The sequence below is a fragment of the Streptomyces sp. NPDC101132 genome, assembly GCF_044759225.1.
Lineage (GTDB): Bacteria > Actinomycetota > Actinomycetes > Streptomycetales > Streptomycetaceae > Streptomyces.
This window is the reverse complement of the sequence record NZ_JBIVYX010000003.1, coordinates 136,948-194,380: the sequence shown is the minus strand read 5'-3', so window position 1 is coordinate 194,380 and position 57,433 is coordinate 136,948. Positions and strand designations below refer to the sequence as shown.

The following is a 57,433-nucleotide window of genomic DNA, read 5'->3' as shown; positions in this document are numbered from 1 at the left end:
CAGCTCGGAGACCGAGCGGAGCGCCGCGATGTCGCCGCCGGTCACCCGCTGTCCCGGGCCCCGGTCGATCTGGCGCTGCCGCGGCACCGTGGTCCGCCCCTGCCCCGGCACCCGGGGGCCGGCCGCGAGCTCCCCGCGGCCCACCCGCTCGTCGGGCCGGCCGATCAGCCAGTCCCGGCTGGGCACCACCAGGCCCGCCGGCGTGAAGGCGATCTTGCGGAGTTCGGCGTGGCTGCCGGAGTCCTTGCGCCACAGGCCGCTGGCGATGTCGACCGCCTCTTCGGGCGTGGCGGCGAATTCCAGCCCCGCGTAGACCGGGGCGCACGCGTCCAGGCCGAGGTCCTGCGCGGAGAGGCGCCGGCCGAGGCGGCGCGTGAAGACCTCGGCGATCAGTGCGGGGGTGGTGCCGCGCGGCTGCTGACCGCGCAGCCACCGGGTCACGGACGTCTTGTCGTACCGCAGGTCCAGACCGTGCTCCAGGCCGAGCTGGTCGACCCGGCGGGCCAGTCCGGCGTTGGAGAAGCCCGCCTCGGCGATCAGTGCCGCGAGCTGCCGGTTGGGGACGCGCTGCGGGGGTCGTTCCGTCATCGGCTCCACGGTCTCCTGACTTCCGGACCGTCGACCCGGCCCTGTGAACGGCGTGAATGTAGCGGCCAACTCCGGCCTCGCCGCCTGCTCTGCCCCACATTCATCCGATCGTGCGAAGAACCGGGGTGCCCCTTTACGGATCACCCCCTGACCCCCACGTACGCTGCCCGGCATGAACCCGCACGTCCCGGCAGAGCCTCCGCACGACTCCGCACCGGAGCACCTCCGGGCCCCGGAGATCACCGAGGCGGAGTGCCGCCGGTGCGGGACGCTGATCGCGGGACTCGACGGGCGGTACGCGTGCGGGGTCTGCGGCTGGGTGAACGACCACTCCGAGGGACACCGCAGGCTGCCCCGCGCCGAGGAGGACCCGGACTTCCCGCGCGGCCGGCGCCGCAGGCCGCTGCCGCCCAGTCCGTACGCCCCTCCCGGACCGGCCGGGACGGCGGCTGCGTACCCTGGCTGAGTGCGATACGTGCACACAGCAGTTTCAACGAGGAGGCGCTGCGGTGGCTGAGCTGCGGTTTGTCCGTCTGGGCTTCGGGCCGGATTCCGTCGAGTACACCGAGGCGTGGGACGAGCAGCGCCGCGTCCACGCCGCCCGCTTCGCGGACGAGATCGACGACACCTGCCTGCTGCTGGAGCACCCCCCGGTCTACACCGCCGGCCGCCGCACCGCCGACAACGAGCGCCCGCTCGACGGCACCCCCGTCATCGACGTGGACCGCGGCGGCAAGATCACCTGGCACGGTCCGGGTCAGCTGGTCGGCTACCCGATCATGAAGCTGCCCCGCCCGGTGGACGTGGTCGCCCACGTGCGCCGGCTGGAGGACGCCCTGATCCGCACGGCCGCCGAGTTCGGCCTGGAGACCACCCGCGTCGAGGGCCGCTCGGGCGTCTGGGTGCTGGGCGACCCGGTCGAGCAGCGCCCCGCGGTCGGCGGGCTGACGCTGGAGTTCGACCCGCGCCTGACGGACGAGGAGTTCGACCCGCGGCTGAACGGCCCCGAGTACGCGCCCTCGAACGCCGGCCAGCGCCGCGAGGACCGCAAGCTCGCCGCCATCGGCATCCGCGTCGCCAAGGGCGTCACGATGCACGGCTTCTCGTTCAACGTGAACCCGGACAGCACCTGGTTCGACCGGATCATCCCCTGCGGCATCCGCGACGCGGGTGTGACCTCACTCTCGGAGGAACTGGGCCGGGAGGTCACCATCGCCGAGGTGCTGCCCGTCGTGGAGCGGCACCTGGCCGAGGTGATGGCCGACGCCACCCTGCTGCCCCGCGAGGTGGAGCGGGAAGCCGCCGCCCCGGCGGCCTCCTGACGGGTCCGGGCGGGGCCCGCGAAGGGCCCGCGACCTGACACCCTCCGGCACCGCGGGAATGCCTCCGGGCACTCTCAGGTTGGCCGGACGTAAGAGCGTACGAATAACGGGCGTACCCTGGTGGGCGCCGAGGAATCAAAAGTCACAGGGAGCCGGTCGTGTCCGCAGTCGCACCCGACGGACGCAAGATGCTGCGCCTCGAGGTCCGTAACGCCCAGACCCCCATCGAGCGCAAGCCCGAGTGGATCAAGACCCGGGCGAAGATGGGTCCCGAGTACAAGGCGATGCAGAGCCTCGTGAAGAGCGAGGGCCTGCACACCGTGTGCCAGGAGGCCGGTTGTCCGAACATCTACGAGTGCTGGGAGGACCGCGAGGCCACCTTCCTCATCGGCGGCGACCAGTGCACCCGGCGCTGTGACTTCTGCCAGATCGACACCGGCAAGCCGCAGGCCCTGGACCGCGACGAGCCCCGCCGCGTGGGCGAGTCCGTCGTCACGATGGACCTGAACTACGCCACCATCACCGGCGTCGCCCGCGACGACCTGGCGGACGGCGGCGCCTGGCTGTACGCCGAGACCGTGCGCCAGATCCACCAGCAGACCGCCGGCCGTGAGGGCGGGCACACCAAGGTCGAGCTGCTGGCCCCCGACTTCAACGCGGTGCCGGAGCTGCTGGAGGAGGTCTTCGCCTCCCGCCCCGAGGTCTTCGCGCACAACATCGAGACCGTGCCGCGGATCTTCAAGCGGATCCGCCCCGGCTTCCGCTACGAGCGCTCGCTCGACGTGATCACCCAGGCCCGCGCGTACGGCCTGGTGACCAAGTCGAACCTGATCCTCGGCATGGGCGAGGAGCGCGAGGAGATCAGCCAGGCGCTGCGCGACCTGCACGAAGCGGGTTGCGAACTCATCACGATCACCCAGTACCTGCGGCCCTCGCCGCGGCACCACCCCGTGGAGCGCTGGGTGAAGCCGGACGAGTTCGTGGAGCTCGCCAAGGAGGCCGAGGAGATCGGCTTCTCGGGCGTGATGTCCGGCCCGCTGGTCAGGTCCTCGTACCGCGCCGGCCGCCTCTACCAGCAGGCGATGGACAAGCGCGCGACGGTGTGACGGACGGAGCGGCCCGTGGGAACACGGGCCGCTCCGCTGTTCCGGTGTCACTCCGGCCCCACGCGCCCCCATCAAGGTTTCATCACTGTTTGACCGACCGGTCACGCACTGGTAACACCAGTCAGTGACGATTGCCGCACGCACCGCACACGGCAGCACGCCGTCCCCCGGCCGAGCGCACCACGAAGGGATCGACACCATGCAGGCCGCGCCCCTACGCGCCACCGCCATCCCGACCGTCACCGACGCGCTCCGCGCCGTCGAATCCCTGCTCATGCGCACCGCGCGCCGCAACGCCTGGACGGCTGTACTGGAGGACCGCCGCCGCGCCAGCGACCGGGTCGAAACCGAGCACGCGCTCGAGGCCGTGGCTACCCGTCTGCCGTAAGACACGTAAACTTCGGTACATGGCGAGGAAGGCAAACGCAGCCGCTGCTGCGACACCCGGGCGATTCAAGCAGATCGCAATGACGTACAAGATGACCCGCAAGGCGGACCCGAAGGTCGGTCTGATCGTGGCGGGCGTGGGAATCGTCACTTTCGGCGTCTTCCTTGCGATCGGCTTCCTGATCGACCACCCGGTCTACCTCGGGATCCTGGGCTTCATCGTGGCCTTCCTGGCGATGGCGATCGTCTTCGGCCGCCGGGCCGAGCGCGCCGCCTTCGGGCAGATGGAGGGCCAGCCGGGCGCGGCCGCCGCGGTGCTGGAGAACGTGGGCCGCGGCTGGACGACCACCCCGGCCGTGGCGATGAACCGCCAGCAGGACATCGTCCACCGCGCCGTCGGCAAGGCCGGCATCGTGCTGGTGGCCGAGGGCAACCCGAACCGCGTGAAGTCGCTGCTCGCGGCCGAGAAGAAGAAGATGTCGCGCGTCATGCCGGACGTCCCGGTGCACGACATCATCGTCGGCACGGGCGAGGGCGAGGTGCCCCTCAAGAAGGTCCGCACGACGCTGCTGAAGCTGCCGCGCGTCCTGGCCGGCCCCCAGGTCACCACGGTCAACGACCGGCTGCGGGCGATGGGCGACCTGATGAGCAACATGCCGCTGCCGAAGGGCCCGGTCCCCGGCCGCGGCGGCGCGCGGATGCCGCGCGGCAACAAGATGCGCTGACCCGCCACTCCCACGCGTACGGGGAAGGGCCCCGGGAACCTGGTTCCCGGGGCCCTTCCCCGTACGCGGTCCGCCCGCTCCGGTCGCGCGGCGTTTCCCGGTCGCGCGGCGTTTCCCGGGTGCGCGCCGTTCCCGGATGCGCACCCGGAGGCGGCGTTCCCGGATGCGCAGTTCTCAGATGCGCACCTGGACGGCGCGCGAGAGGCGGTCGTGCAGGCCGCGGCCGTCGCGGTCCCAGACCAGCGCCGGGATGACGAGCACGAGCAGGACGCTGCGCAGCGCCACCCGGCCGATGCCCAGCCGGCCGCCGTTCTCGGCCACCACGCGGAGGCCGACCAGCCGCTTGCCGGGGGTGAAGCCCACGGTGCCGACGGTGAGCACGCTCAGCACGAGCAGGACGAGCACGGGCCAGTTGCCCATCGCCTGCCAGTCACGGCCGGCGAGCAGCCCGTATGCGATCAGCAGGCACAGGGCCCAGTCGATGGACAGGGCGGCGAACCGCCGTCCCATCCGCGCCACCGAGCCGGGCCCCTCCTGCGGGAGGCCCAGGCGCTCGCCGCGGTACCCGAAGTCGACGCCCATGTCCTCGGCCGCCGCGCGGGGTCCCGAGAGCCACGATCCGATTGCTTGCCTGTTGTCCACCCCACCACGGTACCCGGCCCCGGACACACGCCCGGGGCGGCCTCCGGGAGGGTGCCCCGGGAGGATGCGGGGGATGCCGGGGGGATGCCGCGGGCGTTGCGTCGGGCCCGACGGCCGTGACCCCGGTTAACTTGTGCGAAACAAATGGGTCATGCTTGAGAAATCCCGTCTGCTTATGGTCGGGTCAGCGTGCGCCACCGCACTGACGCACCACGAGCTATGCGACCCGCCCCTCCCCCGGGGTCGGGGGTAGGAGGAGTTGGATGTTCCAGAACGCCGACGACGCGAAGAAGTACATCGCGGACAACGACATCAAGTTCGTTGATGTCCGGTTCTGCGACCTGCCCGGTGTGATGCAGCACTTCAGCATCCCGGCGGCGGCGTTCGACCCGAACGAGGAGCTCGCCTTCGACGGCTCCTCGATCCGCGGCTTCCAGGCGATCCACGAGTCGGACATGGCGCTCCGCGCCGACCTGTCGACCGCGCGTCTGGACCCGTTCCGCAAGGACAAGACGCTCAACATCAACTTCTTCATCCACGACCCGATCACGGGCGAGGCCTACAGCCGCGACCCGCGCAACATCGCGAAGAAGGCCGAGGCGTACCTCGCCTCCACCGGCATCGCCGACACCGCGTACTTCGGCCCCGAGGCCGAGTTCTACGTGTTCGACTCGGTGCGCTTCGCCACCTCCGCGAACGAGGGCTTCTACCACATCGACTCCGAGGCCGGCGCCTGGAACACCGGTGCCGAGGAGAACAACCGCGGCTACAAGGTCCGCTACAAGGGCGGTTACTTCCCGGTCGCCCCGGTCGACCACTTCGCCGACCTGCGCGCCGAGATCTCCCTGGAGCTCGACGCCCAGGGCCTCCAGGTCGAGCGCCAGCACCACGAGGTGGGCACCGCCGGCCAGGCCGAGATCAACTACAAGTTCAACACGCTGCTGGCCGCGGCCGACGACCTGATGCTCTTCAAGTACATCGTGAAGAACGTCGCCTGGCGCAACGGCAAGACCGCGACCTTCATGCCGAAGCCGATCTTCGGTGACAACGGCTCGGGCATGCACGTCCACCAGTCGCTGTGGCAGGGCGGCGAGCCGCTCTTCTACGACGAGACGGGCTACGCGGGTCTCTCGGACACCGCCCGCTACTACATCGGCGGCATCCTGAAGCACGCCCCGTCGCTGCTGGCGTTCACCAACCCGACGGTGAACTCCTACCACCGCCTGGTGCCCGGCTTCGAGGCCCCGGTGAACATGGTGTACTCGCAGCGCAACCGCTCCGCCGCCATGCGCATCCCGATCACGGGCTCGAACCCGAAGGCCAAGCGCGTCGAGTTCCGCGCGCCGGACCCGTCGTCGAACCCGTACCTCGCCTTCTCGGCGCTGCTCCTCGCGGGCCTCGACGGTGTGAAGAACAAGATCGAGCCGATGGAGCCGATCGACAAGGACCTCTACGAGCTGGCCCCCGAGGAGCACGCGGCGGTGCCGCAGGTCCCGACCAGCCTGGAGGCCGTGCTGAAGGCCCTGGAGGAGGACCACGAGTACCTCCTGGCCGGTGGCGTCTTCACCCCCGACCTGATCGAGACCTGGATCGACTACAAGCGCACCAACGAGATCGCGCCGATCCAGCTGCGCCCGCACCCGCACGAGTTCGAGCTCTACTTCGACCTGTAAGAACTCGCCGGTACACCCGGTCTGAGCTCGGTGAACGGCCCCCGGCCCCGCTCTTCGGAGCGCGGCCGGGGGCCGTCGCGCTTTGACAGGCCCCCGGCGGCGGGGTGACGGTGGAGGAGGGCCCCGAAACCGAATACCCGATCGATGTGCGGAGGTGCATGAAGATGCGCCGCAGGATCGTCACAGCAGTCGTCACCGGTGCCGCAGGCCTGACCCTTGGTCTGATGCCGATGGCCGGCGCGTCGGCCACGGGCGGCGGGACGTGGCGGTGCGACGACCGTCCCCTGACCGAGCGCCAGTGGCAGGAGTGCTGCAAGAGGGTCTGGAACAACACGGACGACTGGTGGTGGCAGCAGTGCTGCAACCGTGACTGGGACCACCGGCCCAGCTGGTGCTGGGACGACGTGGACGCGGTCCGCCACGACCACCGCTGGAACGACGACCACCGGAACGACGTCAACGACCACCGCGACCACCGCAACGACAACGGCAACTGGAACGACCACCGCAACGGCAACGACGGCCGCCACGACGACCGCAACCGTCCCGGCGACGACGACGGCCGGGGGGACCAGGACAGCCTGGTGCCCGGCACCACGGACACCGTCCCCGCCGACCAGTGACCACCGGTGACACCGGTACCGGCTCCGTCCCCCTCGCCCGAGCGCACACCTCCGCGCCCGGGCGAGGGGATGCCGGTCAGCCGGTGAGGCCGGAGCCGAAGTAGGCACCGCCGGCCGGACCGCCGAGGTCCGCGAGGCCGAACGAGGTCGCCCCCGCGCCCGTGACACCCGACGCGGTGCCGGGGAGCTTCCAGACCCGGCCCTTGAACGAGTCCTCGCCGTCGCCGCCGACGTACACCTCGCCGTAGCCGTCCTTGTTGCCGTCGGTCACGCTCACGGCGGTGCCGAAGTGGTCCAGCCGCTCGTTGCTGCTGGGGACGCCCGCGGTGTACTGGGTGATGGTCCTGGCGCCGGTGCCGGTCAGGCCGTTGGCGCTGCCGCGGAGCACGGTGACGGAGCCGGGACGCAGGATCTCCTTGCCCGCGGCGTCGGTGGCGTCCTTCCACGGGGCGCCGACCACCAGGTCGGCGTACCCGTCCTTGTCGATGTCTCCGGCCGCCAGCGCCTCGCCCCACCGGTCCACGTGGTCCCGGGAGCCGGGAACGCCGGGAGTGTCCTCGTGGATGACGCGGGGCTTCAGCGTGGTGCTCAGGCCCGCGGGGCCGCCGTACGCGATGTAGACCTGGCCGTACGGGTTCGTGTACGACCAGGTGGGAGCGCCCGCGACGTCCTCGTACCCGTCGCCGTTGAAGTCTCCGGCCGCGGTGGGGACCACGAACCCCGGCTTGGAGGGCAGCTCTTGCGCGCCCGGGGTGAGGGCGAAGCCGGTGCGGGTGTTCCGGTACACGCGGAAGGCGCTCTTCCCCGTGGGCAGGTGGCCGACGGTCAGGATGTCCGGAAGGCCGTCGCCGGTCATGTCCGCCACCGCGTTGAGGTTGGCCAGCCCTTCCGTGACCGAGGTCTCGCGGTACCGGACCCCGGCGGGCCTGCCGTCCCGGGTGAAGGGCCCCCTGAGCGTTCCGAAGCCCCACGTCCGCTTGGCGGGGTCGAGGCCGCGGTAGGCGCTGCCGAGGATGTCGTCCCTGCCGTCGCCGTCGACGTCGGCGATGCGGATGCTGCGGAGCACGGGGACGGTGTCCGAGGGCGTGCCGAGGTCCAGCACCGTGCCGCCGGCCAGGCCGGTGGCGGCACCCCAGAGGACGACGGCCCGGTCGGAGTTCGCAAGGCTCTGTGACCTGATGACCAGGTCGTCGTACCCGTCGTGGTCGAGGTCGCCGTGGGCCTGGATCTGCCCCCACTTGTCGTTGGCGACCGGGTCGCCCGGGACGCCCTCGCTCGCGGCCGAGACGACCGACGCCTTCTCCTTGCCGATGCCGGCCGCGGACCCGTAGGTCACGGCGACCGCGCCGGCGCGGGCGACGCCGCCCGCGGTGGCGGTGTACGCGGCGACGGCGAGGTCGGTGTAGCCGTCGCCGTCGAAGTCCGGTCCCTTCGGCGCGCCGGCCGCCGCCGTGGCCGCGGGAGCCGTCGCGGGCGTGGCGCTCGCCGGGACCATGCCGACGGCGGCGAGGACGGTGGCCGTGCAGAGGGCTGTCGCACTGACGGTGCGAAGGCGCATGTGGAATCCCCCAGGGTTCACGTACAGGTGTGCGTTGCGCCGGGTCAGACTCCTCGGACGGGCAAAGGGATGCCCCCGGGGAAGAAGTTCTCTCCCGGGGGCGGTGGCGCACGTGCGGTCAGGAGTGCTGCGGCGGCAGCAGGGAGCGGACCAGGCGGCAGGTGGTGTTGGAGGGGCGGTGGATGCCCGTGCGCGCGGCCATGGTGCGGATCTTGCGGTTGGTGGCGCGCTTGGCGTCGTACGTGCCTGAGTCGAGCAGGGATATGGCCAGCCGCATGGCCTTCAGGCGGCGGTTGTGGTTCTCGTACCACTCACGCGGCAGACCCGCGGGCAGGGGCTTCTTCTTGACGGGAACGAATGTGGTGGTCGCCATCGGCATCCTCCCCCAGGACGGGTGTCGGACCATCTCTTTCTGCTTCGATTTTACTGCGGGGCACTGACAATCGGCCCTGGTCGGGGGCCACTTCAGCGCCTGCGGGGGTACCGTTTCCGGCATGGAGATCTGGATCAACCCGGCCTGTTCCAAGTGCCGCAGCGCCCTCACCCGGCTGGACGCCGAGGGCGCCGAGTACACCGTGCGCCGCTACCTGGAGGACGTGCCGACGGAGGACGAGATCCGGGCCGTGCTGGACCGGCTCGGGCTGGAGCCGTGGGACATCACGCGCACCGGCGAGGCCGTCGCGAAGGAGCTGGGCCTGAAGGACTGGGCCCGCGACGGGGCCGGCCGCGCACGGTGGATCGCCGCGCTCGCCGCCCACCCGAAGCTGATCCAGCGTCCGATCATCACCGCCGACGACGGTACGGCGCTGGTCGCGCGCACCCCCGAGGCGGTGGACGAGGCGCTGGCCCGGCGCGTGTCTTGACGCCGGCCTCATCCCGGTTTGCGTACGTTTGCCGCGGTCGGGGGGTGGCAGCGGAAGGAACGACGTGGACGAGTACCAGACCCCCGACGGCGGCCCCCACGGTCACCGCGGCGACGGGGGCCACGCAGGCCACGGGGGCCACGGCAGTCACCGCGGCACCGCCTGGGCCTTCGGGGGCGTGTACGGGACGATCCTGGCCAGTGCCCTGCTGGCGGCGCTCCAGAACGAGTCCGCGGGCGCCCCGTACACCCCCTTCTACGACGCGGCCTGGGTGCTGGTGACCGTGGCCGCGGCCGGCCTGGTGCACGGGTACGCCCACCACATGTCCTCGCACGCGGCCGAGCACCCGGGAGCGCCCGGCGGCCGCCGCTGGCGGCAGCTCGGCCAGGCCCTGCTCGACGAGTGGCCGATGGTCGTGGCCGCGCTGCCGACCGTGCTGCTGCTCTGCCTGGCCGGGTTCTTCGACTGGGACCCCGCGCCCACCACCGCGACCGGGCTCGGACTGAACACCGGGCTGCTGTTCGCCTGGGGCGCCCTCGCCGCGCTGCGCACCGGCTACCGGCTGGCGTCCGCACTGGTCATCGGGGTCGCGGACGCCGCGATCGGGCTGGCCATCGTGGTGGCCAACGCCCTCATCAAGTAGCCGCCAGCCGGCCCTCCGCCTCCGCCAGCAGTTCCGTCAGCCGCAGCCCGAAGCCGGTGTCGCACGGGTGGGGCACGCCGGTGCGGGCGGATTCCAGGAGGGCGTCGAGGGCCCGCCCGTACGCGCCGGGTACGTCGTTCCAGTCCGGCAGCGTGGCGATGCCCCGGGTGCCGCGCAGCTCGACGCCCACGCCGGACGCCTCCCTGGGGGCGCTGAGGGTGAGCGCGGCGGTGCTGGAGGCGCCCGAGGCGTGCCGGAGCGCCAGGTGCACCAGGTCGGCGGGGCCCCGGGTGGCGGACAGGGAGGTGACGTCGCCGAGCACCGGGATGAGGACCGAGAGGGCGTGCGGGCCGACGTCCCAAAGGCCGCCCTTCTCCTGGCGCCAGGGCGAGGCGGCGTACGGGCTCCGGGTGCCGTCGGGCGGGAACACGGCGCCGAACCAGTGGGCGCGGGCGGTGAACCAGCCGTCGAGCGCGGCCTGCTCGGCCACCCAGCCCGCGGTGGGCTCGGCGAACCGCAGGGTCAGGAAGACGACGCCGGCGACGCCGTGGCGGACGGTGGCCTCGTGGAGTTCGCGGGCGGCGGCGACGCCGGTGGCGACGGGCTTGTCGAGGAGCAGGTGGCAGCCCGCGGCGGCGGCCCGGACGGCCAGCGGGGCCTGCACGTCCGGCGGCAGCGCGAAGGCGACGGCGTCACAATCCGCGAACAGCGCGTCCGGCGAGTCGTACACCTTCACGTCGTGGGTACGGGCCAGCTCGGCCGCGGCTTCGGGGCGCCGGCCCCACACGCCCGCGAACTCGGATCCGGGGTGCGCGGCGAGGGCGGGGGCGTGGGTACGGGCCGCCCAGGGGCCCGTACCCAGCAGTCCGACGCGGGGCGGTCTGCCGCCCGAGTTCAAATCGTACGAAATGGTCACGCGCACAGTCTGCCGCAAACCTGGCGGGACGCCGCCCCGCGGCCTGAAACCCCGGTAACACGGGGTTCACACATGGGCAACGGCCGGGAAATCGCGTCTTGGCACGCTGCGGTCATCACCGCAGCGTGCGCAGCGCCGCGCAGCGCGAACCGCAGCACCGCCAGCCGAAGGATGAGGGCCCGTGACGTACAAGGCCGAGTACATCTGGATCGACGGCACCGAGCCGACGGCCAAGCTCCGCTCCAAGACGAAGATCCTCCCCGGCGAGCCCGGCGCCGAGCTGCCGATCTGGGGCTTCGACGGCTCCAGCACCAACCAGGCGGAGGGCCACGCGTCCGACCGCGTGCTCCAGCCGGTGTTCACCTGCCCGGACCCGATCCGCGGCGGCAACAACGTGCTGGTGCTCTGTGAGGTCCTGAACATCGACATGACCCCGCACGAGTCCAACACGCGTGCGCTGCTGCGTCCGGTCGCGGAGAAGTTCGCCGCGCAGGAGTCGGTCTTCGGCATCGAGCAGGAGTACACCTTCTTCGACGGCCACCGTCCGCTCGGCTTCCCGGTCGGCGGCTTCCCGGCCGCGCAGGGCGGCTACTACTGCGGCGTCGGCTCGGACGAGATCTTCGGCCGCGAGATCGTCGAGAAGCACCTGGACCACTGCCTCACGGCGGGGCTGGCCATCTCCGGCATCAACGCCGAGGTCATGCCCGGCCAGTGGGAGTTCCAGGTCGGCCCGGTCGGTCCGCTGGAGGTCTCCGACCAGCTGTGGGTGGCGCGCTGGCTGCTGTACCGCACGGCCGAGGAGTTCAACGTCTCCGCGACGCTGAACCCGAAGCCGGTGAAGGGCGACTGGAACGGCGCGGGCGCGCACACCAACTTCTCCACGAAGGCGATGCGCGAGGACTACCGGGCGATCATCGCGGCGTGCGAGGCGCTGGGCGAGGGCTCGAAGCCGCTCGACCACGTCAAGAACTACGGCGCGGGCATCGACGAGCGCCTGACCGGTCTGCACGAGACCGCCCCGTGGAACGAGTTCAGCTACGGCGTCTCCGACCGCGGTGCCTCGGTCCGCATCCCGTGGCAGGTCGAGAAGGACGGCAAGGGCTACATCGAGGACCGCCGTCCGAACGCGAACGTGGACCCGTACGTGGTGACCCGGCTGATCGTGGACACCTGCTGCTCGGGCCTGGAGAAGGCGGGCCTGGTCTGAGACAGCCGTCCCAGCAGGGCCTGAAGTGACGATGAGGAGCGCCCGCCGCGCCGACGGCGGGCGCTCCTCCGTGCGTTCCGGAGACCCGCGCGAGGCGGAATTTGAACTTCCGCATCTACCTGGTGAGACGGGACTACGACGGGAGCGTTGCATCTGCTTCAATGAGCCCATGGCCAGCAATTCGCACACCTCGACCGGTCGCAGCGACCTCGAGCCGTTCTGGCCCTCCCGTCAGCATCACGACTTCGACCGGGTGTGTTGCCGCGCGACGAACGCGCCGGCCCTCTAAAGCCTTCTCCAACAGGCCTTCGGTCTGCGCGGTATGACGCACGTCTCCTGCCGACGACTCTCCGCGTGAAAGAGCTGACCACTCATGACCAGCACCCGTTCCTTCCCGTCCGCTGCCACCTCCGCTGCGACCGCCACCGCCACCCTTCCCTTCCCTCCCAGCCGGCACCGGCTGCGCGCCGTCGACCGTGACGAGGTGGCGCGCGTGGTCGACCTGCTGCCGCCGGGAGCCACCTGGCTGCCCGCGCCGCAGCACACCGTGCCGGCGCTGCCGGGCCAGCCGCCGATGGTCGGCTACCTGGTCCTCGTACCCGCGGACCAGCAGCAGCCGGTCCCGTTCGGCGCCCAGCCGGTGTCCCCGCAGGCGCTCCACCCGTCCGCCGTCCACCCGTCGGGCCACCCGTCCGCCGTCCACCCCTCCGCCGCCCGCCTGGCGTCCGCCCACCAGCCGGCCTTCGCCGCCGTCCCGGCGCCGGCCGCGCCGGCCGCGCCCGCCGCCGCCCAGTCCACCGTCACCGGGGACGACCTGGTGCGGATCGACACGGCCCAGCGCACGGCCGAGGTCGACGGCGAGGAGCTCGACCTGACGTACCTGGAGTTCGAGCTGCTGGCCCACCTGGTCGCCAACCCGCACCGGGTGCACAGCCGCGACCAGCTGGTCACCACCGTGTGGGGCTACGGCCACGTCGGTGACGGCCGCACGGTCGACGTCCACATCGCCCGCCTCCGCCGCAAGCTGGGCACCGCGCACCGCGGGGCGATCCAGACGGTCCGGCGGGTGGGGTACAAGTACGCGCCGTGACAGGCGGAAGGGGCCCGCACTCCGAGGAGGGAGTGCGGGCCCCTTCGCATGCGGCCCCGTCCTACGGGACCCTTCGCCTGTCCGTGGTCACGCGCCGGCCCGCGCCGCCGCGACCCGGCCCAGCACCACGTCGAGCACCAGGAAGGCCACCAGGCTGATCCCGAGCAGCGGCACGAACCAGCCCACCACGGCGGTGACGGCCACGAGCGGCAGCAGCACCGGCAGCGGCACCTTGCGCCAGGTCCCGCGCGCGACCGGGCGGCCGAAGCCCAGCGCCCGGTCCTGCGTCGGGCGGCGCAGCCACCACATCCGGTAGCCCCAGAAGACCAGGAACATCAGGGAGACGCCGAGGGCGGCCAGCGCGAGCTGGTTGGCCAGGCCGAAGAGCATGCCCATGTGGACGTCGATGCCCCACCGGGTGAGCTTGGCCAGCAGGGGGTGGTCCGCGAACCGCAGCGTGTCCATGACCCGGCCGTCGGCCGGGTCGACGGCCACCGAGTCGAGGTGGGTCGGGAACTGCTTGTCGCGCTCCTTGACCACGTAGCCGTTGCCCTCGGCGGGCAGGGTGATCTGGAGGGTGCTGTCCACGCCCTGGGCGCGGGCCGCCTCGACCACCTTGTCGATGCCGACGTCAGGACCGCCGGGCTTCGGCGCGGTGCCGCCCATGTGGTGGCCGGCGTGCTCGCCGCCGGCCGCCGCACCGCCGTCGAGGGTGGCGCTCACGCTGGGCGTGGAGCCGCCGAGCTTCGTCTGCAGCTCGTCGATGTTGGCTCCCGCGTACGTCGACCAGGTCAGGCCGGTCGCCGAGAGGACCACCAGACCGGTGACGGCCCACAGGCCGACCGAGCCGTGCCAGGAGAGCGTGCGGCGGCGGCCGGTGGCCTTGCGGTTGGGCCGGGTCAGCGGCAGGGCCTTGCGCGCGGCGCGGCGGCGGCCGACCCAGAGCGCGAGGCCGCCGAGCGCGACGACCCACATCCAGGACGCGGCCAGCTCGCTGTAGATCCTGCCGGTCTCGCCGAGCTGGAGGTTCGCGTGGAAGGAGGAGAGCCAGGCGCGCAGCGGGAGCGCGTCGCCCGACGTCTCCAGCGCGCCGCGGACCTGCGCGGTGTACGGGTCGACGAAGACGGTGAGGGTGCGGTCCTCGGCGACTTCGGGGCTGTCCATCAGGACGCGGGTGGTCGCGTCGTCCTCGGGGGCGGGCCAGACGGCGGTCACCTCGCCGTCGGGGTGCGCAGCCTGGGCGGCGGCGACCTGCCGGCTCAGCGGCTGGGCCGTGTCACCGGCGGGGACGGTGAGCTCGTGGGAGTACATGAGCTTCTCGGCCGGGTACGAGAGGGCGTACAGCGTGCCGGTGAGCGCGGCGAGGAAGAGCACGGGCGCGATGAGCACGCCCGCGTAGAAGTGCACGCGGCGGACGAGGGGGCGCAGGGCGCGCCAGGTGGTGGGGTTCTCCCCGTCGTCCGGGGCGTCCGGGGCGTCGGGCGCGTCGGCGCGGGGCTGCACGGGATCGTCAATGGCCATGATGGTCCTAGGTGTTGGCGAAGACATGGGGAACCGGCCCCAGGTCACGCCATCACGCCGGGTACGCCGTCTTCGTCAGGCGCAGGCAGGACGGCCGGGGGCCGTGGTGCTCGGTGCTCGGAAGACGGGCGGCCCGCGCCGGACCAGGGCGTGGGCGTGCACCGCGCCGCGCAGCCGGCGCGGGCGGTGGGGGTGCGGGCGGGGGCGGTGCGCGGGCGGCTCGGGCGCGTGGGCGCGGACGAGGGCCAGGGCGCGCCGGACCGGGGCGGCGGCCAGCAGGGCCACGACCCGGAGGAGGCGGTACAGCGCGGCCTCGCCGCGGGCCAGCCACACGGCACAGAGCAGCCCGGCGAGCGCGTGCGCGGCGACCATGCCGATGCCGCTGTGCGCACCCATGCCGGCCATGGCGGCCCCGCCGGCGCCCATGTCCGTCGCCGCGCCCATGTCCATCCCCATGTCCATGTCCATGTGGTGGTGCAGATGGGCGGCGGGATGGGGGCGCTCGGTACGGACGAAGAGCAGGTGCAGGGCGCCCTGGACGGCCAGCAGCGAGGCACCGATCGCGAACCCGCCGCGTCGCCGCCGGGCACCGGCCCAGGCGAGCCCCGCGACACCCGCGGAAGCCCCCAGAAGCACCCCGAACGGGATCTCCCCGTCAGACATGGACGAATGCCCCACAGCAGCCAATGCCACGCACACCGCCGCGAACACCGCGGCCCGTACGGCGCGAACCGGCGAGGGCAACTTCGTCATGTCCGGGCCATGCTCGCACCCGTCCCGCACTCCGGACAGACCGGGTACCGGATGTCCGCTACAGGAACCCATGAAGGATCATGACCGGATGACTCCCTTACTCCTGGCCCCCGTGTACACCGGGGTCGTGCAGGCCGGGGCCCTCGTGCTCGCGCGGGTGGACGGCGGGGTGCGGCGGCGGGTGCTGCTGGGCTGTTCCACCAACGTCGACAACCTCGCCGCCGGGCGCTGGGACACCCTGGTCAGCAGTGCGTTCGTGGTCGAGGAGCCGATGCCCCTCCCCTACGCGCTGCTGCTGCTCGCCGTCCTGGGGTACGCCGAGTACGCGTACGGGGCCTGGTGGGCCGCCGGGGTGTTCGCGCTGGGGCACGCGGGTGCCACCGCGCTCGTGTACGGGGCGCTGCGCGCGCGGCGGGCCGGGCCCGAGGTGCGGGGTGCGGTCGACGTGGGGACGAGCTACGGGTTCTACGCGGTGCTGGGCGCGCTGACCTCCGTACTGCCGCGGGGTCCCGTACGGACCGGTGCGCGGGCCGGGCTGCTGGCCCTGGGGGTGCGGCCGCTGCTGCGGCGCGAGCGGACCTTCACGGACGCCGGGCACCTGGTGGCGCTGGCCCTGGGGCTCGGACTGGCGGTCGCCGGAGACCGCCGACCTCCCGTACGTTCATTGATGAAAGCCCGCATAACGGGATGAAAGCCTCGCCGTCCGTGGCGTGCGCCGTGCCCTACGAGTGACCTGGAGCCCCTCCGATGACCGCCATACCGTCCACCACCGTCGCCAACGTCCGCGACCTCGGCGGCACGCCGCTGCCCGGCGGGCGCAGCGTGCGCCCGGGCCTCGTCCTGCGTTCGGGGCAGCTCGACCGGCTGGACCCGGCGGCCGACGCGGCGTTCGCCGGTCTGGGCGTGCGCACGGTGCTGGACTTCCGTACGGCCGCCGAGCGCGCCGACCACCCCGACCGGGTGCCGGAGGGCGTCCGGCTGCTCGTGGGCGACGTGCTGGCCGACAAGGTGACCTCCGGCGAGATGCCGGCCGCGGCGCAGCTCAAGCACCTGTTGGCGGACCCGGCCGTGGCGGAGCGGGAGCTGGGCGGCGGGCGCGCGGAGCGGCTGTTCGAGCAGACGTACCGTTCCTTCGTCAGCTCCGGCTCGGGCCAGGCCGCGTACCGCACGCTGCTGACCGAGCTGGCGGACCCGGAGGCCGGCCCGCTGCTCTTCCACTGCACGGCGGGCAAGGACCGTACGGGCTGGGCGGCGACCGTCGTCCTGGCGCTGCTCGGCGCGGACGACGAGACCCTGATGGCCGAATACCTCTCCGTGAACCCGGCGGTGCGGCAGGCGTTCGCCCCGATGATCGAGGGCTTCACCGCGTCCGGCGGCAACCCCGAGATCGCGCTGGCCCTGATCGGCGTGGTGCCGTCGTACCTGGGGGCGGCGCTGGACGAGGTCGCGACGCGGTACGGGTCCATGGAGAAGTACGTACGGGAGGGCCTGGGCGTCTCCGACGAGGCGGTGGAGGCCATCCGGGCGCGGCTGATCGGCTGAGGCCCAGACCGTCCGGGCAGGCGGGGCAGGCCCGTGCCGGGGCGGTGACCATCCGACGATTCGCTCGTTCTGCTGAACGTGCCCACTCCGGATACCGCCACCCGCCCCGCGTCCCCCGCAGCCGCCGTCGAGGTCGACCTCGACCGGGCCGAGGCCGCCATCGTCGAGCACTACCCGCGGCTGGTGCGCATCGCCTACCTGGTGCTGCCGCCGGGCCTCGGCCGCAGCCGCCGGGTGCTCACGGCGCACGCCCTCGCGCAGCGGGCCCTGCCCCGGTCCCGTACCGGGGCGCTGCCCGCGCAGCGCAGGGGCGCGGCCGGCGGGGACCCGGGGTACGCGTACGTCCGGCTGCGGGTGCTGCGGGCCGCGCTGGAGGCCGGGCTGCCGCTGCGCCGGCGGGCCTGGCCCAAGCGGGCGCAGCTGCCGCCGGCCCTGCCCCAGGTGTGGGGGCTGCGGCTGTTCCCGCGGGCCGGGGGCGCGGAGGAGCTGGCGCTGGACCAGTGGCTGGGCACGCTGACCGGTGCCGGGCGCGCGGCCTACGTGCTGCGGGCCATGGAGGGCCTGCCGGAGGCCGAGGTGACCCGGGTGCTGGCCGCGGCCGGGGTGGCCGATCCGGCGGAGGCCCTCGCGCAGGCCGGTGACGCGGAGTCCGACCCGCTGCTGGACTCCCCCGAGTTCGACCCCTGCCTGCTCCAGGCCCGGCCCACCGACCTGCTGCGGCGCCGCCGGCACGCCCGTACCGCGCTGGCCGCGGCGGCCGCCGCCCTGGTGGCCGGGACGCTGCTCGCCCTGCCGGGCGGCGGCTGGGGTGCCGAGGGCGCGGCGGCCCCGCCGTACGCCCGGAACGCCGCCGCCGAGCAGGCCCTGGACCCGGCGCTGGTGACGTTCGCCGGGGCGGAGGCCTGGCGCACGGCCTCCCGCAGCGACTTCTCCGTCTGGCCCGCGCGGGGCGGGCGGACCGCCGACCGCGAGCTGCTGCGGCGAGCGCTGGCCGTGTGGGCCCGGCCGGGCGCCGCCGTACGGGTGTCCGCCACGCCGGGTACGCCGACCGGGCCGGCCATGGGCCCCCCGCAGCTGCTGTACGCGGGCGAGGTGGACCAGGCCGTGGTGGTGCTGCTGTACGACGGGCTGCGCATCGTGCGGTACGCCGAGCCGCGCGCCGGGACCGCGGGCGCGGCCCTGGACTTCGCGCGGGCCGACGGGGCCTCCGCGGAGACCGCGAACGCCCTGGTGCTGAGCCGGGTGGACGGCAACGTCCGCTACCTGACGGCCCCCTGGGTGCGTTCGGCGGCGGTGCGGGACCTGCTGAAGCCCGCCGCCGAACCGGCGCCGCTGCGGCTGACGGACGGGGTGACGGCGCCTTCCGCCGGTCCTGCGCTGGACCGTTCCTGCGCCTCGTGGAACGCGCTGGCCTTCACCTCGGCCGCGGCCGCCGCCGGGCCGGGCTCCGGCTCCGTCACCCGCCTGGTCACGGACCTGGGCGAGCTGATCCCGGCCCGGCTGACCTCGGGCCCGCCGGACGCGCCGACGGACGTGGCCGGCGCGACGGAACTGGGCCAGTGGGCCCGTACGGCCTGTCTGCTCCCCGCGGTACGGGCGCACGGCGTCCGGTCGGTCAACTCCTGGGCGTACGCGAAGCAGCAGCTGCCCGAGGGCAACGGCACCGGCGCCTGGCTGTGCACCCGGGCGGACACCTGGCGGGGCACGGCGGACCGGGTGCTGGCGCAGTTCCAGGCGCCGGGCAGCGGTGTCGGGGCGCTGGTGGCGCGCGGCGAGGGGGCGGCCGAGTGCGGCCCGAGGCTGCCGCGAGTGCTGGCCGGTGTGCTGTGGAAGTCGGGAGCCGGGAACTGGTACGTACTGGCCGCCGGCAGCCGGCAGTTCGCCTCGGTGACGGTGGGCGGTGCGGTGAACCGCACCGTCGTGGGCAACCGGCTCGCCGCGCCGGCCGAGGAGGGCGCGCAGGTGGAGCTGAGCGGGCGGCTGGCGGACGGGACGAAGGCCGGGGTGCTGCGGTAGGGCGGGCGGGGCTGCCCGGGAGGCGGCCTTCCGCAACAACTGGCTCGCAGGGGGTATTGCGGAAGCTCTACCCATCAGTACATTGACGCCATGTCTAATACGCAGCCTGCCCCGGTGGCGTCCGAGCACATGGAACTCAAGGCGCGCCAGGTGTCCTTCGACTGGGCCGACACCCCGCTCCACTGGCTCCCCGGCGACCCGTTCTCGACGCACACGATGAACGTGCTGCACCTGCTGCTCCCGGCGGGCGAGCGCTGGTTCGTGCACGTCTACAAGCAGGTGCTGCCGCACATCGAGGACGACCGGCTGCGCGAGGACGTGATCGGCTTCATCGGGCAGGAGGCGATGCACTCCCAGGCCCACGACGACGTGCTGCCCCACCTGCGGCGGCTGGGCCTGGACCCGACCCCGTACACCGCCCAGGTGGACTGGCTGTTCGAGAAGCTCCTCGGGGACCGCACGCTGCCGCCGGGCAGGGCGCGGCACTGGTGGCTGATGGAGCGGGTCGCGATGATCGCGGCCATCGAGCACTACACGGCCTTCCTCGGCAACTGGGTGCTCAACGCCGAGGAGCTGGACCGGCGGGGCGCGGACCCGGTGATGCTGGACCTGCTGCGCTGGCACGGCGCGGAGGAGGTGGAGCACCGGTCGGTGGCCTTCGAGCTGTTCATGCACGTGGACGGCGGGTACCGGCGGCGGGTGCGGACCTGGGCCACGGCCTTCGGCGCGCTGGTGTTCCTGTGGCAGCGCGGGGCGCGGTTCTTCATGGAGAACGACCCGACGCTGACGGACGCCAGGGCCTCGTTCGGCCAGTTCTACCGGGCGGGGCGGGCGGGCACGCTGCCCTCCACCCCCGCAATGCTGAAGTCCATACCCCGCTACCTGTCGAAGGCCTACCACCCCTCGCAGGAGGGCTCGACGGCCCAGGCGGCCGCGTACCTGGCCTCGTCGCCCGGCGCGAACGGCGGTGCATGAGGTGTCCCGTGCCCTGAAGCTGGCCCTCGCGGCCGGCACCGCGCTGGTGGTCAAGCGGGCGCTGCGCAGCCGCATCGAGCGGTCCCCGCTGTGGCCGCTGCCCGCGCTGGAGGACCCGGTCTCGGGCCATTCGCCGCGCCGGCCCCTGTACGGGCTGATCACCGGCCGGGACGTGATCGCCGAGGGCGTGGTCCGCATCCGGGTCGAATCGTCCGACCTCCCCTCCTGGGAGCCGGGCGCCCACGTCGACGTCCACCTGCCCTCGGGCCTGGTCCGGCAGTACAGCCTCTGCGGGGATCCTGCCGAACGGGGCGCGTACGAGTTCGCCACCCGGCTCGTCGAGGACGGCCGCGGCGGCTCGCGCGAGGTCCACGAGCAGCTCGTGGAGGGCGCCGAACTGGAGCTCCGCGTCCCGCGCAACCGCTTCCCCCTGGTCCCGGCCCTCCGGTACGTGTTCATCGCCGGCGGCATCGGCCTGACCCCGGTCCTCCCGATGCTCCGGGCGGCCACCGCGGCGGGCACGGACTGGCACCTGCACTACGGGGGCCGCAGCCGCGCCACGATGCCGTTCCTGGCGGACCTGGCCGGGTACGGGGACCGCGTGACGGTGACCCCGCAGGACGAAGCGGGCCTCCTGGACCTGGACTTCGTACGGGACCTCCCGCCGGGCACGGCGGTCTACTGCTGCGGCCCGGAACCCCTGATGGACGCGGTGACGGCCCTCGTCCCCCCGGCCGCCACGCTCCACCTGGAACGCTTCGCCCCGACCACGGCCACCGCGGAGGCGCGCCCCTTCACGGTGGAACTCCACCGCTCGGGCCGCACGATCGAGGTCCCCGCGGACTCGACGGCCCTGGCGGCCATCCGCAGGGAACTCCCGAACACCCCGTACTCCTGCGAACAGGGCTTCTGCGGCACCTGCCAACACCGCGTCCTCGCGGGCGAGGTCGACCACCGCGACGAACTCCTCACCGACGGGGAACGCGAGGACTCGATGCTCCTCTGCGTCTCCCGCGCCAAGGACGACCACCTGGTCCTGGACCTCTAGGCGGCCGGCGCCACCCCCTGCCCGCGGTCACCGGGGCCGGTGCCTGGGCCGGGTGGGGGGCGGGGTGGGTAGGGTGGTTCGTATGACAACCGGGGTACGGCGCAGGATGGGTGTCGAGGAGCGGCGGCAGCAGCTGATCGGTGTCGCGCTGGAGTTGTTCAGCCACCGGTCGCCCGACGACGTGTCGATCGACGAGATCGCCGCGGCGGCGGGGATCTCGCGCCCGCTCGTCTACCACTACTTCCCCGGGAAGCTGAGCCTGTACGAGGCCGCGCTGCGGCGGGCCGCCGACGAGTTGGCGGGGCGGTTCGAGGAGCCCAGGGAAGGGCCGCTCGGGGCGCGGCTGTTGCGTGTGATGGGCCGGTACTTCGAGTTCGTCGAGGACCACGGGCCGGGCTTCTCCGCGCTGATGCGCGGCGGGCCGGCGGCCGGGTCCAGCCGGACCAACGCGATGATCGACGAGGTGCGGCAGGCCGCGTACGACAACATCCTGGCCCACCTCGGGATCACCGACCCGCCGGCGCGGCTGGAGCTGGTGGTCAGGTCGTGGGTGTCGCTGGCCGAGTCCACCGCCCTGATCTGGCTGGACGGGCGGAAGATCCCCCGGGCCGAGCTGGAGCTGCAGCTGGTGCACGACTTCGCCGCGCTGGCCGCCGTGAGCGCCGCGTACGACGCGGAGATGGCCGGGGTGCTCGTACGGATCCTGGCGGGCGAGCCCGCGGACGGGCCGTTCGGGGACCTGGTGGGGCGGCTCGTGGCCCTGGTTCCGGCGGAGGTGGTCACGGAGGTGGTGACCGAGGTGGCCCCGGCTGCCGGGGCGGGTGCGGAGGCGGGGGCCGCGGTTGCCGCCGAGGCGCCCGGCGGAGTGCCCGCGCCGCGATAATTCCCGCGTGATCATTGACGATGGGATTGTGTTCCGGCGGGCCGACGAGAAGGACGCGCCGGTCCTCGTGCGGCTGTACGACGGCGCCGCGGCCTGGATGCGCGAGAACGGCATCGAGCAGTGGAAGGCCGGGGAGAAGGACGCCGAGCACTTCCGGCGGAAGATGCGCGAGGGCGAGGTGTGGCTGGCCCGGGACGCCGACGGCGCGGTCTGCGGCGCGTACGAGCTGTGGTGGTCCGACGAGGAGGCCTGGGGCGTGCAGCCGCCGGTCGCGGGCTACGTGCACCGGCTGATGGTCGACCGGGCGACGGCCCCCGCGGGGACCGGGCGGCGCCTGCTGGAGCACGCCGAGGCGCGGATCGCGCGGACCCGGCGCGAGCTGGCCCGGCTGGACTGCCAGTCGACCAACCCGCGGCTGCTGTCCTACTACCGGAGCGCCGGTTACCGGGTGGTCGGCGAGTTCCCCTCCAAGGTCGCCGAGGACGGGCGGGTGTACGGCGTGGTCCTGCTGGAGCGGCGGCTGGACGTGTAGGCGGCCGCTGGACGTGTGGGAGCCCCCGGACGCGCGCCTGCCGTGTCCGGCCCTCCTCGGGCCGGACACGGCAGGCGTTCCTGCGGTGCGCGTGGGTCAGCCGCGCTTGAAGACCGCCACCGTCCGGGCCGGGACGGTGAAGGTGCCCGACGCGTACGCGGCCCCCTTCACCACCGGGTCGGTGCCGGCGGCCTGGACCGGGTGCAGGCGGTACGAGCCACCGGTGCCGAGGGTCTGCCGCTGTTCGGCGGGCGTGGCGTTGAAGACGACGACCAGGTCGCCCAGCTTCATCGTGACCACGCCCGGGGTCTCGTCCCTCCCGGAGAGCGGGAAGGACAGGGCGGACTGCACCTCGGCGGTCGTGGCCAGCGAGAACGCCGGCTCCGTGGTGCGGACCCGGAGCAGGTCGGCGTACCCGCCCGCCGCGGCGGTGATCTCGGCGCAGCCGGGGGCGGGGCCGGTCAGCAGCGGCTTGGCGTACACCCACTTGGACCGGTTGTCGGCGGCCGGGGGCAGGCCGCGGCCGAAGCCGTTGCCGTCGCGGCAGTCCCAGTGGACCGCGTTGAACCAGTCGCCGCTGTCGTACGAGTTGCGGTCGAGGGACTTGGAGCGGAGCAGGTCCGTGCCGGCCTGGGAGAGCGCCGGGCCCTGCGAGAGCGCGGCCGTGGCCATGGCCAGGACCTGCATGCGGGAGCGGTCGGCCGTGGACGTGCCGGCCGGCAGCTTGTAGGCGAGGGCGTCGTAGAGGGACTCGTTGTCGTGGGCGTCCACGTAGGCGAGGGCGTCGCCGGGGGCCGCCGCGTAGCCGGCCGGCTGGCCGTTGTAGTCCACCTCGGAGCCCTTGACCGTGCGGCCGGCCGTGTCGGTGAAGGAGTAGCCGGCGAGGTTGCCCGACAGGCCGACCTTGAGCAGGTCCTGGGCGTGCAGCAGGCGGGCCTTCTGCTGGTCCGGGGTGCCGTTGGCCGGGGAGGTGTTCGGGTCGGTGTAGAGGCCCGAGGCGAAGCCCTGGACGCGCGGGTCCTCGTCGAAGGGGCCGCCGCCGCGGACCGCGTCGCGGGCCCGGTCGGAGAAGGTGGCGATGCCGGTGCCGGCCATGTTCTTCTGCGTGGCCTGGACGAATCGGGCGTCGTCGGCGACCTCGCCGAAGTTCCAGCCCTCGCCGTAGAGGACGATCTTCTTGCCGTCGACCCCGTCCTTGGCGACCGTGAGGGCGTCGAGTGCGGCGCGGACGGCCAGGATGTTGGCCTTCGGGTGGTGGCCCATGAGGTCGAAGCGGAAGCCGTCGACCTTGTACTCCCTGGCCCAGGTGACGACCGAGTCCACGACGAGCTTGCCCATCATGGCGTTCTCGGGCGCGGTGTTGGCGCAGCAGGTGGAGGTGGCGACGGAGCCGTCGGCGAGCAGGCGCTGGTAGTAGCCGGGAACGATCCGGTCGAGGACCGACTTGTCCGACTGCCCGGCGGCGACGGTGTGGTTGTAGACCACGTCCATGACCGTGCGCAGGCCGGCGCCGTTCAGGCCCTGGACCATCCGCCGGAACTCGACGGTGCGCCGGGTACCTTCGGGGTCGCTCGCGTACGAGCCCTCGGGGACGGTGTAGTGCAGCGGGTCGTAGCCCCAGTTGTACGCGTCCTTCGCGGCGGCCGCGGCGACGCAGGCCTGCTGCTCCTCGGAGTCCGGAGCGTAGACGGACAGGTCGCAGGCGGGTTCGGTGCGGTCGGCCGGCTTCTCGGGGATGGTGCCGATGTCGAAGGCCGGGAGGAGGTGGACGTAGGAGGTGCCGGCGGCGGCGAGGCTCCGCAGGTGCTCCATGCCGGCCGATCCGGTGTCGGTGAAGGCGAGGTACTGGCCCCGGTGGCCGGAGGTGCGGTCGGCGACGGAGAAGTCGCGGACGTGCAGCTCCTGGATCTGGGCGCGCTGGAACGGCACCGCGGCGGGCTTCTTCAGCCCGGTCCAGCCGGCCGGCTTGAGGGCCGGGTCGGCGAGGTCCACGGCGAGGCTGCGGGCCGAGTCGGTGGTGAGGGCGGTGGAGTAGGGGTCGGTGACCCGGTTGGTGACGAGCTGCTGGACCGAGGGGGCCCAGACGGTGACGGCGTAGCGGTAGGGCTTGCCGCGCCAGTCGGTGCCGCCGGTGGCGGTCCACACGCCGGAGGTGGCGTTCCGCTTCATCGGGACCGTGCGGTCGCCGAGTTCGAGGGCGACGCGCTGGGCGGTCGGGGCCCAGACGGAGAGGCGTACGGAGCCGTCGCGGCCGAAGACGGGGCCGAGGGCGGCGCCCTGGGCGGCGGGTGCGTACAGGTCGTCCAGGACGCCGGCGAGCTGCACGCCGGTGGCGGCGAGCACGGCGCCGTTGGCGGCGCGGGCGGCGGCCACGAGCTGGCCGCGCAGGGCCTCGCGGACCCGGTCGCGGTCGCGCTCGTCGACGCTGAAGGCGGCGTACTTGGCCAGGTGCGGGAAGGCGGCCTTCTGGGCGTCGGTGAGCTGCGTGCGGTTCAGCCGCAGCCAGCTCGCGTTGCCGGTGAGGGCGCCGCCGGAGGCCTTGACCGAGCCGTCGCGGGAGGCCAGGAGCTGGGCGGAGGCGGCGGCCTCGGGGGCGTTCCAGGCCACGGTGTTGCGGTCGATCCAGACGGCGTGGGCCTTCGTGAGGTCCAGGGCCGCGGAGGAGCCGGCCGGCTGCGGGAGGAGGTACTTCTCCTTGCCGCCGAGGAGCCAGACCTCGTGGCCGTTGGCCTTGAGGTCCAGGGACTGGTCGGAGGGCAGGTCCTTCTCGTCGCCCTTGTGGAGGATGTAGCTGAGGCTCGTGGCGCCGGCTGCGAGCGGGACCTCGTACACCGCGCCGTACGGGTCGAAGCGGGCCGGCATCAGCGGCTTGGACCACTCGGTCGGGTTCGCGGCGCCGGTCCAGGTGTGCAGGCCCCAGCCGTCGTACTGGCCGTCGGCGCGCTGGTAGTGCAGGACGGCCTTGGCGGTGTCCTGGGCGGGGTACTCGGGCCGCTCGGTGCGGGCGGCCTCCTTGCCCTGCTCCAGCCAGATCTCGCCGGTCTTCGTGACGTCCATGGTGCGGTCGGCGGCGACGTCCTTGTTGCCGTCCTTGTCGATGACCAGGTAGCCGACGGAGGTGGCGCCGGGCTTGAGGCGTACGTACGCGAAGGCGCCGTACGCGTCGCGGCCGGTGAAGCCGTGGCCGGCCGGCCAGGGAGTGGCCTCGCCGTCGGCGATGTCGCCCCAGGCGTAGAGGCGCCAGTCGGTGTAGTCGCCGTCGGGGCGCTTGTAGTGGACGACCGCGTAGTCGCGCTGCGTGGCGGTCGGCACCTCCTTCGGCGGGACCTGTCCGGCGACGGACTCCGCGAGGGCGCTCGCGGTGTGGCCGGCGGTGTCGACGGCGACGGCCTTGTAGCGCAGCGGGGTGCCCTGGGGGGCGGTCACGTGCTGGGTGACCTTGTACGGGGCGTGGTCCGCGGTGCCGAGGACCTGCCAGGGCCCGTTTCCGGTCTGGGCGGCGAACACCACCCGGTTCAGGGCGCCTCCGGTGACCCGGGCGGACAGCTCCACGGTGCCGGTGGCGCCGGGCGCGGGGGCCTGGAGGGTGACGGAGGGGCCGGTGGCGGGGAGGGCCAGCGGGGTGTCCGCGGCCAGGACCACGGAGCCGAGGGCGGGGACGGTGACGGTGACCTTGCCGTCGGCGTCGACGCGGACGGCGTCCCGGGTGCCGTACAGGGCGGTGAGGTCGGTGCCCGGGGCGCTGTCGACCGGGACCGTCACGGTCTTCGGCCCGGCGGCGTTGTTGACGGCGACCAGGTACTCGGCGCGGGAGTAGGCGTCGGTGCGGGTGAAGGCGTAGACGGAGTCCTGCGCGAGGCGCTCCGTCTGGACGCCGTTGCGCAGCGCCGGGTGTGCCTTGGTCAGCTTCGAGAGCGCGGCGATCTGCCGGTAGAGGGGGTGCTGCGGGTCGTAGGCGTCGCTCGCGTGGGTGCGGTCGGTGCCGAGCTGGTCGTCGTCCAGGTAGTCGGCGGTCTTCGAGGCGAAGAGGGACTGGCGGGCGTCCTTGTCGCCGCCGGCGCCGGTGTAGCCCTGCTCGTCGCCGTAGTAGACGACGGGGTTGCCGCGGTTGAGGAACATCAGCTCGTTGGCGAGCCGGTAGCGGTCCAGCAGCTCGCGCTCGTCCTTCCCGGCGTTGTCCTGCTTCAGGAAGGTGCCGAAGCGGCCCATGTCGTGGTTGCCGAGGAAGGTGACCTGCTCGTAGGCGTTGGCCCGGTCGCTGGTGTAGCGGTGGTCGTCGGCGAGCACGGAGGCCAGCCGGCCGGCGGGGGCGCCCTGGGAGGCGTACGCGCGGATCGCCTCCTGGAGCGGGAAGTCGAGGGTGGCGTCGAGCCGGCCGCGGGTCACGTACGGCGAGGTGACCGCGGTGTCCGCGGAGTAGACCTCGCCGAACATGAAGAAGTCGGGCCGGCCGCGCTGCGCGGCGTACCGGTCGAGGGCGGTGGCCCACTGGGTCCAGAACTCGGTGTTGACGTGCTTGACCGTGTCGATGCGGAAGCCGTCGATGGCGAAGTCCGCGACCCACTTCTCGTAGATCTTCTGCATGCCGCTGACGACCTCGGGGCGCTCGGTCCACAGGTCGTCGAGGCCGAAGAAGTCGCCCTGGTCGGAGGATTCGCCGGCGAAGGTGGAGTCGCCGCGGTTGTGGTACATCGTGGGGTCGTTGAGCCAGGCGGGGACCTTGAGGTCCTTCTTGGCCTCGGGGACGACCGGGGTGCGCGGGAACGACTTCGCGGAGACCGCGGGGAACTTCCTCTTCCCGTCGGCGTAGTCCGCGTCGTCGAAGGGGACGCCGTCCTTGGTCAGGTACGGGAAGGCGCCCTCGGAGAGGTAGTTGTAGGACTTCTCCCGGTAGTCGACGACGTCGGCGGTGTGGTTGGCGATGACGTCGAAGAAGACCTTCATGCCCTTGCGGTGGGCGGTGTCGATCAGCTTCGTGAGGTCGGCGTTGGTGCCGAAGTGCGGGTCGACCTGGGTGAAGTCGGTGATCCAGTAGCCGTGGTAGCCGGCGGAGGCGTCCTTGCCGGTGCCCTGCACCGGCTGGTTCTTGAAGATCGGCGCGAGCCAGATCGCGGTGGTGCCCAGGCCCTTGATGTAGTCGAGCCGCTGGGTCAGGCCCTTGAGGTCGCCGCCCTGGTAGAAGCCCTTGTCCTCGGGGTCGAGGCCGGTCTCCAGGCGGGTGCCGGTGAGGCCGCCCCGGTCGTTGGCCGGGTCGCCGTTGGCGAAGCGGTCGGGCAGGACGAAGTAGAACTGCTCGCGGGTCAGGTCGTGCCGGGTCGGCTGCTTGGCGAGACTCGCGTCCGAGGGCGGGGCCGGCGGCTTGGCCGCGGCGGCCGGGAGTGCGGGCGCGAGGGTCGCTGCCAGGGCGGCGGCGGCCGTCACGGCCGCCGCGCGCAGGGCTGGGCGTATCAAGGGAGGATCTCCTTGAAGCGGGGACAGGGGCCGTGCGGGGTGGAGCGTGCTGCCGGGTACGGAGTCCCGGTGCTGCCCGGGTACGCGCTCCGGGTGCCGCTCCACCGGCTGGTGCGGTCGGTACGGGTGAGGGCCGCCCGGCGGTGGCGGGAACTGGATGGTGCCGGGCGGCCCTGGTCCGGGGGCGCTAGCTGCGCCAGGTGTCGCTGAGCGTGATCTTGCCGCTCGCGGGGACGGTGGCGGTGCGGTTGGCGCCGCTCTCCCAGGTGACGTTGCCCGCCGCGTCCTTGCGGACGTACTTGTACTCGAAGGCGGTGCCCGCCGGCATCGTCACGTCGAGCTTCCAGACGGGGTAGGCCGCGGGGTCGAGCTTGAGCGCGGAGCCGGTGTTCCAGTTGCCGAGGGCGGCCTGGTTGCCGACGACGTAGACGTCCTGGCCCCAGGTCGTGGTGGCGTTGACGGCGAAGCTCGCCCCGCTGTCGCCGCTGGGCGGCGGGACGGGCGTGCCGGAGCAGGTGCGGGCGCCGGTGTGCAGCGCGAGGGCGGTGCCGGGGGCGAGGGTGGCGGTGAACTGCCCGGAGGCGTTCACGGTCACGTTCCGGCCGCTCTGCACGTCGCAGTAGTCGCCCGCGGCGAGCGAGGTCTGGAAGGTGCGGGTGAGCGCCGCGCCCTCGTGGTTGAGGGCGACGTACGCCTTGGTCCCGCGGCCGAAGGCGATCTGGTCCCCGCCGTTGTCCCACCAGTTCACGACGCCCTGACCGCGGGCCGTGTTCCGGAAGGCGACCATCGAGGAGATCTCGCGCCAGGCGTGCTGGCACTTCCAGCCGTCGGTGTAGCAGGCGTTGACCGTGCCGCCGTTCGGCGGGCCGGCGTCCTTGTCGGTCCACTCGTAGCCGGAGTGGACGTCCGGGGAGCCGTACGGCCAGGCCAGCATGAACACGCTGGCGAGCGTGTAGGCGGACCCGTTCTTGTAGCTGAGGGTGTCGCCGCCGCGCTCGGTGTCGTGGTTGTCGACGAAGACCCCGGACTGGCCGCTCGGCATGTGGCCCCAGGCCTCGCCGAAGTTCTTGAGGTAGGCGAGGTTCTCGTTCTGGAAGACCCGCTTGAGGTCGCGGGCGTAGCGGAACTCCTGGACGTCGCCGTTGCCGAGGTACTCGCTGGGCGAGACGGCCTCGCCGGCGCCGTATATCGCCTCCTGCTTCCAGTAGACGGAAGGATTCGTCAGCCGGGACTTGATGTTGGCCAGGTCCGCGGCCGGCATGTGCTTGGCGGCGTCGACGCGGAAGCCGTCGACGCCCAGCGACAGCAGGTCGTTGAGGTATCCGGCGATCTTCCCGCGGACGTAGTCCTCGCCGGTGTCCAGGTCGGCGAGCTGGACCAGCTCGCAGTTCTGGACGTTGGCCTTGTCCTGGTAGTTGGAGATGGTGGCCCGGCAGTCGTCCATGTCGGCGCCGGAGTAGAGGCCGGGGTAGTTGTACTTCGAGTAGGCCGAGCCGCCGGTGCCGACGCCGGAGCCGTCCTGGCCGGCCATGTGGTTGATCACGGAGTCCGCGACCACCTTGACGCCGGCCGCGTGGCAGGTGTCGATCATCTTCTTGAAGGCGGTGCGGTCCCCGAGCCGGCCGGCGATCCTGTAGCTGACCGGCTGGTACGAGGTCCACCACTGGCCGCCCTGGACGTGTTCCTGGGGCGGGGAGACCTGGACGAAGCCGTATCCGGCGGGGCCGAGCGAGTCGGTGCAGGCCTTGGCCACCGAGTCGAACTTCCACTCGAAGAGCACGGCCGTGACGTCCTTGGTGCCGGGCGGCACGGCCGACGCCTGTGGTGCCTGGACCGTGAGGGCGGCCGCCGCGAGGGCGACGGTCACCCCCACGGCTCTGCGGGTGCGCGGGGGCATGGGTCCTCCTGGCAAGAGGGTGCGGGTGCGGGTGCGGGTGACCTCGTACGGCAACGCGCCATGCCCGTAAGGCCGAGAACTGGTCTGCAAGTTGACTGAAACTTCTTGCGGTCGCGACCGTACGAGGCCCACCACCACACCGTCAACCCTTTGGACACACCTTCGTCATCAGCCGGAAATACAGGCGTTTTTTGTCCGCAACAACTTACGCAAGAGATTGCAACGCTGTACGGTTCAACCAGTCCCGGCCCGGCCGGACGGGGGCCCTGAGGGCCCTACGCGCCCGGACGGGCGGGCCGGGGCGCCTGCGCCGTGGAACCCCGCACCACCAGCTCCGGCTGGAACACGAACTCCGTCCGCTCCACCGGGTTCCCCCCGACGGCCTCCAGCAGCGCACCCACCGCAGCCGTCGCCATGGCGCGGACCGGCTGGCGGATCGTGGTCAGCGGCGGGTCGGTGAAGGGGATCAGCGGCGAGTCGTCGAAACCGACCACCGACACGTCCTCGGGCACGCGCAGCCCGCGCTCGCGCACCGCCCGGATCACGCCCAGCGCCATGGGGTCGCTGCCGCACACGATGCCGGTGCAGCCCTGGTCCAGCAGGGCGCCGCCGGCCGCGTGGCCGCCCTCCACGGTGAACAGCGTGCGCTGGATGTACGGCTCGGGGTCGTCGATCCCCAGCACCTCGGCCAGCACGGCCGCGAAGCCCTCCGCCTTCCGGCGCGAGGGCACGTACCGCGTGGGGCCGATCGCGAGGCCGATCCGTTCGTGCCCCAGCTCGGCGAGGTGGCGCACCGCCATGGTGGCGGCGGCCCGGTCGTCCGGGGACACGAACGGCGCGCTGATCTTCTCGTTGTAACCGTTGATCAGCACGAACGGCGTGCCGCGGGCCGCCAGCCGCAGGTACCTGGCCGGATCCGCGGCCGCGTCGGCGTGCAGACCGGAGAGGAACACGATGCCGGTGACACCGCGCTCCTCCAGCTGCTCCACCAGCTCGTCCTCGGTGGCACCGCCCGGCGTCTGCGTGCACAGCACCGGGGTGTAGCCGTGCCCGGCCAGCGCCTGCTCGATGACCTGCGCGAAGGCCGGGAAGATCGGGTTGGTCAGCTCCGGGATGAGCAGGCCGACCAGCCCGTTGCTCTTGCGCCGCAGCCGTACGGGCCGCTCGTAGCCCAGCACGTCGAGCGCGGCCAGCACCTTGTGCCGGGTGGACTCGGCCACGCCCTGCTTGCCGTTGAGCACCCGGCTGACGGTCGCCTCGCTGACCTGGGCCTGCGCGGCGATGTCCGCCAGCCGTGGTGCTCCGGGCTCGCCGCCCCGCGGCGCGGGGACGGTCACACCGCCCACCACACCGTGCCGTCGGCCGGCAGCACGCCGTCCTCGACGGGGCCGCTGGCCAGCAGCCGGGTGCCGGGCGCGGGGAACGGCACCGGCTCGCCGGTGGTGTTGGCCGCGCACACGAAGGAGCCGCGCCGGAAGGCCAGTACGCCCTCCGGGGCCGCCAGCCACTCCACGTCCTCGCCCGCGCCCAGGTCCGGGTGGTCCCGGCGCAGGCGCAGCGCGGAGCGGTACAGCTCCAGGGTGGAGTCGGGGTCGCCGGACTGCGCCTCGACGCTCAGGCCCGCCCAGGACGCGGGCTGCGGCAGCCAGCTGGGGCCGCCGGCGACGGGGCCGAAGCCGTACGGGGCCTCGGTGCCCGACCACGGGATCGGCACCCGGCAGCCGTCGCGGAAGCCGTCCTGGCCGGCCGCGCGGAAGAAGGACGGGTCCTGGCGCACCTCGTCGGGCAGGTCGGTCACGTCGGGCAGGCCCAGCTCCTCGCCCTGGTACACGTACGCCGAGCCGGGCAGCGCCAGCATCAGCATCGTCGCGGCGCGGGCCCGCCGCAGGCCCAGCTCGCGGTCGCCCTGCTCGCGCAGCTGCGTGCCGAGGCCGGCCGGGTTGGCGTAGCGGGTGGCGTGCCGGGTGACGTCGTGGTTGGAGAGCACCCAGGTGGTGGGGGCGCCGACGGGGCGCATCGCGGCGAGCGAGCCGTCGATGACCTCGCGCAGCTCGGCCGCGTCCCAGTGGGCGGTGAGGTACTGGAAGTTGAAGGCCTGGTGCATCTCGTCGGGCCGCACGTACCGGGCGGTCCGCTCGACGGTGGGGGTCCAGGCCTCGGCGACCAGCACGCGGTCGCCCTCGTACTCGTCGAGGATCCGGCGCCAGGAGCGGTAGATCTCGTGGACGCCGTCCTGGTCGAAGAACGGCATGACGTCGTTGCCGAGCAGCTTCAGCTGGTCGCCGGAGCCGATGTCGGGCAGGCCGGGGGCCTTGACCAGGCCGTGGGCGACGTCGACGCGGAAGCCGTCGGCGCCGAGGTCCAGCCAGAAGCGCAGGATGGAGCGGAACTCGTCCTGGACGGCCGGGTGCTCCCAGTTGAAGTCGGGCTGCTCGGGGGCGAAGAGGTGCAGGTACCACTCGCCGTCCTCGACCCGGGTCCAGGCGGGGCCGCCGAAGATGGACTCCCAGTCGTTGGGCGGCAGTTCGCCGTTCTCGCCCTGGCCGGGGCGGAAGTGGAAGCGCTCGCGCAGCCGGGAGCCGGGGCCCTCGCGCAGCGCCTGCTTGAACCAGTCGTGCTGGTCGGAGCAGTGGTTGGGCACGAGGTCCACGATGATGCGCAGGCCCAGCGCGTGGGCCTCGCGGATGAGCGCGTCGGCGTCGTGCAGGGTGCCGAACATGGGGTCGATGGCCCGGTAGTCGGCGACGTCGTAGCCCGCGTCGGCCTGCGGGGAGGCGTAGAAGGGGCTGAGCCACACCGCGTCGACCCCGAGCTCCTTGAGGTACGGGAGCCTGCTGCGCACGCCTTCGAGGTCGCCCATGCCGTCGCCGTTGCTGTCGGCGAAGCTGCGCGGGTAGACCTGGTAGATCACCGCGTCTCTCCACCATCCCGTGTGCGTGCCGGTGGTCGGGGCGGCGGCGGGGGCAGCGAGGTGCTGGGTCATGTCATCCCTGAAGGTCTCGGGGTGGGACGGCGCCGGACGGTCGGGTCGGCGCCGCGCTGAATCGTGTTCGCGCGTCGGTCGGTGGTACGGGGTGGGGGCCGTACGTACGGGACCCTGTGCGGGGGTTCCGTACGTACGGCCCGGGGAGGCCCCGCGCGTCAGCCCTTGGTGGCGCCGGCGGTCATGCCGGCGACCAGGTGGCGCTGGGCGAAGATGAAGAACGCCGCGGCCGGGATCGCGATGAGCACCGAGGCGGCGGTCATCGGGCCCCAGTTGGCGGTGTACTGCGTGACGAAGGTCTGGAGGCCGCCCGCGAGGGTGAGGTTCTCCTCGCCGACCATGAAGGCGGAGGCGTACGCGACCTCGCCCCAGGCGGTGATGAAGGAGTAGAAGGCGGTGACGGCCAGGCCGGGCTTGGCCAGCGGCAGGATCAGCCGCCAGAAGGTGCCGAAGGGGTTGAGTCCGTCGACGCGGCCGGACTCGTCGATCTCCACCGGGATGGTGTCGAAGAAGCCCTTCATCATCCAGGCGCAGAACGGCACCGCGATGGTGAGGTAGGTGATGATCAGGCCGACGGGCTGGTTGAGCAGCCCGAGCTGCCCCATCAGGTTGTAGAGCGGCACGATCAGGATCGCCATGGGGAACATCTGCGTGATGAGCAGGGTCCACATCAGCGGGCGCATGCCGGGGAACTTGAAGCGGCTGACCGCGTAGCCGGTGGTGGCCGCGATCATGACGCCCAGGACCGTGGTGACGCCGGCGACGAGCGCGGAGTTGGCGAACCAGGTGAAGAACGAGGTCTGCTCGACCAGGTACCGGTAGTTGTCGAGCGTGGTGTCCTTGAGGAAGTCCGTGGTGATCGCGTACTTCGCGGGCTTCAGCGAGGTCAGCAGCACCCACAGGACCGGGAAGACCGCCACGATCGAGGCGACCGCGAGGGTGGCGTGCAGGCCGAAGGAGGCGAGCGGGCTGCGCTCGCCGCGCTTGCGGACGGGCTTGGCCGCGGCCGGGCCGGGGGTGGTGGGGTTCGTCGTGGCCATGGTCACCACACCTCTCCCTGCTTGCGCAGCGAGCGCCGGTAGACCAGCGCGAAGATCATGAGCAGGGCGAGGATCAGCACGCCCCAGGTCGCCGAGCCGGCGAAGTCGCGGGGGCTCTCGATGAACGCCTCGCGGAAGGCCTGGGTGACCAGGATCTCGGTGGCGTCGCCGGGCCCGCCCCGGGTGAGCAGGAAGATCACCGGGAACATGTTGAAGGTCCAGATGGTGGAGAGCAGGATCACCGTCATGCTGACCGTGCGCAGCCCGGGCAGGGTGATGTGCCGGAAGCGCTGCCAGGGGCCGGCGCCGTCCATCTCCGCGGCCTCGTACAGCTCGCCGGATATGGACTGCAGGCCGCCGAGCAGGGCGACCATCATGAAGGGCACGCCGAGCCAGACGTTGACGGCGATCACCGAGACCTTGGCCCAGGTGGGGTCGTCGAGCCACGGGATCGCGCTGATCCCGCCGCCTTCGAGGAGCTTGTTGAGGATGCCGTTGTCGCGGTTGAAGAGGAACCGCCAGGCGAAGACGGAGACGAAGCCGGGCACGGCCCACGGGAGGATGAGCGCCATCCGGTAGAAGCCGCGGCCCTTGAAGGTCCGGTTCAGCATGTTGGCCAGGACCAGGCCGAGCGTGAAGGTGATGGAGACGCAGGCGACGGTCCACACCACCGTCCACACCAGGCGCTGGAGGAAGACCGGGTCGGACAGCACCGCCGTGTAGTTGTCGAGGCCGACGAACTCGTACGTGGCCTCGATCTCGTTCACGCCGATGGTGCGGGCGACGTTGCGCTCGTTGGCGTCGGTCAGCGACAGGTAGATGCCGCGGACCAGGGGCCAGCCGATGATCACGCCGAGCACGATCACCACGGGGGCGATCATCGCCCACGCGTACCAGTGCGTCGAAACCGCCCGGCGGAACTTCCCGGGTCGCTGGTCAGTCCTGCGGCTCCGGCCGCGGGCGAGATCCTCGCCCGCGGCCTTCGCCACCGACTGGCTCGTGGTGGTGTCCACAGCCATCCTCCGTCGGCCTGCCTTCCTCTACCGTCTTCGGCTCTCGGCTCTTACTTCCAGCCCTTGAGGATCTTGCGGAACTCGGCGCCGGCCGCCTTCGCCGCGTCCTCCGGGCTCGCCGCACCGGTCACAGCCTTGGTGTACTGCACCTGGAGCGGGGCGAACAGGCTGCCGTTCTCCGGGATCCAGGCGCGCTCGACGGCCTTGTCCACGGCGGGCTTGAAGAACTGGACCATCTCGTTGCCCTTGACGTCCGGCTGCTCGTAGGCGGCGGTACGGGTGGGCAGCAGGGAGAGCTCCTTGGCCGACTGCACCTGGACCTCCTGCGAGGTCATGTACTCGACGAAGGCGTGGGCGGCGTCGCGGTTCTTCGAGCCCGCGTAGACGGCCAGGTCGTGGCCGCCCTGCGGGGCGCCCTGACCGGCGGAGCCGGCCGGGACCGCGGCGATGCCGAGGTTGGCCTTGTCCTTGAACTCGTCACCGGCGTAGGCGTCGGCGACGGCCCACGGACCGTTGATCATCATGGCGACCTTGCCCGACTTGAAGGCGGTCTGCATGTTGTTCCAGCCGTCGGTCGCGTTGGTGAGCGCGGCGCCGGAGGTGACCAGGTCGCGGGCGGCCTTGAAGGCCTTCACGCCGGCCGGGGAGTCGACGGTGACCGTCTTGTTCTTGGCGTCGACCAGGTCGCCGCCCTCGCCGTAGATGAGCGGCAGGAACCAGTACGAGTCGTCGCCGCGCAGGTAGAGGCCGGTCTTGCCGGTCTTGCTCTTGATCGTGGCGGCGGCCTTCTTCAGCTCCTCCAGGGAGGTGGGGGCCTCGACGCCGGCGTCCTTGAGGATCTTCTTGTTGTAGAAGAGGCCCATGGTGTCGATGACCTGCGGGACCGCGTAGGTGGTGCCCTCGAACTTGCCGGAGGCGGCGGCCTGCGGCAGGAACTCGGAGTCGACCTTCTTGGCGGTCTCGGCGGGCACCTTGTCCAGGTAGCCGAGGGAGGCGAAGTCGGCGACCCAGCCGACGTCGGCGCGGATCACGTCCGGGGCGTCGGCACCGCTGCTGAAGGCGTTCTTGGCCTTGTTCTGCGCGTCACCGTACGGGACGTTGACGTACTTGACGGTGACCTTGGGGTGCTTGGCGGTGAAGGCCTTGGCGATCTTCTCGAAGGTGGCCTTCTCGGCGTCGTTCGAGGTGTCCCACCAGGTGACGGTGCCGGAGAGCTCGCCGCCCGCCTTCTTGCCGTCCTCGCCGCCGTCGTTCTTGTCGCCGCCGCAGGCCGTCGCCGCGAGCGCCAGGGCCGCGACCAGCGCGGTGGCCGCTATGCCACGCCGCATATGAACTCCTTCAGTGATCCCGACCGCTCCCTCGCGGTGCCGAGTGGAAGGGAACGTAACAAGCTTGAAAGACGACCGAAAGACCTTGCGGCAATTTTCTGCAAGCTCGGGGGATCGTTACATCCACGTGTCCGGAAGGTTGCCGCTCCTTGCTGGCTGTTCGACGCCGGGGGCCCGCAACCCAGGGGGGTGTCGTCGCGTTGACCCCGATATGACCCAGGAGCTGACCGCCGTCCACACTGAAAGTCCTTCCAGCAAGCCGACCGGCTGGTGGCGCGACGCGGTGATCTACCAGGTATACGTACGGTCCTTCGCCGACAGCGACGGCGACGGCGTCGGGGACCTGCGCGGCATCCGCTCCCGGCTGCCGCACCTCGCCCGGCTCGGGGTCGACGCCGTCTGGCTCACCCCCTTCTACGCCTCCCCGCAGGCCGACGGCGGCTACGACGTGGCGGACTACCGCGCCGTCGACCCCCTCTTCGGCACCCTGGAGGACGCCGCCGACCTGGTGCGGGCCGCCCACGGCCTGGGGCTGCGGGTGATCGTCGACGTGGTGCCGAACCACACCTCCGACCGGCACCGCTGGTTTCAGGAGGCGCTCGGCGACCCCTCGGCCCGGGTCCGCTACCACTTCCGGCCCGGCCGGGGCCCCGGCGGCGACCTGCCGCCCAACGACTGGGAGTCCGTGTTCGGCGGGCCCGCCTGGACCCGGGTCGACGACGGGGAGTGGTACCTCCACCTCTTCGCCCCCGAGCAGCCCGACCTGAACTGGGAGCACGCCGAGGTCCGCGAGGAGTTCGACTCGGTGCTGCGCTTCTGGCTGGACCTGGGCGTCGACGGCTTCCGCGTGGACGTCGCCCACGGCATGGTCAAGCCGCCCGGCCTGCCCGACATCGGACACAGCGGCCAGGCGCGACTGATCGGCGAGCAGGTGCTCCCCTTCTTCGACCAGGACGGGGTGCACGAGATCCACCGCTCCTGGCGGCGGCTGCTCGACTCCTACTCCCCCGCCCTCCGCCCGTGCGGCACCCCCGGCCAGCGGATCGGCGTCGCGGAGGCCTGGGCGCCGACCTCCGAGCGGCTGGCGCTGTACGTCCGGCCCGACGAGCTCCACCAGGCCTTCAACTTCCGCTTCCTCAACTGCCCCTGGGACCCGGAGGCGATGCGGCGGGTGATCGACGAGTCGCTGGCCGCGACCGCCTCCGTGGGCGCCCCCACCACCTGGGTGCTGTCCAACCACGACGTCGTACGGCACTCCACCCGGTACGGCAGCCTGGCCCGGGCGCGGGCCGCGGCGCTGCTGATGCTGGCGCTGCCCGGGTCGGCGTACCTCTACCAGGGGGAGGAGCTGGGCCTGCCGGAGGTCGCCGACCTGCCGGACGAGGTGCGGCGCGACCCCGCCTTCCGGCGCGGCGGGACGGCGACCGGGGCGCAGGGTGCGTCGGCGGACGGGCAGGAGGGGCTGCGGGACGGGTGCCGGGTGCCGATGCCGTGGTCGGGCGCGGAGCCCCCGTACGGTTTCGGGCCCGGCGGCAGCTGGCTGCCGCAGCCCGCGGACTGGGCGGGGCTGACCGTGGAGGCGCAGACCGGCGACCCGCACTCCACCCTGGAGCTGTACCGCGCCGCCCTCGAACTGCGCCGGGCGCTGCCGGGGCTGGGCGCGGGGCCCGACCCGGCGGGGAACGGCGAGGGGAACGGCATGCGGTGGCTGGACTCCCCGCCGGGGGTGCTCGCCTTCGAGCGGCCGGGCTTCGTCTGCACCTTCAACACCCGGGGCGTCCCCGTCGAACTCCCCTCTCCCGGACGGCCGGTGCTCTCCAGCTCCCCGCTCGGCGGGGACGGGAGGACTGTCCTTATTCCCGCTGATTCCTGCACGTGGTGGGCAATCTGACATGCGACCGGTACAGTCCAATCCCATGACCGCGAGGCTTGCCGACATCGCAGCCCAGGCGGGGGTCAGCGAAGCCACAGTCAGCCGCGTGCTCAACGGCAAGCCCGGTGTGGCCGCGGGCACCCGCGAGTCCGTGCTTGCCGCGCTCGACGTGCTCGGTTACGAGCGGCCCGTGCGGCTGCGCCAGCGCAGCGCCGGCCTCGTCGGACTGATAACCCCCGAACTGGACAACCCGATCTTCCCCGCCCTCGCGCAGGTCATCGGGCAGGCCCTGACCAGGCAGGGGTACACGCCCGTCCTGGCCACCCAGACCCCGGGCGGCTCCACGGAGGACGAGCTGACCGAGATGCTGGTGGACCGCGGGGTCTCCGGCATCATCTTCGTCTCCGGTCTCCACGCGGACACCACCGCGGACATGACCCGGTACGACCAACTCCGCGGCCAGGGCGTGCCGTACGTCCTCATCAACGGCTACTCGGCCAAGGTGCAGGCGCCCTTCGTGTCCCCCGACGACCGCGCCGCGATGCAGCTGGCCGTCACGCACCTCACCTCGCTCGGCCACACCAGGATCGGCCTGGCCGTCGGCCCCAAGCGGTTCGTCCCGGTGCTGCGCAAGATCGAGGGCTTCCACTCGGCGATGCGCGAGCGCCTCGGGCTGAGCCCCGCGGAGACCGAGGAACTGATCCAGCACTCCCTCTACAGCCTGGAGGGCGGTCAGGCGGCCGCGACCGCGCTGATCGGCCGGGGCTGCACGGCCGTGGTCTGCGCCAGCGACATGATGGCACTCGGTGCCATCCGGGCGGCGCGGCAGCAGGGGCTGCGCGTGCCGCAGGACGTCTCGGTGGTCGGCTTCGACGACTCCCCGCTCATAGCGTTCACCGACCCGCCGCTGACCACGATCCGCCAGCCGGTGCAGGCCATGGGGCAGGCGGCCGTCCGCACGCTGCTGGAGGAGATCGGCGGCACCCCCGCCCCGCCCAGCGAGTTCGTCTTCCTCCCGGAACTGGTGGTCCGCGGGTCGACGGCCTCGGGTCCCTCCCGGCCCTGACGGGCCGGGGACGGCCCCGGCGGGCGGTCCGGGGAGGGGCCCCGCGAGGGGGATCGGGAGGGTCCCGGAAGGGTCCGCCGTACGAAGGTCATACGTAGGACTGATCTGATGCACTGAAGACCGTCCCGAGGGATGATCGGAGGGCACTACCGATCTGGCAGACTCTTTCCCCATGGGTGAAGCGAGCGTGAAGACACTGGAAACCCGGACGGATGTCGCGTCACCCATCGTGACCGAGGACGACCGCCCCGGCGGGTCCACGCGCACCCTCTGGGAGCGGCTGCGCGCACCGCGCCGGCCGCGCCTGTGGTTCGAGATCCTGCTGATCGCGGTCAGCTACTGGACGTACTCGCTCATCCGGAACGCCGTCCCGGAGCAGAAGGCGGCCGCCCTGCGGAACGCCGACTGGATCTGGCGGGTGGAGCACGACCTGGGCATCGCCGTCGAGAAGACGGTGAACCACGCCGTCGACTCCGTGACCTGGCTGGTCGTCGGCATGAACTACTACTACGCCACGCTGCACTTCGTGGTGACCATCGGTGTGCTCGTCTGGCTCTACCGCCGGCACCCGGGCCGGTACGCGCCCACGCGCCTGGTGCTGTTCGCCACCACCGGTGTGGCCCTGGTCGGCTACTACCTGTACCCGCTCGCGCCGCCCCGGCTGATGAACGGCGAGGACTTCATCGACACCGTGCTGGTGCACCACACCTGGGGCTCCATGGCCTCGGGCAACCTCAAGCACATGTCGAACCAGTACGCGGCCATGCCCTCGATGCACATCGGCTGGTCGCTGTGGTGCGGACTGACGATCTTCGCGCTGGCCTCGGCGCCCTGGGCGAAGATCCTGGGCCTGCTCTACCCGACGGCCACGCTCGTCGTCATCGTGGCCACCGCCAACCACTTCTGGCTGGACGCGGTGGGCGGCATGCTCTGCCTGGCCTTCGGCTACTCCCTGTCGTACGTCTGGTACGGCTCGCTCGCGCACCGGCTGCCCCGGCTGCCCGAGGACCAGTCGCCGCCGCCGCTGAGCAACGCGCTGCTGAACCGTATCCGCCGCTGAGGCTCCGGAGGCCGGCAGCCTCCGGGCCCCGTGGGCCCGCCACCGCCCCGCGGCCCCGCCACTGCCCCGCGGGCCCGCCCGTGGGCCCCGCTACTGCGGGGCCAGGACCACCGCCGTGCCGTACGCGCACACCTCGGTGCCCACGTCGGCGGCCTCGGTGACGTCGAAGCGCATGGCCAGGACGGCGTTGGCACCGCGTGCCTGCGCCTGCTCGACCAGCCGCTCCATGGCCTGGTTGCGGGTCTCCACCAGTGTCTTCGTCAGGCCCTTCAGCTCGCCGCCGAGCATGGACTTCAGCCCCGCGCCGATCTGGCTGCCGAGGTGCCGTGAGCGCACGGTGAGGCCGAAGACCTCACCGATCACCTGCTGCACCCGGTGCCCGGGGACGTCGTTCGTCGTGACGACCAGTACGCCGGCCTGGGGGCTGGGGCCCCCGCCGTATTCGTCGATGCCCATGGGGCCACCCTGGGGCGGGCGCCCGGTCCGCGCATCCCGGACGAGGCGTTCTCGTGACCCCCCGGGGCCCTGCGGGGTCAGCCGGCCGCGGGGCCCGCCGGTGCCCACGGGGACAGCGGGGCGTCCGGGGAGCCGTCGGTGGCGCTCCAGTACAGGCGCCCGTCGATCCCGACGACGGCCAGCGTGGTCCGTCCGTCGTCGGTCCGGGCGGCGGCGGGGGCACCGTCGAACATCACCCGGGCGTGCTCCCAGGCCGTGCCGGGGCCGCCGCCGGTGCCGAGCCCGCCGTCGGCGGAGCGGGCGGCCAGCACCCGTCCCGCCGCCGCGATCCCGCCGTACCCGCCCAGTCCCCCGGTCTCGGTGAACGGGGAGACCTTCAGGCCGGGGGTCTGTCCGGCGAGGGCGGTGCGCAGGTCGCCCGATCCCGGCTTGCGGAACCAGAGCCGTACGCCCGCACCGTCCGGCACCGCGGTGAGCGGGATGGTGGTCGGGGGCAGTCCGGTGGCGGTGGCCGGGCCGAGCGGGGCACCAGCGGAGCGCTGCGCCCAGCCCAGGACGGACCGGCCGGTGCTGGAGAACACGTAGCGCCGGCCCCGGGCATCGGTGGCCGCGGCCGGGTTGCCGTGCAGGTCGGTGCCGCCGAGCCGGTCCCAGGGGCCCCAGCCGCCGTCCGCCCGCTGGGTGCGGCCGCGCAGCGTCTGGGCGCCGTCGCGCACGTACACCGCGAGGCGGCCCGTGCCGTCGGCGGCGAGCGCGGGGGCACCCAGGTCGGAGAGCCAGGTCGCGTCGTCCCGCTCGGGGGTGCCCAGGGACTGCCAGGGGCCGAAGGTGCCGCCCGGGGTCCGCTGGACGGCCAGGACGACCTCGCGCCGGTAGTCGGTGCCGCGCGCGCCCGGCTCGGTACGGGTGCCGGTGACCGCGATGCGGCCGTCGGGCAGCCGGAGCGCGGAGACGCCCTGGTCCATGCCCGTGCCGGGGACCAGGGCCGGGCCGGTCCAGGGGGCGGCGGGGCCGCGGCGCTCCCAGACCGCCAGCTGCCCGTCGAGCACGGAGAAGGCCGACAGCCTGCCGCCGGGTGCGGGGACGAGCCACGAGGTGCCGGTGCCGCGGGCGTAGCGGATGTCCTGGCTCCAGTGGTTGCCGCCGGGGTTGCGGGACACCTTGAGGTCGCCGCAGCCGGCCGGGCTGCCGCAGTCCTGGCCGCCGAGCCAGGCGTACGCGTCGAGCACCGCCAGCTTCCGCCGGGCGTTGTCGGGGTCGAGGGCCGTGGCGAAGGAGCTGTTCTGGTAGCCGAGGTAGTTCTGGACGGTGAAGTGCGGGCGGTGCCGGTCCTCGGCGGCGTACCGGGTGAGGGCGGCCTGCACGAACCGCGCCCCGTACACGTGGTCCTGGTGGTCGGTGGGCTTGCGGGTGGCGCGGTACCGGCCGGGGGTGGGGTCCTGGGTGCGGACCAGGGTCGGGTGGTAGGTCTCCAGCAGGCCGGTGAGGGTCCGGACGACCTGCTCCCTGTCGTACGAGAAGGGGGTCCTGACCGGGGTCCCGGAGGTGAGCTGGGACTCCAGGCGCGGCACCCGGCCGTCCCAGAGGCCGTGCAGGCTGTGCGGCTGGTCGGCGCTGACCACGCGTGCCTCGCGCATCTGGAGCCAGACCAGGCGGACCGAGGGCGCGGCGTCGAGGACGTCGAGCTCCGCGTGGCCGCCGCCCCGGGTGGCGACGGCCGACCGGGTCCAGCGGGAGGTCCGGTCGCCGGTGGCCATCTGGGCGTAGGCGGCGCGGATGCCGTTCTGGCGGGCCTCGGCGTAGGCGGCGCGGTCGGCGGCGGGGCGGGGGGCGCCGCGGCCGCCGGCGGCGTTGACCCCGTCGCTCTCGCCGGAGGTGAGGTAGACGGTGGTGAGGGGGTGGCCGGCCGCCATGGACTGCGAGAGGTCCGGGTTCATGAAGTACAGGTCGTCGTCGGGGTGGGCGACGACCTGGAGTACGGAGCCGCGGCCGGCGTTGGTGCCGGCGGCGGTGTCGTCGCCGGCCGCCGCGGTGCCGGTGCCGCCGGGGGCGGCCTCGTACGCGACGGTTCCGGCGGCCGCCACGCAGAGCGCGGCGAGGAGGGCGAGGGTGCCCTTGCGCATCGTCCGGGGTGGGGTGCGGCGACGATGCGTCGGGGGCATAACGGGGCGTCACCTTCCATACCGGGCAATTTTTAGCATCATAAGCACGGTGATGTAATGGTTGACGCCGTATGTCCGTTACGGGTACCCGGCGGATGTGTAACGGCCACCCGGGCCCCAGCCGCCGGAAACCCGGAAGGTACTGAAGCGCGGTCCCTAGGGGCGGTCCTGGGGCTCCGTCACCGCCGGGCGCCACGGCTGGGGCCGGCCCCCCTCGACGCTCCCCGGCGGGTACGTCGTCCAGTGCAGCTTCGCGTCGAGCCCCAGCACCGCCGTGGTGGCCGGACCGGTGCTCTCCGCCGCGCTCGCCGGTGACCCGGCGAACAGCATCTCCGACTCCGTCCACGCGGGCGGCCCGGCGAGCGGCGAGACGCCGACGGTGCCGCCGGCGACCCGCCCGGTCAGCAGCCCGCCCGCCGCGCTCACCGCGCCGTACCCGGCGGTGCCCCCGACCTCGCGGACCGGGGAGACCCGCGGCCGTGTGGCCCCGGGCGCCAGGGTCACGGTGCGGACCGCGCCCGAGTCCGGCTTGCGGAAGAAGAGCCGTATCCCGTCGGCCTCGGGGGCCGCCGAGAGCGGGAGGGTGGTCGGCGGCAACCCGGTCGGGTGCGGGCCCGTGAGCCGGCCGCCGGGGAACTGCTGGTACCAGCTGAGCACCGTGCGGGGAGTGGTGGCCGTCACGTACCGGCGGCCGGACGCGTCCTTCGTCACCACCGGCTCGCCCATCAGGTCGGTGCCGCCGAGCCGGAGCCACGGGGTCCAGCCGCCCTGGGGCAGCTGCTCGCGCACCCGCAGCGTGCGGCGCGCGTCCCGGACGTACACCGCGAGGCGGCCGCTGCCGTCGAGGGTGACCGGGGCGGGGCCGCTGATCGCGGAGGTGCCGGTGGCGTCGGCGGTCTCCGGGGTGCCCAGGGACTGCCAGGAGCCGAAGGGGCCCCCGGGCACGTCCTGTACGGCGAACACCACGTCCCGGCGGTAGTCGGCGGCCCGCTCCCCGAGGGTGGTGCGGGTGCCGAAGACGGCGACGCGGCCGTCGGGCATCCGTACGGCCGACGCGCCCGGGTCCAGGCCGGGGCCCGGCAGCAGGTCCGGCCCGGTCCAGCGGCCCTGGGGGCCGGTGCGGTGCCAGACGGCCATCCGGCCGTCGAGCACGGCGAAGGCGTAGAGCCCGCCGTCCGCGCCCTCGACCAGCCAGGACGTGCTCTCGCCGCGCGTGTAGCGCTGGCTCTGCACCCAGTTGGCGCCGGTGGGGCGGGCGGCCACCTTGCGGTCGCCGCAGCCGGCCGGGCTGCCGCAGTAGTCCTCCTTGTCCATCCACGCGTACGTCTTGAGGGTGCGCAGCTTGGCGTTGGCGGTGGCCGGGTCGAGGGAGTGCGGCAGGGCGCTGTTGAGGTAGCCGAGGTAGTTCTGCACCGAGTAGTGCGGGCGGTCCGGGAAGCGCTCGTACCGCGCCGCCGCGGCCTGCACGAACCGGGCGCCGTACATGTGGTCCTGATGGTCCGTGAACTTGCCGCTGCGGAGGTGCCGCCCGGGGGTGGGGTCCTGCATCCGTATCGTCGTGGGCCTGAAGCGCTCCAGCACGCCGGTGATGGTGGCGACGACCTCGTCCTTGGTGTACGCGAAGGGGGTCGTGACCGGGCTGCCCGAGGCGAGCTGGGCCTCCAGGCGCGGTATCCGGCCCTCCCACAGGCCGCGCAGGCTGTCCGGCCGGTAGCCGCTGACGGTACGGGCCTCCCCCAGCTGCAGCCAGACCAGGCTTATCTGCGGCCGGGACAGGAGGACGTCCACCTCGGCGTGGCCGCCGCCGGCCGTCTCGATGGCGGAGCGCTTCCAGGGGCTGGTGCGGTCGCCGGTGGCCATCTGGGCGTAGGCGGCGCGTATGCCGTTCTGCCGGGCCTCGGCGTAGCGGCCGCGGTCGGCGGGCGGGCGCGGGTCCTTGAAGTGCGGGCCGCGGGCCGCGTTGACGCCGTCGGACTCGCCGGCGGTGAGGTACGCGGTGGTCAGGGCGTGCCCGGAGGTGAGCGAGCGGCTCAGGTCCGGGTTCATGAAGAAGAGGTCGTCGTCGGGGTGGGCGACGACCTGCAGCACGGAGCCGCCGACGGTACGGGTCGGGGCCGCGGCGGGCTGCGGGGTGTCCAGGGCCGTGACCCGTCCTCCGGACACGACGGCCACCGCGGCGGACGCGCTGGCGGCAACCACGGTGAGAAGGGCAGCGAAACGGATGCGGCGGGCAGGGGGCATCGGGTCACGCCTCGGGATCGTGCGGGGCCGGTGCCGCGGAACGCGGACACCTCATAGCAGTCAGACAGAGGGAAAAGGAGGGGATTTGGTTCATCGGGCGGCGCGGGTTCATCAGGTTGTGAGGTTGGTCGGGGCTCCCGCGATCCCGTCCGGCTAGGCTCGTGACCCGGACCCGGCTGGGCAGGCCGGAGCGGACGGCAGGGAAGCGGAGGCGACGGGATGACGGTCCCCGGACGCAGGAGCAGTACGTTCACACGGCTGCTGCGACACGGTTTCACCGACCCCTCGGCCGCCGAGCGTCTGTTGGACACCCAGGAGCTGGCCCCCGTACGCACCGATCCGGTGCTGCTCGACGCACTGGGAGCGGTCGCCGACCCCGATCTTGCCCTACGCGGTCTGGTGCGCCTCACGGAGGCCCAGGATCCGGAGGGCCGGAGCACCCTGCTGTCCACGCTGACCACGGCGAAGCCGCTGCGCGACCGGCTGCTCGGGGTGCTCGGCGCGTCGGAGGCGCTGGCCGACCACCTGGCCCGGCACCCGCTGGACTGGCAGGCCCTGGTCACGTACGAGGCGGCCGATCTGCACCCGGGGCTGCCGGAGTTCGAGGCCGGGCTGGCCGACGCGCACGACCCGGTCGCGCTGCGGGTGGCGTACCGGCGGTGCCTGCTGTCCATCGCGGCGCGGGACGTGTGCGGGACGACGGACGTGGCGCAGACCGCGGCGGAGCTGGCGGACCTGGCCACGGCCACGCTGCGGGCCGCGCTGCGGATCGCCACGACGGCGGCCCCGCAGGACGCGGCGGAGTGCCGGCTCGCGGTGATCGCGATGGGCAAGTGCGGCGGCCACGAGCTGAACTACGTCTCCGACGTGGACGTGATCTTCGTCGGGGAGGCGGCGAGCGGGACGGACGAGGCGCAGGCGCTCCGGGCGGCCACCCGGCTGGCCTCGCACCTCATGCGGATCTGCTCCGAGACCACCGTCGAGGGCACGATCTGGCCGGTGGACGCGAACCTGCGGCCCGAGGGCCGCAACGGTCCGCTGGTGCGCACCCTGTCCTCGCACCTGGCGTACTACCAGCGGTGGGCCAAGACCTGGGAGTTCCAGGCCCTGCTGAAGGCGCGGGCCGTCGCGGGCGACGAGGAGCTGGGCGAGGAGTACGTGGCGGCCATAACGCCGCTGGTGTGGCAGGCGTCGGAGCGGGAGAACTTCGTCGCCGACGTGCAGAAGATGCGCCGCCGGGTGGTGGACAACATCCCGGCCTCCGAGGTGGACCGGGAGCTGAAGCTCGGTCCCGGCGGGCTGCGGGACGTCGAGTTCGCCGTCCAGCTGCTGCAGTTGGTGCACGGGCGCAGCGACGCCACCCTGCACTCCGGCACCACCCTCGACGCCCTGCACGCGCTGGCCGCCGGCGGGTACGTCGGCCGCACCGACGCCGCGCAGCTGGGGGACGCGTACCGCTTCCTGCGCGCCATGGAGCACCGCATCCAGCTGTACCGGCTGCGGCGCACCCACCTGGTGCCGGAGGACGAGAACGACCTGCGGCGCCTGGGGCGGTCGCTGGGGCTGCGCACGGAGCCGGTGGCCGAGCTGAACAAGGCCTGGCGCAGGCACGCCTCGGTGGTCCGGCGGCTGCACGAGAAGCTCTTCTACCGGCCGCTGCTCGACGCCGTGGCCCAGCTGGCGCCGGGCGAGATCCGGCTGTCGCCGCGGGCGGCGGGGCAGCGTCTGGAGGCCCTGGGGTACGCCGACCCGGCCGCGGCCCTGCGCCACCTGGAGGCGCTCGCTTCGGGCGTGACCCGCAAGGCCGCGATCCAGCGGACCCTGCTGCCGGTGCTGCTGGGCTGGTTCGCCGACTCCGCCGACCCGGACGCCGGCCTGCTGGGCTTCCGCAAGGTCTCCGACGCGCTGGGCAGGACGCCCTGGTACCTGCGGCTGCTGCGGGACGAGGGCGCCGCCGCCGAGAACCTGGCCCGCGTGCTCTCCGCCGGCCGGCTCGCCCCCGACCTGCTGCTGCGCGCCCCGGAGGCGGTGGCGCTGCTCGGCGACGAGGAGGGGCTGCGGCCGCGCGAACGCGAGGCGCTGGAGCAGGAGGTGCTCGCGGCGGTCGGGCGGGCCGACGACGCGGAGACGGCCATCACGGTGGTGCGCGGGGTGCGGCGGCGCGAGCTGTTCCGTACCGCCGCGGCGGACATCATCGACTCGTACGGCACGGAGGAGAACCCGGTCGAGGAGGACCACGGCACGCTGGTCGACCGGGTCGGCAGCGCGGTCTCCGACCTGACCGCGGTCACCCTGGCCGGCGCCCTGCGGGCCGCCGTCCGCGACCAGTGGGGCGACGAACTCCCCACCCGCTTCGCCGTCATCGGCATGGGCCGCTTCGGCGGCCACGAACTCGGCTACGGCTCCGACGCGGACGTGCTCTTCGTCCACGAGCCGCGCGAGGGCGTCGACGAGCAGGAGGCGGCCAAGGCGGCGCAGACCGTCATCGCCGAGATGCGCCGGCTGCTCCAGCTGCCCACCGCCGACCCGCCGCTGCTGATCGACGCGGACCTGCGCCCGGAGGGGCGCAGCGGACCGCTGGTCCGCACCCTCGGCTCGTACGCGGCCTACTACCGCCGCTGGTCGCTGGTGTGGGAGAGCCAGGCGCTGCTGCGGGCCGAGCCGGTGGCCGGCGACGCGGACCTGGGCCGGCGCTTCATCGACCTGATCGACCCGCTGCGGTACCCGGTGGAGGGGCTGCACGAGGACGAGGTCCGCGAGATCCGCCGCCTGAAGGCCCGCATGGAGTCGGAGCGGCTGCCGCGCGGCGCCGACCCGACCCTGCACACGAAGCTGGGCCGGGGCGGCCTGAGCGACGTCGAGTGGACCGTACAGCTCCTCCAGATGCGGCACGGCTGGGCGGAGCCCGGCCTGCGCACCACCCGCACCCGCGAGGGCCTGGCCGCCGCCCACGCCGCGGGCCTCATCCCGACCGAGGAGGCCCAGATCCTGGACGAGGCCTGGGTCCTGGCCACCCGCGTCCGCAACGCCGTGATGCTGGTCCGCGGCCGCGCGGGCGACACGTTCCCCTCGGACGCCCGGGAACTGGGGGCGGTCGGCCGCTACCTGGGCTACGGCGAGGGCGGCGCGGGCGAAATGCTGGACGACTACCGCCGCACGACCCGCCGCGCCCGCGCGGTGGTGGAGGAGCTCTTCTACGGCGCGTGAGCGGCACGGCTCCGGCAACCGCACCCTGGCCGGCCGCCGCGCTGCCGGTTCGGACCCGGCGCTGCGAACCCGAGTGCACGCAGCCGGCGGCGGACGGCGGCGCGGGCCGGCGGCCGACTGCCGCCGGCCCGCGCCGCCGTCCGGATGCGGTACTGCCTCCGGCTACAGCACCGGGAGGTTCTTGCGGAGTTCGAAGGCGGTGACCTCCGAGCGGTATTCCTCCCACTCCTGCTTCTTGTTGCGGAGGAACTGAGGCGCCACTCCCCCGGCATGCGACAACCCTCGCTGACCTCCCGGTTCTCGGCGGGAAGATGGTCGTCCATGGCCGTCGCAAGGCACCCTCGGCCACCCTCCGACGGCCCACAGACGGCCCGGGCGTACGGTCTCACCGCCCACGTGAGCGATCACGTTCAGACGCGCACGTCGTCCTCATGATCGGGGCCGCAGAGGAACGGCAGGACAGCGGGGACCGGATATGGCCCCACCTTCCCTGAACGATGCTGAGCAAACGTCTCCGGAGGGCGTATCCAAATGGCTATCGCGCGGCCCTGACGTGCGCTGATGGACGCTCCAGGCTTGATGGGAATCCTGTCCGGCGCGGCTCACGCGCCTAGCTCAGTCAAAGAGCTCCCGGTCGAACCATTGCTGGGTGTCCGAAACGTCTGCCAGCGGAGTCGCCCGCCGTGCGATGTCAGCCGTGAGGTTCTCATTCGCGCTATGCCGGACGGCAGGCGGGAGTTCGCCGGCACGACGAAGGAGATCACGGCTGGCCGAGATGCCCACAGCTGCGACCGACAGCGGGTACGAGTAGGAACTAGCGCGAAGCGCAGCAGCATACGACCCAATCACTGCGTCCGTAGCCTCTCCCCATTCTCGACCAATCACACGTAGGAGCACAGCGAGGCGGGCGGCACCCACAATGCCGGCCAACTCTAGATCCCTACATTTCCCGGAAAGCCACTCCAGGACCTTTAGGCACTCCGTCCGGTGGAGCTGAGCAGATCCCAAGTACGCCAGCGCAGGTGCAGAGCGCGACAGCCAGTTATGTGAAATTTCAGGGCCGTTACGAAGCCAGATGGGTGGAGCGAGCGAATGGAGTAGATGGAGGGTATAGGGGTCGAATTTCTTTACCCAGGGCTCCAACTTTTTCGCATTTTCCACCAGTACTGACGGCACCGCCCATCGCATAACGCAGCAGAGGACGAAGAATGCGTCCTCCAGAGCGTCAATCGACTCAACCTGCCTAGCCCACCAGGCGAGGTCATTATGCCGCTGCCTAGCGAATCGCGCCCTGATTACCGGAGAAATTGAAGCATCACACAGGTCCCCAGCCTTACCGCGGCTCAGGTTTCCGCTGCGAACCTCGCCGAGGATAGCAGCCAAGGCCATCGTCCTGGGACATGTGCCACCGAGAGCCTCGGTCAGGGATTCGTGAAAATCAACCCACGCGTTTACGTTGTTGCGCACTTTCCCAGAAATGGAGAGGGACTCTACGCATGCCACGAGGCGCTGGAGCAGCTGGGCGTAACGGCCATTTCCCTGCATTCGCGCCTCGATGTCCCGCCCGCCAATAGATGCCCATGGCGAACTCATGCCATTGCTCTGGAGCAGGTAAAGGAGATGATCGCTGGAGGCAAGCATCACGCAGGCGCCCTGCGCAGACGAAGTGTGCCCCGCCGCGGGTGAATGGAGCTGCACGCCCGCGCGAAATGCTTCGAGGAAGGAATCGTAACTCGCCTCAGGAATCAGATTCTGAGGAAACGCGTCTGCTTGGATCACAGTGTGCCAGAAGCGCAAGTTACCTTTCATCTTCTCGAACACGGAGTGACCCTGTTCCGCAGAAATAGAATTTACAGCATCGATAATCAGGCCGACGCGGAACCATAGAAGCCGAGCCTGGTCAGTGCGTGATCGCGACCACCTGGAGAACCACCAGTCGGCGATTTCCTCGCCTGTGACATTGGCCGCTAGAAGCCGGGCTGCGTCCAAGTCCAAGTGGCCCGCACCAATTCGCTTCTCTAGCCTCTCGGTCATTTGCTCAACGATCTCTTCGCCGCCGGAGTCAGCCGGGACCGAAAGATTCGAGGCTGTGGTGCTGCGGACCCCAAGCAGGGCGACGGAAGCCTCCGATGAAATCAGATCCACCACCTTCGAAACCGCTCGGGGCTTCTGAGAGAAGACCTGGTCCCTTAGGAGGGTAAGTGCCACCTCTCGCGAGTAGGAAACCAGCGAGTAGTCATCTCCCGACTGCACAAGATCCTCAAGGAGATCCACCAGGTTTGCCAGTTCCCCAACGTCCGAGAAGCCGGCATAGAATCTGGTCACGTTCCACCAGTAGGGATTCCGCAGTAGGGCTTCAAAGCGGTCCGAGCGATTCCCTGTGCGCTCAGCCCCGGGGCTGCTCGTTCGGGCAGTTGAGTAGAGGTACCTGGCGGCAAAGTACTCTCGGAGCGGTTGCACCTCAAACTCGAACGTATTCTGAACTCTGCTCGTTAGGACCATGACTCGGTCCGTCATCCCCGTGAAAAGGTGGTCAACGAGTTCGAGTTTCTTCTTCTTGTGTCCGCGCAGTACTAGATACTTCTTCAGGAGAGCCTTCAGTTTTTGCTCAGAAATACTTCCGGCGGAATCCCCTGTCTCCGCGAGGCAGTGCAGCTCCCAGGCCACATATCCGTGCAGGTCTAGGATTAGCTCCCGCTCGTCGCGAATGATGGCGCTCTTCTCCGCCTCCCGATCAAGGAAGGTTTCCATGTATTCGCGATACAGCGCCGTGCGCTTGTCTGGGAGGGATGGACCCTTTTTACGTACTAGCCACAGGAGAATTGCCAGCTGCATCGGGTTGCGCGCTAGGTCCACAATGTGCGGTTGACCCAACTTGATCCCTAGAACCTGACGGATTTCGTGAGCTGCGCTGTGGCTGACTTTGCGCGATTCGAGCCATCCGTCTGTGTATTCCAGCACCTGCGGGAGGGGGAGATCACCTAGGGTAAAGTACGTGTACTCGCGCTTGGAGAAACCAGGTGTTTTAGAAAAGGAACTGGGCCGACTCGTCGCTACCGTCCGAATCGATGGACTGAACGGTTCGATTCGATTCAGAGCCTCATTTACGCAGGAGACGACCGCTCGTCGATCGTTGAGGTCCGGAACCTCATCCAAACCGTCAAGAACAAGCAGTGCCGGCGTGGCACGCAACACCGCATCCAAGTCAGAAACTGAAAATTCCATCCCACCCGAGGCGCGTTTAATTTGGGCGGCAAGAAATGACTCAAGGGTATCGGACCAACCATTGGGAGGTCCGGGATTTTTGATGTCAAATGGATCCTGGCGCCTCAACCAAGTAGCAAGGTCGCGGAAATCAACGTGGAGAGGCAGTCGAACTGGACTGGACCGATGTTCCGATCTGTAGCGGGCGACTTCTGGAATGTTAAGGAGCCGAGCGCGATGTATCTGGCATACGTACTGACCTACCGTCGATTTTCCCTGCCCAGGAGCGCCCTCCAGCACCACCCTCGACTCCGACGGAGTAGCTTGATCGGGCGCCAACTCTTCCGCTAGCAGGATGGAAGCAGCCGCTGGCCCACTCGACCGATTGCTCGTCAAGAAAGCGGCTGAAACCTCACGCGATATAAGGCCTGACCACTTGTCTAGAGTCGCCGAATTTCCCCCACCATTGCGGTTTCTGCGAAGGATCTGGTGGCGAATGTTAAGTGAGTGGTTCATCCCATTTAGAGCCAGCGGGACGTCGATGAATACATCAAGCAGCTGAGGTTCCAGCTCGGCTTGCTTGAACTTGACAATCCTGTCGCGCTCATACTGATGCATCATATACTTTAGCAGTGCGCTAACTCGGGCGTCGTTCCGTGCAACCTTAATGAAGGTATCGGAATCATCCTCCTGGCCGCGAAGCCCGAGCATTTCGGCGAGACCGGTAAAATCGCGAATGAGTCCGTAGGTGCGCTTGATTTCTGTCTGGCTATCCAAGCGTCGGTCTATGTCGTCGCGCCACCACACTTGGGACTGAATCGGCATCCGTTCATCCAGCCAGCTCTGGATGCGGTCACGGGTCCCGGTATCCGGATGGGACGAGCATTGAGCATTCGTCATCAGAACGTAGTTCTTTGCACCACGAGAAGCGAGTTGCTGGACCTTGGAGATTTCTCCCTCAAGTGCGTTGGTAGCCCATTTTTCCATTTCCTCTGGCGTGGCCAGCTTGTTCGGAGTCGGCTTCCGAAATTTCACCTGGTAGACCGTTGCATCGGCAACACGTGCGTACGGGCTGGAAGCGTCTCGTCCACCGTCCGGCATCCCAACGGGAAAGCACTGAACATCTGGGTAGTAGGCTACGAGAATCGCCTGGCAGAGTTGCTGAAACACGTCAGCACCGAGTGATTCGTAGTCGTACTGTTGTGCCACCGTGCCTCCGTGTTGGGAGTACTACTGACGGAGCAACATGTTAGCGAGGCTGGCACTACGCGACTACGGGGTTGGCTTCTTGACTCACCGCCACCTCCCAGGCCAGGTCGTCTACAACAACCGCAGATCTGATGAAGCGCCTCCGGGGCCCGGAGTAGCGGGACAGCCCTGACAGCGTCGTCCAACAGCTGTCCGGCCGATTACGGGCATGGCCAGTGCAGCGGCGGAGGAGCGGACCGCCCAGACAGGGGTATAACCGGACGCTCTAACAGCTGAGGCACGCTGTCGGCTACTTCAGCAGGTGGGCATTCACTGCGCGGGCTGCATCCGCCACTTCCGCAAGCTCCACGACCTCGGCGCCGGACCCCAGCAGCATCTCGACGCCGATGCAGTCCGCCACCAAGAGACTCGGCTCGCGCCAGGCGATGACTACGCGACGGATCGGGGAGCGGAGGATCAGCTGCGTGCAGGTCAGGGGGCGTGAGCGGCGTTCCGAGCAGGGCTCCAGGGTGCTGTAGATCGTGGCTCCGGAGAGGCGGGGGTCGTCTCCGGGGAGCTTGGCAAGGGCCGATTCCTCGGCGTGGACGTGGGCGTCGGTCTCGCGGGAGTAGCCGTGGGCGAGTTCCTCGCCGTCGGCGCTCACGATGATGGCGCCGACCGAGAAGGCGCCCTCGGCCGGCGGGCACTTGCGCGAGAGATCGATGGCTCGCTCCATCCACACGCGGTCTTCGGCGAGCGTCATGCTGCGCTCCCCTGCTTGGGCAGGTAGCGGAGGAGGACGACGTCGCCGATGGCGCGGGTCTCCGCGAGCTGCATGCGGCGGCTGGAGCCGCCCGGGTACGCGGCAGGATTGAGGAAGCGCGGGGCGCCGGGGTCGCCCACGAGGAGCGGGGCGATCGCGAGGTGGATTTCGTCGGCGAGGCCCTGGGAGAGGAAGGCCGTGTGGATCTGGCCGCCGCCCTCGACCATGAGCCGCTTGATGCCGCGGGCGCCGAGGTCGTCCAGCAGTGCGCCGAAGTCGATGTCGGGGCCGGTCGAGACGACGTCCGCCAGGCCCGCGAGGCGGTCGCGGAGCTTCTCCTCGCCGGCGTCGGTGGTGTACGCGACCTTGTCGCCGCCGTGGTGCCAGAACTTCAGGTCCGGGTCGAGGTCGCCGCTCGCAGAGATGGTGACCTTGAGGGGGTACGCCGGCTTGCCCGCGGCGACGCGGGCCGCGCGGCGCTCCTCGCTGTTCACCAGGAGTCGCGGGTTGTCGGCCCGCATCGTGCCGGCACCGATCAGGATGGCGTCCGACTCGGCCCTCACCTGGTCCACACGGTCGAAGTCCTCGCTGTTGCTCAGCAGGAGCCGCGTGGTGCTGGTGTCGTCGATGTAGCCGTCGACGGACGTGGCCACGCTCAGCAGTACGTAGGGGCGGGGCATCAGGGGGTCTCTCCTTCGGTTGCGGGTGGGCGCTGAGGCACTGCGTCAGGCCTGGCGGAGTACGGCCTCGGTCAGCGCTGCCTTGAAGTCGGCCACGCCAGGCACCGTACGCCATTGATCAAGAACCCCGTCGAGTTGAGCAAGCTCGCGGGAGATGCGGTCCGATCCGGTGTCGCGCGCGATGCTCAGCGCTTGGATGCCCACCACGGCCGCCTGCTCTGCCTCGCCGGCCCGAGCCAGGGAGACCGCCTCGCGGCCCAGGTACACGCCGCGGTCACGGTGGAAGCCTGCGGGGAGTCGGCCGATAGCGTCGCGGAAGCCCTCGGCGGCGCCGCGGTGGTCGCCGAGGGCAGCGAGGCTGTGGGCCCGCTGGACGTCGATGTATGCCGCATCCAGCCAGACGCCCCAGGGAGAGGAAGGGTCCGGGTCCATGGTGGCGTGCAGCTCGCGGGCGTGTTCGTAAGCGCGCTGCGCGGCCTCGGGGTCTTTGCGGAGAGCGTGTCCGTGGGCGGCGTACGTCGCTGCGACGGCAGCGAGGCGGCTGTGCGGGGCCGCGCGGTCTTCTGCGGCCTCGGCCACGTCGACGGCCTCGATCGGATCGTGCATGTCGCCGGCGAGCTGGCTGCGGCGGGCGAGGATGTACGTCGTGAGTTCGTCGTCCCCGGCCATGTGCGACGCCTCCAGGGCCTCGCGCATCCAGTGCTGGGCGGCCCGGAAGTCGCCGAGGTCCTGATAGAGCCAGCCGCAGAGTTCGGAGTATTGGGTCTGGAGCTGGAGGAGCTGACGCCGATCGGTCCCCCGGCGGTCCGCACGCAGTTCCTTGATGACGGCGATCTGCTGCTGGACGGTGGGAATCACGCGGTGCGGCCCGAAGAGGTTGTCGTTGTCGATCAGGACCCTGCGGGTGGCCTGGAGCAACTCGATCGGGTTGGCCCCGGACGCTGTCAGGTCCGAGCTGCGGGGAGCACTCGCGGCGGCCGCAGTGTTGGCCACCGCGGCTATCGCCGCGCCGGCGCCGAGGGCGCCGATCAGGGCCCTTCGGGAGAGGGACACGAAAATGATCCTTCCGTCGTCAGCACGTACAGGGACCGAGAGCCCCTCTTCCGACGGTGCCTGAATGTCCGTTTCCCGGGCCAGAGCCACAGGGTTGTTGGCCACATGACGGCCCTGGTTAGCCACATCCGTTGCAGGGAGGGCCTCAAGGCTGACGCCTTGGAGTATCGAGGTGTGGAGTCGTACAAGAGACCCACTGGCCCCGAGCGCGTCGTCGTACGCGCGGACGAGATCGGCGGAAGCGGCCTGGCCGCCGCGCTCCACGCGGGCCATGTAGCTGGTGTTGAACAGGATGGACTTGCTGAGCTTGCCCAGGGATAAGCCCCTGTTCGTGCGCCAGGCCCGCATCTCAGCACCGAGATAGTGCTGAGGGCTGGCGTGCGGCGTGAGTTCGTTCGGACGCTGCCCCACTTCGTCCCCCTCGATGTGGCCCATGTAGCCGCCTCCCGGCGGCCACATTGCAGACCTGTCGAACAGTCAACGGCCCTGGCTACAAAGGATGCAGAGGGCGGGCAACAGCCTAGCGACGCAGGTCGGAGCCCTCTATCCGATGCGAGAGAAGGGACCGGACTTGTGACCATGATCGCGACGACGACAGCAGCGACACCTGGATTGGCCGGCGTGACGTAGCAAGCGACGACGGGCCCGCGCCGCCCCGCGGCCACCGGCCGGGGCGGCGCGAGCAGGGGTCACCTTCGCTCAAGGCCCGCCATCCGCTCGCGTAGTTCAGCGACTTCGCCCTGGAGCTGTGCCACCTGCTCACGGAGTTCCGCGATCGCAGCCTCCGGCCCCGCCTGTCGGGCGAGGTCCGGGGACTGCGTGGTCAGGAACGCTCCCTTGCCCTGGTGGCTCACCGCGAGGCCGTCGGTCTTGAGCTGGCGGATCGCGTCCCGGGCGACCGTCACGGTGACGTCGTACTCAGCGCGGATCTCTGCGAGCGACGGGAGCTTCCCGTCCCGCGTGAATTCGTCGGCGGCGATCCTCCGCCGGAGGTCCTCCGCCACCTGCTGGTACGCCGGCTTGCCCGTCCACTCGACCATCTGCACCCCATGTCCCTGATTCGGCCTCTGCCTCATAGTGCCCAAGCGGCATAGGTGGGGGCCACCCTCCGGCCAGTGCGTTCCGGTAGGAGACTTGACGCACTCTGCCTCACAGTGCACTCTGAGGCAGAGTCGAGAGGTCGCCAACACGGCCACTCAACAAGGCCCGTCGCTGCTGGCGGAGCCGTGAAGACATGCACTGCCTGTGTCGCCCGGAAGGGCCCGAGAGGGCTCGAAGGAAGCGATCGCTCCTTGACAACTGAATGGGGATCACGCCGCCTCTCCTCGGCCAAGTAGGCGGCCACGCGGATCTCCGCGTGAGGTACAGCGCCACCCAACCTTTCCGCGGTTTTCGGGCCGCGGCCGGTTGCCTCCCTCGCCCGTCTCGTACGGGCGGGGCGTGGGGAGCCGGGGCTCCACCAGCACGACCACTGCCCGGCGGCGGGACTCCCCACCAAGGTCGCCCGCCGCCGTGGCCCTCCCTGACCCTCCGATGTGTGGAGTGCACCTATGCGTACGTTCATCGGCGGCCACGAGGCCGTCAGCGCGAACGACTTCGTGGAACTGGCCCTGGGTACCCCGGTTGAGCTGTGGCTCGGGGTGGAGGGCGAGAGCGAGGAGGAGCGCGCGGCCCGGCTGGACGCGGCCCGCGACATCCTCGCCGAGAACCCCGATCTGCCGGACGTCGTCAGCCGGGTCGCCGCTGGGGTGATCGAGGCCTACGCTCCGGAGCTGTTCAACGTCGTCCCCATCGGCCGGCACCCGGCGGCCCGCCGCCGCGGCACCTTCAAGGGGGCGGCATGACCGCCGAGCCGTACGGGACCGCGGTCCAGGAGCGGCCGGCAGTGCCGCCGCTGACCCGCCCGGAGATGGGCCTCGCCGGTACCGGTGCGCTGGCTGCCGCCGGTGTCGGGGCGCTGGGTCTGATCTCCTCGTTCGACGCGGTCTCGGCCGCGGCCGCGCGGTGGGGATTCGGTGAGCCGTGGATGCTGCCGGTCGGCATCGACACCGCGATCCCGGTGTTCACCGTGGCCAACCTGCTGCTGATCCGGATGGACATGGCCCTTGCGTGGGTCCGCTTCGTCCCCTGGCTGCTCACCCTGATCACCTGCGGG

The 57,433-nt window shown here is 71.6% G+C and carries 46 protein-coding genes and 1 pseudogene (2 of these 47 running past the window's edge); 24 read left to right on the top strand and 23 right to left on the bottom strand.

Translation table 11 applies throughout. The annotated features are described in order from the left end of the window. Window positions 1-588, bottom strand: partial view of a regulator gene (locus tag ACIQUR_RS08465; RefSeq protein ID WP_403660366.1) — the 5' end (the start) only. Its footprint begins 852 nt before the window's first position; the window shows 588 of its 1,440 coding nt (coding positions 1-588); it begins with the start codon at window positions 586-588; its stop codon lies beyond the left edge, outside the window. Between the two features lie 172 nt (window positions 589-760). Here ACIQUR_RS08465 and ACIQUR_RS08460 point away from each other — a divergent pair, with 172 nt between their 5' ends. From ACIQUR_RS08460 to ACIQUR_RS08440, 5 genes are all read left to right on the top strand, one after another. After that, window positions 761-1,054: a hypothetical protein gene (locus ACIQUR_RS08460; protein ID WP_403660363.1), complete on the top strand. Its 294-nt coding sequence runs from the start codon at window positions 761-763 to the stop codon at window positions 1,052-1,054. Between the two features lie 43 nt (window positions 1,055-1,097). Next, on the top strand, window positions 1,098-1,910 hold the full coding sequence (lipB, locus tag ACIQUR_RS08455; RefSeq protein ID WP_403660360.1) for a lipoyl(octanoyl) transferase LipB: 813 nt from the start codon (window positions 1,098-1,100) through the stop codon (window positions 1,908-1,910). A 158-nt stretch (window positions 1,911-2,068) separates the two neighbouring features. Then, window positions 2,069-3,016, top strand: coding sequence for a lipoyl synthase (gene lipA, locus ACIQUR_RS08450; RefSeq protein ID WP_403660357.1), 948 nt, complete (start codon window positions 2,069-2,071; stop codon window positions 3,014-3,016). A gap of 199 nt (window positions 3,017-3,215) precedes the next feature. Beyond that, window positions 3,216-3,404, top strand: coding sequence for a hypothetical protein (locus tag ACIQUR_RS08445; RefSeq protein ID WP_403661412.1), 189 nt, complete (start codon window positions 3,216-3,218; stop codon window positions 3,402-3,404). A 19-nt stretch (window positions 3,405-3,423) separates the two neighbouring features. Further along, window positions 3,424-4,128 (top strand): DUF4191 domain-containing protein, encoded by a 705-nt coding sequence (locus ACIQUR_RS08440; protein WP_403660354.1) that lies wholly within the window; start codon window positions 3,424-3,426, stop codon window positions 4,126-4,128. Between the two features lie 174 nt (window positions 4,129-4,302). Here ACIQUR_RS08440 and ACIQUR_RS08435 read toward each other — a convergent pair whose 3' ends face one another. Further along, entirely contained in the window at window positions 4,303-4,770 is a 468-nt protein-coding gene (locus ACIQUR_RS08435) for an RDD family protein (protein WP_403660351.1), read from the bottom strand. 263 nt (window positions 4,771-5,033) lie between these two features. On the opposite strand from ACIQUR_RS08435, the gene glnA reads away from it, so the two are divergent. Continuing rightward, window positions 5,034-6,443 carry a type I glutamate--ammonia ligase gene (gene glnA / locus ACIQUR_RS08430; RefSeq protein WP_399939529.1) on the top strand — a complete coding sequence of 470 codons (1,410 nt, stop codon included), beginning with the start codon at window positions 5,034-5,036 and terminating at the stop codon, window positions 6,441-6,443. Between the two features lie 164 nt (window positions 6,444-6,607). Further along, complete coding sequence (locus ACIQUR_RS08425; RefSeq protein ID WP_403660348.1) at window positions 6,608-7,066, top strand: hypothetical protein; 459 nt, start codon at window positions 6,608-6,610, stop codon at window positions 7,064-7,066. Between the two features lie 76 nt (window positions 7,067-7,142). Here ACIQUR_RS08425 and ACIQUR_RS08420 read toward each other — a convergent pair whose 3' ends face one another. Beyond that, window positions 7,143-8,624: an FG-GAP-like repeat-containing protein gene (locus ACIQUR_RS08420; protein ID WP_403660345.1), complete on the bottom strand. Its 1,482-nt coding sequence runs from the start codon at window positions 8,622-8,624 to the stop codon at window positions 7,143-7,145. A 118-nt stretch (window positions 8,625-8,742) separates the two neighbouring features. Further along, a complete protein-coding gene (locus tag ACIQUR_RS08415; RefSeq protein WP_403660343.1) occupies window positions 8,743-8,997 on the bottom strand; it encodes a hypothetical protein in 255 nt (84 codons plus the stop codon). Window positions 8,998-9,118: 121 nt separating this feature from the next. Here ACIQUR_RS08415 and ACIQUR_RS08410 point away from each other — a divergent pair, with 121 nt between their 5' ends. Next, on the top strand, window positions 9,119-9,487 hold the full coding sequence (locus tag ACIQUR_RS08410) for an arsenate reductase family protein (RefSeq protein ID WP_403660340.1): 369 nt from the start codon (window positions 9,119-9,121) through the stop codon (window positions 9,485-9,487). A 64-nt stretch (window positions 9,488-9,551) separates the two neighbouring features. Continuing rightward, a complete protein-coding gene (locus ACIQUR_RS08405) occupies window positions 9,552-10,130 on the top strand; it encodes a hypothetical protein (RefSeq protein ID WP_403660337.1) in 579 nt (192 codons plus the stop codon). Here the strand turns inward: ACIQUR_RS08405 and ACIQUR_RS08400 are convergent. Continuing rightward, window positions 10,123-11,046: a Gfo/Idh/MocA family protein gene (locus tag ACIQUR_RS08400; protein ID WP_403660334.1), complete on the bottom strand. Its 924-nt coding sequence runs from the start codon at window positions 11,044-11,046 to the stop codon at window positions 10,123-10,125. The genes ACIQUR_RS08405 and ACIQUR_RS08400 overlap by 8 nt on opposite strands. Before the next feature lie 181 nt (window positions 11,047-11,227). Here ACIQUR_RS08400 and glnII point away from each other — a divergent pair, with 181 nt between their 5' ends. Both glnII and ACIQUR_RS08390 read left to right on the top strand, forming a co-directional pair. Beyond that, window positions 11,228-12,253, top strand: a complete 1,026-nt coding sequence (gene glnII / locus ACIQUR_RS08395) for a glutamine synthetase (RefSeq protein WP_403660331.1) — start codon at window positions 11,228-11,230, stop codon at window positions 12,251-12,253. 373 nt (window positions 12,254-12,626) lie between these two features. Further along, on the top strand, window positions 12,627-13,343 hold the full coding sequence (locus ACIQUR_RS08390) for a winged helix-turn-helix domain-containing protein (protein WP_403660328.1): 717 nt from the start codon (window positions 12,627-12,629) through the stop codon (window positions 13,341-13,343). An 87-nt stretch (window positions 13,344-13,430) separates the two neighbouring features. Here the strand turns inward: ACIQUR_RS08390 and ACIQUR_RS08385 are convergent, their stop codons facing one another. Both ACIQUR_RS08385 and ACIQUR_RS08380 read right to left on the bottom strand, forming a co-directional pair. Then, the gene (locus ACIQUR_RS08385; RefSeq protein ID WP_403660325.1) at window positions 13,431-14,864 is read right to left on the bottom strand and encodes a PepSY-associated TM helix domain-containing protein; all 1,434 of its coding nucleotides are present in this window, start codon (window positions 14,862-14,864) and stop codon (window positions 13,431-13,433) included. Window positions 14,865-14,939: 75 nt separating this feature from the next. Further along, window positions 14,940-15,527 carry a hypothetical protein gene (locus ACIQUR_RS08380; protein WP_403660322.1) on the bottom strand — a complete coding sequence of 196 codons (588 nt, stop codon included), beginning with the start codon at window positions 15,525-15,527 and terminating at the stop codon, window positions 14,940-14,942. Between the two features lie 178 nt (window positions 15,528-15,705). On the opposite strand from ACIQUR_RS08380, the gene ACIQUR_RS08375 reads away from it, so the two are divergent. The 7 genes from ACIQUR_RS08375 (at window position 15,706) to ACIQUR_RS08345 (ending at window position 22,613) form a co-directional block, all read left to right on the top strand. Further along, entirely contained in the window at window positions 15,706-16,308 is a 603-nt protein-coding gene (locus tag ACIQUR_RS08375) for a rhomboid-like protein (RefSeq protein ID WP_403660319.1), read from the top strand. 56 nt (window positions 16,309-16,364) lie between these two features. Continuing rightward, entirely contained in the window at window positions 16,365-17,159 is a 795-nt protein-coding gene (locus tag ACIQUR_RS08370) for a tyrosine-protein phosphatase (RefSeq protein WP_403660315.1), read from the top strand. Window positions 17,160-17,237: 78 nt separating this feature from the next. Next, complete coding sequence (locus ACIQUR_RS08365) at window positions 17,238-19,175, top strand: hypothetical protein (RefSeq protein WP_403660312.1); 1,938 nt, start codon at window positions 17,238-17,240, stop codon at window positions 19,173-19,175. Between the two features lie 90 nt (window positions 19,176-19,265). Further along, a complete protein-coding gene (locus tag ACIQUR_RS08360; protein ID WP_403660309.1) occupies window positions 19,266-20,150 on the top strand; it encodes a metal-dependent hydrolase in 885 nt (294 codons plus the stop codon). A gap of 1 nt (window position 20,151) precedes the next feature. Further along, window positions 20,152-21,198, top strand: a complete 1,047-nt coding sequence (locus tag ACIQUR_RS08355) for a PDR/VanB family oxidoreductase (RefSeq protein WP_403660306.1) — start codon at window positions 20,152-20,154, stop codon at window positions 21,196-21,198. A gap of 82 nt (window positions 21,199-21,280) precedes the next feature. Continuing rightward, window positions 21,281-22,081, top strand: a complete 801-nt coding sequence (locus ACIQUR_RS08350) for a TetR/AcrR family transcriptional regulator (RefSeq protein WP_403660303.1) — start codon at window positions 21,281-21,283, stop codon at window positions 22,079-22,081. 7 nt (window positions 22,082-22,088) lie between these two features. Beyond that, a complete protein-coding gene (locus ACIQUR_RS08345; protein ID WP_403660301.1) occupies window positions 22,089-22,613 on the top strand; it encodes a GNAT family N-acetyltransferase in 525 nt (174 codons plus the stop codon). 96 nt (window positions 22,614-22,709) lie between these two features. Here ACIQUR_RS08345 and pulA read toward each other — a convergent pair whose 3' ends face one another. The 7 genes from pulA to ACIQUR_RS08310 all read right to left on the bottom strand — a co-directional run bounded on the left by pulA (window position 22,710) and on the right by ACIQUR_RS08310 (window position 36,325). Beyond that, on the bottom strand, window positions 22,710-28,064 hold the full coding sequence (gene pulA, locus ACIQUR_RS08340) for a pullulanase-type alpha-1,6-glucosidase (RefSeq protein ID WP_403660299.1): 5,355 nt from the start codon (window positions 28,062-28,064) through the stop codon (window positions 22,710-22,712). A gap of 187 nt (window positions 28,065-28,251) precedes the next feature. After that, window positions 28,252-29,961, bottom strand: coding sequence for a carbohydrate-binding module family 20 domain-containing protein (locus ACIQUR_RS08335; RefSeq protein WP_403660296.1), 1,710 nt, complete (start codon window positions 29,959-29,961; stop codon window positions 28,252-28,254). A gap of 275 nt (window positions 29,962-30,236) precedes the next feature. Then, window positions 30,237-31,298 carry a LacI family DNA-binding transcriptional regulator gene (locus ACIQUR_RS08330; protein WP_399939479.1) on the bottom strand — a complete coding sequence of 354 codons (1,062 nt, stop codon included), beginning with the start codon at window positions 31,296-31,298 and terminating at the stop codon, window positions 30,237-30,239. Continuing rightward, complete coding sequence (locus ACIQUR_RS08325) at window positions 31,295-32,944, bottom strand: glycoside hydrolase family 13 protein (protein WP_403660293.1); 1,650 nt, start codon at window positions 32,942-32,944, stop codon at window positions 31,295-31,297. Before ACIQUR_RS08325 ends, ACIQUR_RS08330 begins: the two co-directional genes overlap by 4 nt. A 158-nt stretch (window positions 32,945-33,102) precedes the next feature. Beyond that, a complete protein-coding gene (locus ACIQUR_RS08320; protein WP_403660290.1) occupies window positions 33,103-33,984 on the bottom strand; it encodes a sugar ABC transporter permease in 882 nt (293 codons plus the stop codon). 2 nt (window positions 33,985-33,986) lie between these two features. Beyond that, the gene (locus ACIQUR_RS08315; RefSeq protein ID WP_403660287.1) at window positions 33,987-35,003 is read right to left on the bottom strand and encodes a carbohydrate ABC transporter permease; all 1,017 of its coding nucleotides are present in this window, start codon (window positions 35,001-35,003) and stop codon (window positions 33,987-33,989) included. Window positions 35,004-35,047: 44 nt separating this feature from the next. Beyond that, window positions 35,048-36,325, bottom strand: coding sequence for an extracellular solute-binding protein (locus ACIQUR_RS08310; protein WP_399939469.1), 1,278 nt, complete (start codon window positions 36,323-36,325; stop codon window positions 35,048-35,050). Between the two features lie 211 nt (window positions 36,326-36,536). Between ACIQUR_RS08310 and ACIQUR_RS08305 the strand changes: the two genes are divergently transcribed. The 3 genes from ACIQUR_RS08305 (at window position 36,537) to ACIQUR_RS08295 (ending at window position 40,324) form a co-directional block, all read left to right on the top strand. Beyond that, window positions 36,537-38,216 (top strand): alpha-amylase family glycosyl hydrolase, encoded by a 1,680-nt coding sequence (locus tag ACIQUR_RS08305; RefSeq protein ID WP_403660284.1) that lies wholly within the window; start codon window positions 36,537-36,539, stop codon window positions 38,214-38,216. Between the two features lie 25 nt (window positions 38,217-38,241). Then, entirely contained in the window at window positions 38,242-39,264 is a 1,023-nt protein-coding gene (locus ACIQUR_RS08300) for a LacI family DNA-binding transcriptional regulator (RefSeq protein ID WP_403660281.1), read from the top strand. Between the two features lie 172 nt (window positions 39,265-39,436). Next, on the top strand, window positions 39,437-40,324 hold the full coding sequence (locus ACIQUR_RS08295; RefSeq protein ID WP_403660278.1) for a phosphatase PAP2 family protein: 888 nt from the start codon (window positions 39,437-39,439) through the stop codon (window positions 40,322-40,324). 90 nt (window positions 40,325-40,414) lie between these two features. Here ACIQUR_RS08295 and ACIQUR_RS08290 read toward each other — a convergent pair whose 3' ends face one another. The 3 genes from ACIQUR_RS08290 to ACIQUR_RS08280 all read right to left on the bottom strand — a co-directional run bounded on the left by ACIQUR_RS08290 (window position 40,415) and on the right by ACIQUR_RS08280 (window position 45,141). Further along, window positions 40,415-40,780, bottom strand: coding sequence for a YbjQ family protein (locus ACIQUR_RS08290; protein WP_403660275.1), 366 nt, complete (start codon window positions 40,778-40,780; stop codon window positions 40,415-40,417). Window positions 40,781-40,857: 77 nt separating this feature from the next. Continuing rightward, a complete protein-coding gene (locus ACIQUR_RS08285; RefSeq protein ID WP_403660272.1) occupies window positions 40,858-42,942 on the bottom strand; it encodes a PIG-L family deacetylase in 2,085 nt (694 codons plus the stop codon). Window positions 42,943-43,098: 156 nt separating this feature from the next. Continuing rightward, window positions 43,099-45,141: a PIG-L family deacetylase gene (locus tag ACIQUR_RS08280; RefSeq protein ID WP_403660269.1), complete on the bottom strand. Its 2,043-nt coding sequence runs from the start codon at window positions 45,139-45,141 to the stop codon at window positions 43,099-43,101. A gap of 261 nt (window positions 45,142-45,402) precedes the next feature. Here ACIQUR_RS08280 and ACIQUR_RS08275 point away from each other — a divergent pair, with 261 nt between their 5' ends. Then, window positions 45,403-48,390 (top strand): bifunctional [glutamine synthetase] adenylyltransferase/[glutamine synthetase]-adenylyl-L-tyrosine phosphorylase, encoded by a 2,988-nt coding sequence (locus ACIQUR_RS08275; RefSeq protein WP_403660265.1) that lies wholly within the window; start codon window positions 45,403-45,405, stop codon window positions 48,388-48,390. A gap of 162 nt (window positions 48,391-48,552) precedes the next feature. Here the strand turns inward: ACIQUR_RS08275 and ACIQUR_RS08270 are convergent. The 6 genes and pseudogenes from ACIQUR_RS08270 to ACIQUR_RS08245 all read right to left on the bottom strand — a co-directional run. Continuing rightward, window positions 48,553-48,639, bottom strand: a pseudogene (locus tag ACIQUR_RS08270) (glutamine synthetase); the annotation flags it as partial. 366 nt (window positions 48,640-49,005) lie between these two features. Next, the gene (locus tag ACIQUR_RS08265; RefSeq protein WP_403660262.1) at window positions 49,006-52,803 is read right to left on the bottom strand and encodes an NACHT domain-containing protein; all 3,798 of its coding nucleotides are present in this window, start codon (window positions 52,801-52,803) and stop codon (window positions 49,006-49,008) included. A 289-nt stretch (window positions 52,804-53,092) separates the two neighbouring features. Next, window positions 53,093-53,545 carry a deaminase gene (locus ACIQUR_RS08260; protein WP_403660259.1) on the bottom strand — a complete coding sequence of 151 codons (453 nt, stop codon included), beginning with the start codon at window positions 53,543-53,545 and terminating at the stop codon, window positions 53,093-53,095. Further along, window positions 53,542-54,225 (bottom strand): RibD family protein, encoded by a 684-nt coding sequence (locus ACIQUR_RS08255; RefSeq protein ID WP_403660256.1) that lies wholly within the window; start codon window positions 54,223-54,225, stop codon window positions 53,542-53,544. The genes ACIQUR_RS08260 and ACIQUR_RS08255 overlap by 4 nt, the downstream gene beginning before the upstream one ends. A 45-nt stretch (window positions 54,226-54,270) precedes the next feature. Then, window positions 54,271-55,713: a helix-turn-helix domain-containing protein gene (locus ACIQUR_RS08250; RefSeq protein WP_403660253.1), complete on the bottom strand. Its 1,443-nt coding sequence runs from the start codon at window positions 55,711-55,713 to the stop codon at window positions 54,271-54,273. Between the two features lie 254 nt (window positions 55,714-55,967). Then, complete coding sequence (locus tag ACIQUR_RS08245) at window positions 55,968-56,318, bottom strand: winged helix-turn-helix domain-containing protein (protein WP_403661409.1); 351 nt, start codon at window positions 56,316-56,318, stop codon at window positions 55,968-55,970. A 510-nt stretch (window positions 56,319-56,828) separates the two neighbouring features. On the opposite strand from ACIQUR_RS08245, the gene ACIQUR_RS08240 reads away from it, so the two are divergent. Continuing rightward, a complete protein-coding gene (locus tag ACIQUR_RS08240) occupies window positions 56,829-57,122 on the top strand; it encodes a hypothetical protein (protein WP_403660250.1) in 294 nt (97 codons plus the stop codon). Then, window positions 57,119-57,433, top strand: the beginning of a protein-coding gene (locus tag ACIQUR_RS08235) for a DUF2637 domain-containing protein (RefSeq protein ID WP_403660247.1). The gene runs 702 nt beyond the window's last position; only the first 315 of its 1,017 coding nucleotides appear in the window; it begins with the start codon at window positions 57,119-57,121; the stop codon falls past the right edge of the window. Before ACIQUR_RS08240 ends, ACIQUR_RS08235 begins: the two co-directional genes overlap by 4 nt.

What these genes read in the sequence shown, in the direction of transcription:
- ACIQUR_RS08460 (WP_403660363.1), top strand. Translation starts at nt 761, where the DNA reads ATGAACCCGCACGTCCCGGCAGAGCCTCCGCACGACTCCGCACCGGAG.
- ACIQUR_RS08445 (WP_403661412.1), top strand. Translation starts at nt 3,216, where the DNA reads ATGCAGGCCGCGCCCCTACGCGCCACCGCCATCCCGACCGTCACCGAC.
- ACIQUR_RS08440 (WP_403660354.1), top strand. Translation starts at nt 3,424, where the DNA reads ATGGCGAGGAAGGCAAACGCAGCCGCTGCTGCGACACCCGGGCGATTC.
- glnA (WP_399939529.1), top strand. Translation starts at nt 5,034, where the DNA reads ATGTTCCAGAACGCCGACGACGCGAAGAAGTACATCGCGGACAACGAC.
- ACIQUR_RS08425 (WP_403660348.1), top strand. Translation starts at nt 6,608, where the DNA reads ATGCGCCGCAGGATCGTCACAGCAGTCGTCACCGGTGCCGCAGGCCTG.
- ACIQUR_RS08420 (WP_403660345.1), bottom strand. Translation starts at nt 8,624, where the DNA reads ATGCGCCTTCGCACCGTCAGTGCGACAGCCCTCTGCACGGCCACCGTC.
- ACIQUR_RS08415 (WP_403660343.1), bottom strand. Translation starts at nt 8,997, where the DNA reads ATGGCGACCACCACATTCGTTCCCGTCAAGAAGAAGCCCCTGCCCGCG.
- ACIQUR_RS08410 (WP_403660340.1), top strand. Translation starts at nt 9,119, where the DNA reads ATGGAGATCTGGATCAACCCGGCCTGTTCCAAGTGCCGCAGCGCCCTC.
- ACIQUR_RS08390 (WP_403660328.1), top strand. Translation starts at nt 12,627, where the DNA reads ATGACCAGCACCCGTTCCTTCCCGTCCGCTGCCACCTCCGCTGCGACC.
- ACIQUR_RS08385 (WP_403660325.1), bottom strand. Translation starts at nt 14,864, where the DNA reads ATGGCCATTGACGATCCCGTGCAGCCCCGCGCCGACGCGCCCGACGCC.
- ACIQUR_RS08380 (WP_403660322.1), bottom strand. Translation starts at nt 15,527, where the DNA reads ATGTCTGACGGGGAGATCCCGTTCGGGGTGCTTCTGGGGGCTTCCGCG.
- ACIQUR_RS08375 (WP_403660319.1), top strand. Translation starts at nt 15,706, where the DNA reads ATGACTCCCTTACTCCTGGCCCCCGTGTACACCGGGGTCGTGCAGGCC.
- ACIQUR_RS08370 (WP_403660315.1), top strand. Translation starts at nt 16,365, where the DNA reads ATGACCGCCATACCGTCCACCACCGTCGCCAACGTCCGCGACCTCGGC.
- ACIQUR_RS08360 (WP_403660309.1), top strand. Translation starts at nt 19,266, where the DNA reads ATGTCTAATACGCAGCCTGCCCCGGTGGCGTCCGAGCACATGGAACTC.
- ACIQUR_RS08350 (WP_403660303.1), top strand. Translation starts at nt 21,281, where the DNA reads ATGACAACCGGGGTACGGCGCAGGATGGGTGTCGAGGAGCGGCGGCAG.
- ACIQUR_RS08335 (WP_403660296.1), bottom strand. Translation starts at nt 29,961, where the DNA reads ATGCCCCCGCGCACCCGCAGAGCCGTGGGGGTGACCGTCGCCCTCGCG.
- ACIQUR_RS08325 (WP_403660293.1), bottom strand. Translation starts at nt 32,944, where the DNA reads ATGACCCAGCACCTCGCTGCCCCCGCCGCCGCCCCGACCACCGGCACG.
- ACIQUR_RS08320 (WP_403660290.1), bottom strand. Translation starts at nt 33,984, where the DNA reads ATGGCCACGACGAACCCCACCACCCCCGGCCCGGCCGCGGCCAAGCCC.
- ACIQUR_RS08315 (WP_403660287.1), bottom strand. Translation starts at nt 35,003, where the DNA reads ATGGCTGTGGACACCACCACGAGCCAGTCGGTGGCGAAGGCCGCGGGC.
- ACIQUR_RS08310 (WP_399939469.1), bottom strand. Translation starts at nt 36,325, where the DNA reads ATGCGGCGTGGCATAGCGGCCACCGCGCTGGTCGCGGCCCTGGCGCTC.
- ACIQUR_RS08305 (WP_403660284.1), top strand. Translation starts at nt 36,537, where the DNA reads ATGACCCAGGAGCTGACCGCCGTCCACACTGAAAGTCCTTCCAGCAAG.
- ACIQUR_RS08300 (WP_403660281.1), top strand. Translation starts at nt 38,242, where the DNA reads ATGACCGCGAGGCTTGCCGACATCGCAGCCCAGGCGGGGGTCAGCGAA.
- ACIQUR_RS08295 (WP_403660278.1), top strand. Translation starts at nt 39,437, where the DNA reads ATGGGTGAAGCGAGCGTGAAGACACTGGAAACCCGGACGGATGTCGCG.
- ACIQUR_RS08290 (WP_403660275.1), bottom strand. Translation starts at nt 40,780, where the DNA reads ATGGGCATCGACGAATACGGCGGGGGCCCCAGCCCCCAGGCCGGCGTA.
- ACIQUR_RS08285 (WP_403660272.1), bottom strand. Translation starts at nt 42,942, where the DNA reads ATGCCCCCGACGCATCGTCGCCGCACCCCACCCCGGACGATGCGCAAG.
- ACIQUR_RS08275 (WP_403660265.1), top strand. Translation starts at nt 45,403, where the DNA reads ATGACGGTCCCCGGACGCAGGAGCAGTACGTTCACACGGCTGCTGCGA.
- ACIQUR_RS08260 (WP_403660259.1), bottom strand. Translation starts at nt 53,545, where the DNA reads ATGACGCTCGCCGAAGACCGCGTGTGGATGGAGCGAGCCATCGATCTC.
- ACIQUR_RS08255 (WP_403660256.1), bottom strand. Translation starts at nt 54,225, where the DNA reads ATGCCCCGCCCCTACGTACTGCTGAGCGTGGCCACGTCCGTCGACGGC.
- ACIQUR_RS08250 (WP_403660253.1), bottom strand. Translation starts at nt 55,713, where the DNA reads ATGGGCCACATCGAGGGGGACGAAGTGGGGCAGCGTCCGAACGAACTC.
- ACIQUR_RS08245 (WP_403661409.1), bottom strand. Translation starts at nt 56,318, where the DNA reads ATGGTCGAGTGGACGGGCAAGCCGGCGTACCAGCAGGTGGCGGAGGAC.
- ACIQUR_RS08240 (WP_403660250.1), top strand. Translation starts at nt 56,829, where the DNA reads ATGCGTACGTTCATCGGCGGCCACGAGGCCGTCAGCGCGAACGACTTC.